This window comes from Vibrio penaeicida, from assembly GCF_002933855.1.
GTDB classification, from domain to species: Bacteria; Pseudomonadota; Gammaproteobacteria; order Enterobacterales; family Vibrionaceae; genus Vibrio; species Vibrio penaeicida_A.
The window spans coordinates 57,672-102,762 of sequence record NZ_BFAQ01000019.1 but is presented as its reverse complement, the minus strand read 5'-3'; the positions used below and the strand labels follow the sequence as shown (position 1 = coordinate 102,762).

General features: G+C 44.8%; 41 protein-coding genes and 6 tRNA genes (1 of these 47 running past the window's edge). 24 read left to right on the top strand and 23 right to left on the bottom strand.

Annotated features, from left to right (window positions below; translation table 11 throughout):
• The 4 genes from miaA to tsaE all read right to left on the bottom strand — a co-directional run.
• Positions 1-560 (bottom strand): tRNA (adenosine(37)-N6)-dimethylallyltransferase MiaA (gene miaA, locus VPNCDNU1_RS29085; RefSeq protein WP_237324118.1); only part of this gene is annotated, 560 nt, incomplete at its 3' end.
• Positions 560-2,575: a DNA mismatch repair endonuclease MutL gene (gene mutL / locus VPNCDNU1_RS10935; RefSeq protein ID WP_104400358.1), complete on the bottom strand. Its 2,016-nt coding sequence runs from the start codon at positions 2,573-2,575 to the stop codon at positions 560-562. The genes miaA and mutL, both read right to left, overlap by 1 nt.
• Positions 2,575-4,287, bottom strand: a complete 1,713-nt coding sequence (locus tag VPNCDNU1_RS10930; protein WP_104400357.1) for an N-acetylmuramoyl-L-alanine amidase — start codon at positions 4,285-4,287, stop codon at positions 2,575-2,577. Before VPNCDNU1_RS10930 ends, mutL begins: the two co-directional genes overlap by 1 nt.
• Complete coding sequence (tsaE, locus tag VPNCDNU1_RS10925; protein WP_104400390.1) at positions 4,281-4,745, bottom strand: tRNA (adenosine(37)-N6)-threonylcarbamoyltransferase complex ATPase subunit type 1 TsaE; 465 nt, start codon at positions 4,743-4,745, stop codon at positions 4,281-4,283. Before tsaE ends, VPNCDNU1_RS10930 begins: the two co-directional genes overlap by 7 nt.
• 236 nt (positions 4,746-4,981) lie before the next feature.
• Here tsaE and queG point away from each other — a divergent pair, with 236 nt between their 5' ends.
• Positions 4,982-6,094 (top strand): tRNA epoxyqueuosine(34) reductase QueG, encoded by a 1,113-nt coding sequence (gene queG / locus VPNCDNU1_RS10920; RefSeq protein ID WP_104400356.1) that lies wholly within the window; start codon positions 4,982-4,984, stop codon positions 6,092-6,094.
• Positions 6,095-6,882: 788 nt separating this feature from the next.
• Here the strand turns inward: queG and VPNCDNU1_RS10915 are convergent.
• From VPNCDNU1_RS10915 to orn, 7 genes are all read right to left on the bottom strand, one after another.
• Positions 6,883-6,958 (bottom strand) — tRNA-Gly (locus VPNCDNU1_RS10915).
• Between the two features lie 32 nt (positions 6,959-6,990).
• Positions 6,991-7,067, bottom strand: a tRNA-Met gene (locus VPNCDNU1_RS10910).
• 63 nt (positions 7,068-7,130) lie between these two features.
• A tRNA-Gly gene (locus tag VPNCDNU1_RS10905) sits at positions 7,131-7,206 on the bottom strand.
• A 49-nt stretch (positions 7,207-7,255) separates the two neighbouring features.
• Positions 7,256-7,331 (bottom strand) — tRNA-Gly (locus VPNCDNU1_RS10900).
• Between the two features lie 32 nt (positions 7,332-7,363).
• Positions 7,364-7,440: transfer RNA gene (locus VPNCDNU1_RS10895), tRNA-Met, on the bottom strand.
• Between the two features lie 63 nt (positions 7,441-7,503).
• A tRNA-Gly gene (locus tag VPNCDNU1_RS10890) sits at positions 7,504-7,579 on the bottom strand.
• A 242-nt stretch (positions 7,580-7,821) separates the two neighbouring features.
• On the bottom strand, positions 7,822-8,367 hold the full coding sequence (orn, locus tag VPNCDNU1_RS10885; protein ID WP_104400355.1) for an oligoribonuclease: 546 nt from the start codon (positions 8,365-8,367) through the stop codon (positions 7,822-7,824).
• An 80-nt stretch (positions 8,368-8,447) separates the two neighbouring features.
• Between orn and rsgA the strand changes: the two genes are divergently transcribed.
• The 5 genes from rsgA (at position 8,448) to VPNCDNU1_RS10860 (ending at position 13,785) form a co-directional block, all read left to right on the top strand.
• A complete protein-coding gene (gene rsgA / locus VPNCDNU1_RS10880; protein WP_104400354.1) occupies positions 8,448-9,503 on the top strand; it encodes a small ribosomal subunit biogenesis GTPase RsgA in 1,056 nt (351 codons plus the stop codon).
• Between the two features lie 133 nt (positions 9,504-9,636).
• Complete coding sequence (gene asd, locus VPNCDNU1_RS10875; RefSeq protein WP_104400353.1) at positions 9,637-10,503, top strand: archaetidylserine decarboxylase; 867 nt, start codon at positions 9,637-9,639, stop codon at positions 10,501-10,503.
• 182 nt (positions 10,504-10,685) lie between these two features.
• Positions 10,686-12,101: an SLC13 family permease gene (locus tag VPNCDNU1_RS10870; protein WP_104400352.1), complete on the top strand. Its 1,416-nt coding sequence runs from the start codon at positions 10,686-10,688 to the stop codon at positions 12,099-12,101.
• Positions 12,102-12,118: 17 nt separating this feature from the next.
• Positions 12,119-12,832 carry a glycerophosphodiester phosphodiesterase gene (locus VPNCDNU1_RS10865; RefSeq protein WP_104400351.1) on the top strand — a complete coding sequence of 238 codons (714 nt, stop codon included), beginning with the start codon at positions 12,119-12,121 and terminating at the stop codon, positions 12,830-12,832.
• A gap of 65 nt (positions 12,833-12,897) precedes the next feature.
• Complete coding sequence (locus VPNCDNU1_RS10860) at positions 12,898-13,785, top strand: DMT family transporter (protein WP_104400350.1); 888 nt, start codon at positions 12,898-12,900, stop codon at positions 13,783-13,785.
• Positions 13,786-14,120: 335 nt separating this feature from the next.
• Here the strand turns inward: VPNCDNU1_RS10860 and epmA are convergent, their stop codons facing one another.
• Positions 14,121-15,095, bottom strand: coding sequence for an elongation factor P--(R)-beta-lysine ligase (epmA, locus tag VPNCDNU1_RS10855; protein WP_104400349.1), 975 nt, complete (start codon positions 15,093-15,095; stop codon positions 14,121-14,123).
• A 319-nt stretch (positions 15,096-15,414) separates the two neighbouring features.
• On the opposite strand from epmA, the gene frdA reads away from it, so the two are divergent.
• The 5 genes from frdA to VPNCDNU1_RS10830 all read left to right on the top strand — a co-directional run bounded on the left by frdA (position 15,415) and on the right by VPNCDNU1_RS10830 (position 20,089).
• Positions 15,415-17,220, top strand: coding sequence for a fumarate reductase (quinol) flavoprotein subunit (frdA, locus tag VPNCDNU1_RS10850; RefSeq protein ID WP_104400348.1), 1,806 nt, complete (start codon positions 15,415-15,417; stop codon positions 17,218-17,220).
• Entirely contained in the window at positions 17,220-17,978 is a 759-nt protein-coding gene (locus VPNCDNU1_RS10845) for a succinate dehydrogenase/fumarate reductase iron-sulfur subunit (RefSeq protein WP_104400389.1), read from the top strand. Before frdA ends, VPNCDNU1_RS10845 begins: the two co-directional genes overlap by 1 nt.
• A gap of 2 nt (positions 17,979-17,980) precedes the next feature.
• A complete protein-coding gene (frdC, locus tag VPNCDNU1_RS10840; protein ID WP_104400347.1) occupies positions 17,981-18,364 on the top strand; it encodes a fumarate reductase subunit FrdC in 384 nt (127 codons plus the stop codon).
• Positions 18,365-18,374: 10 nt separating this feature from the next.
• Entirely contained in the window at positions 18,375-18,752 is a 378-nt protein-coding gene (gene frdD / locus VPNCDNU1_RS10835; protein WP_104400346.1) for a fumarate reductase subunit FrdD, read from the top strand.
• Positions 18,753-19,108: 356 nt separating this feature from the next.
• Positions 19,109-20,089 carry a histidine ammonia-lyase gene (locus VPNCDNU1_RS10830; protein ID WP_104400345.1) on the top strand — a complete coding sequence of 327 codons (981 nt, stop codon included), beginning with the start codon at positions 19,109-19,111 and terminating at the stop codon, positions 20,087-20,089.
• Between the two features lie 33 nt (positions 20,090-20,122).
• Here the strand turns inward: VPNCDNU1_RS10830 and VPNCDNU1_RS10825 are convergent, their stop codons facing one another.
• The 3 genes from VPNCDNU1_RS10825 to efp form a co-directional block, all read right to left on the bottom strand.
• Complete coding sequence (locus VPNCDNU1_RS10825) at positions 20,123-20,803, bottom strand: nitroreductase family protein (RefSeq protein ID WP_104400344.1); 681 nt, start codon at positions 20,801-20,803, stop codon at positions 20,123-20,125.
• Between the two features lie 198 nt (positions 20,804-21,001).
• Positions 21,002-21,583, bottom strand: a complete 582-nt coding sequence (locus VPNCDNU1_RS10820) for a carbohydrate-binding protein (RefSeq protein ID WP_104400343.1) — start codon at positions 21,581-21,583, stop codon at positions 21,002-21,004.
• Positions 21,584-21,752: 169 nt separating this feature from the next.
• Complete coding sequence (gene efp, locus VPNCDNU1_RS10815) at positions 21,753-22,319, bottom strand: elongation factor P (protein WP_101111240.1); 567 nt, start codon at positions 22,317-22,319, stop codon at positions 21,753-21,755.
• A 32-nt stretch (positions 22,320-22,351) separates the two neighbouring features.
• Here efp and epmB point away from each other — a divergent pair, with 32 nt between their 5' ends.
• Positions 22,352-23,374, top strand: a complete 1,023-nt coding sequence (gene epmB, locus VPNCDNU1_RS10810; protein ID WP_104400342.1) for an EF-P beta-lysylation protein EpmB — start codon at positions 22,352-22,354, stop codon at positions 23,372-23,374.
• A 37-nt stretch (positions 23,375-23,411) separates the two neighbouring features.
• Here the strand turns inward: epmB and VPNCDNU1_RS10805 are convergent, their stop codons facing one another.
• A complete protein-coding gene (locus tag VPNCDNU1_RS10805) occupies positions 23,412-23,975 on the bottom strand; it encodes a VC2662 family protein (RefSeq protein ID WP_104400341.1) in 564 nt (187 codons plus the stop codon).
• Between the two features lie 217 nt (positions 23,976-24,192).
• Here VPNCDNU1_RS10805 and VPNCDNU1_RS10800 point away from each other — a divergent pair, with 217 nt between their 5' ends.
• Entirely contained in the window at positions 24,193-24,672 is a 480-nt protein-coding gene (locus tag VPNCDNU1_RS10800; RefSeq protein ID WP_104400340.1) for an MgtC/SapB family protein, read from the top strand.
• A 28-nt stretch (positions 24,673-24,700) separates the two neighbouring features.
• Here the strand turns inward: VPNCDNU1_RS10800 and VPNCDNU1_RS10795 are convergent, their stop codons facing one another.
• The 3 genes from VPNCDNU1_RS10795 to VPNCDNU1_RS10785 all read right to left on the bottom strand — a co-directional run bounded on the left by VPNCDNU1_RS10795 (position 24,701) and on the right by VPNCDNU1_RS10785 (position 28,379).
• Positions 24,701-26,158: a PDC sensor domain-containing protein gene (locus VPNCDNU1_RS10795; RefSeq protein ID WP_104400339.1), complete on the bottom strand. Its 1,458-nt coding sequence runs from the start codon at positions 26,156-26,158 to the stop codon at positions 24,701-24,703.
• 206 nt (positions 26,159-26,364) lie between these two features.
• Positions 26,365-28,011, bottom strand: coding sequence for a chaperonin GroEL (gene groL / locus VPNCDNU1_RS10790; protein WP_104400338.1), 1,647 nt, complete (start codon positions 28,009-28,011; stop codon positions 26,365-26,367).
• A gap of 77 nt (positions 28,012-28,088) precedes the next feature.
• Positions 28,089-28,379, bottom strand: coding sequence for a co-chaperone GroES (locus VPNCDNU1_RS10785; RefSeq protein WP_005417156.1), 291 nt, complete (start codon positions 28,377-28,379; stop codon positions 28,089-28,091).
• A 295-nt stretch (positions 28,380-28,674) separates the two neighbouring features.
• Here VPNCDNU1_RS10785 and VPNCDNU1_RS10780 point away from each other — a divergent pair, with 295 nt between their 5' ends.
• Positions 28,675-30,033 carry an MATE family efflux transporter gene (locus tag VPNCDNU1_RS10780; protein WP_104400337.1) on the top strand — a complete coding sequence of 453 codons (1,359 nt, stop codon included), beginning with the start codon at positions 28,675-28,677 and terminating at the stop codon, positions 30,031-30,033.
• 140 nt (positions 30,034-30,173) lie between these two features.
• Here the strand turns inward: VPNCDNU1_RS10780 and pfkA are convergent, their stop codons facing one another.
• Together pfkA and fieF are read right to left on the bottom strand one after the other, a co-directional pair.
• On the bottom strand, positions 30,174-31,136 hold the full coding sequence (pfkA, locus tag VPNCDNU1_RS10775) for a 6-phosphofructokinase (RefSeq protein ID WP_101111247.1): 963 nt from the start codon (positions 31,134-31,136) through the stop codon (positions 30,174-30,176).
• Between the two features lie 313 nt (positions 31,137-31,449).
• Positions 31,450-32,358, bottom strand: coding sequence for a CDF family cation-efflux transporter FieF (gene fieF, locus VPNCDNU1_RS10770; RefSeq protein WP_104400336.1), 909 nt, complete (start codon positions 32,356-32,358; stop codon positions 31,450-31,452).
• A gap of 287 nt (positions 32,359-32,645) precedes the next feature.
• Between fieF and VPNCDNU1_RS10765 the strand changes: the two genes are divergently transcribed.
• Positions 32,646-33,005 carry a hypothetical protein gene (locus tag VPNCDNU1_RS10765; RefSeq protein WP_104400335.1) on the top strand — a complete coding sequence of 120 codons (360 nt, stop codon included), beginning with the start codon at positions 32,646-32,648 and terminating at the stop codon, positions 33,003-33,005.
• A 319-nt stretch (positions 33,006-33,324) separates the two neighbouring features.
• On the opposite strand, the gene VPNCDNU1_RS10760 is transcribed toward VPNCDNU1_RS10765, so the two are convergent.
• Complete coding sequence (locus VPNCDNU1_RS10760; RefSeq protein WP_104400388.1) at positions 33,325-33,825, bottom strand: CpxP family protein; 501 nt, start codon at positions 33,823-33,825, stop codon at positions 33,325-33,327.
• Positions 33,826-34,007: 182 nt separating this feature from the next.
• On the opposite strand from VPNCDNU1_RS10760, the gene VPNCDNU1_RS10755 reads away from it, so the two are divergent.
• From VPNCDNU1_RS10755 to VPNCDNU1_RS10740, 4 genes are all read left to right on the top strand, one after another.
• Positions 34,008-34,700, top strand: coding sequence for a response regulator (locus VPNCDNU1_RS10755; protein WP_104400334.1), 693 nt, complete (start codon positions 34,008-34,010; stop codon positions 34,698-34,700).
• Positions 34,700-36,112 carry an envelope stress sensor histidine kinase CpxA gene (gene cpxA / locus VPNCDNU1_RS10750; RefSeq protein ID WP_104400333.1) on the top strand — a complete coding sequence of 471 codons (1,413 nt, stop codon included), beginning with the start codon at positions 34,700-34,702 and terminating at the stop codon, positions 36,110-36,112. The genes VPNCDNU1_RS10755 and cpxA overlap by 1 nt, the downstream gene beginning before the upstream one ends.
• Positions 36,113-36,223: 111 nt before the next feature.
• Positions 36,224-36,835, top strand: a complete 612-nt coding sequence (locus tag VPNCDNU1_RS10745) for a superoxide dismutase (protein ID WP_101111252.1) — start codon at positions 36,224-36,226, stop codon at positions 36,833-36,835.
• A 111-nt stretch (positions 36,836-36,946) separates the two neighbouring features.
• Positions 36,947-37,423 carry a tRNA (cytidine(34)-2'-O)-methyltransferase gene (locus VPNCDNU1_RS10740; RefSeq protein WP_104400332.1) on the top strand — a complete coding sequence of 159 codons (477 nt, stop codon included), beginning with the start codon at positions 36,947-36,949 and terminating at the stop codon, positions 37,421-37,423.
• 128 nt (positions 37,424-37,551) lie between these two features.
• Here VPNCDNU1_RS10740 and VPNCDNU1_RS10735 read toward each other — a convergent pair whose 3' ends face one another.
• Positions 37,552-38,070, bottom strand: a complete 519-nt coding sequence (locus VPNCDNU1_RS10735) for an FxsA family protein (protein ID WP_104400331.1) — start codon at positions 38,068-38,070, stop codon at positions 37,552-37,554.
• 281 nt (positions 38,071-38,351) lie between these two features.
• On the opposite strand from VPNCDNU1_RS10735, the gene aspA reads away from it, so the two are divergent.
• The 5 genes from aspA to VPNCDNU1_RS10705 form a co-directional block, all read left to right on the top strand.
• A complete protein-coding gene (aspA, locus tag VPNCDNU1_RS10730) occupies positions 38,352-39,806 on the top strand; it encodes an aspartate ammonia-lyase (protein WP_104400330.1) in 1,455 nt (484 codons plus the stop codon).
• Positions 39,807-40,041: 235 nt separating this feature from the next.
• A complete protein-coding gene (locus tag VPNCDNU1_RS10725; protein ID WP_104400329.1) occupies positions 40,042-41,343 on the top strand; it encodes an anaerobic C4-dicarboxylate transporter in 1,302 nt (433 codons plus the stop codon).
• A gap of 392 nt (positions 41,344-41,735) precedes the next feature.
• Positions 41,736-43,568: a protein-disulfide reductase DsbD gene (locus VPNCDNU1_RS10715; protein WP_371410788.1), complete on the top strand. Its 1,833-nt coding sequence runs from the start codon at positions 41,736-41,738 to the stop codon at positions 43,566-43,568.
• A gap of 128 nt (positions 43,569-43,696) precedes the next feature.
• Positions 43,697-44,929, top strand: a complete 1,233-nt coding sequence (locus VPNCDNU1_RS10710; protein ID WP_104400327.1) for an ABC transporter substrate-binding protein — start codon at positions 43,697-43,699, stop codon at positions 44,927-44,929.
• On the top strand, positions 44,926-45,091 hold the 5' end (the start) of the coding sequence (locus tag VPNCDNU1_RS10705) for an ATP-binding protein (protein ID WP_104400326.1). The gene runs 1,835 nt beyond the window's last position; the window shows 166 of its 2,001 coding nt (coding positions 1-166); its start codon is at positions 44,926-44,928; its stop codon lies beyond the right edge, outside the window. The genes VPNCDNU1_RS10710 and VPNCDNU1_RS10705 overlap by 4 nt, the downstream gene beginning before the upstream one ends.

Sequence of the window (45,091 nt, the reverse complement as noted above, 5' to 3'; positions counted from 1 at the left end):
TTACCTTGCTTTTTGGTCAGTTCAGTAAGAGTTTTACCTGAAATTTTGTAAACTTCCAATGCCCGTGACAATCTTTGTGGATCATTCGGGTGAATTCTCTTCGCTGATACAGGATCAATTTCTTTCAGTTTATCGTGCAACGCTGACCAACCTAAAGTCAACGCATCTTGCTCTATTTCTTGACGAATTGCAGGATCTGCCGCAGGCAAAGGCGACAGTCCTTCTAATAGAGCCTTGTAATACAGCATAGTTCCGCCAACCAGAAGCGGAATTTTCCCTTTCGAAGCGATATCATGCATTTGTTCGAGTGCGTCTCGACGAAAATCCGCTGCGGAATACGATTCGCTTGGATCGAGAATATCGATCAGGCGGTGCGGTGCAAGTTCTTGCTCTCGCTCATCGGGTTTTGCCGTACCAATATCCATGTCTTTGTAGATCAAAGCGGAATCAACGCTAATGATCTCAACAGGGTATTTTTGTCTTAATCGTATTGCTACTTCGGTTTTACCCGACGCTGTTGGTCCCATTAAAAATAGGGCCAATGGAAGTTTATCTGTCATCACGAATTCAATGCTGCAATGGTTGATGCGAAGTCAATCGGCTGACAAAACACTGGGTCATCGACAGGCAATCGCCCCTCACTCAGGTTTTCAATATCCGAAATTAACTGTATGGCTTCTGATGTTGAGTAGGTTGCTTTAACCTGAGTTACTTCAGTCGCCAGCCAATTAGAAACTTGGTTCACTTCAATATCTTGGGTTTGGTTCTGCAGATACGATAACAGATCTGGTATCAAGAGTTGTAAGTTTTGCTGCCTGATAGGCTGTGGCACTGCCATCACCATGATACTGCGTGCATTTTTTTCACGCAGCTGAATTCCAAGCCGTTGAAGCAAAGTATCAAATAGTGAAACCTGCTCAACCAAGTTCTTATCCAGTTTGATAGAAAGTGGCACAAGAAGAGGCTGAGCTTTTAAAGGAGCTTCACTCGCCGACAATTGGCATTGAGTTCGGTGCCACTCTGCTCTCGGTAAATTCACCAGAACACATTCTGGCTTCGCTTCCATCAACAAGTATTGATCACTAACAACCGTAAACGCTTTACCCAATACAAAGTGATCTCGTTTTGTTTCTAGAGCATCTTGAACCTCTGATGTATTTGCCCTTATGCGCTCAATGGGCTTTGTATCTTCAGGGGTGTTAAGCAGTTCTTTGTATGCTTGAACTTCCTGCCAACTTGGTGCTTCTTCTTTAAACTGCGGTTTGCTTTTACTGCCGCCAGAGCCAGAACTATTTGGCGTTTTTGTTTGCTGCCATTCATTGTTTGTGGCTGATGAGCGGTTTGTAGATGATGAGAAACTTGTTGATGGTGAGAAGTCTTTTTGATGATGCTCGGTAATATCACTTGGTACAGCATCGTTAATCCACTGAGTGGAAAGTACTTCGTTGTAGGAAGCTGGCTCAGCTTTTCTTGGATACGCTGGCGAACTCGCAATAGCTTCCATTACACGGTGTTGTTCTTCGTTAGTCGCTGGTTGATGATACGCCGAGGCACGTGTTTCTACAGGAGTAATGACTTCACTTTGCGACAATGCATCACTCAGTGCTTGGTAAATAAAGTCATGTACCAACCTCGCTTGATGGAAACGCACTTCGTGTTTCGCAGGATGCACATTTACGTCCACTTGGTGTGGGTCAAGTTCAATGAACAAAACATAAGTAGCATACTGATCAGGGCTTAAGCTGTTTTCATAGCTCTGGCGAATGGCATGATTGATCAGTTTATCTCTCATCATTCGACCATTCACATAACAATATTGTAAGTCGCTTTGCTGACGAGCCCCTTCTGGAGTGGTGATCCAGCCATGCAATTTCAGCCCTTGGTGTTCTAACTCAATCTTCAACATGTGCCTGACAAATGCACCACCACAAACCGCTGCAATACGGGCTTCTTCCTGACGTTCGGTTTTTGCTGCTCGATACTGTCGAATCATTTTTCCGTTGTGACGCAAATTGATGGTCACATCAAATCGGCTTAAGGCAATGCGCTTTAGCAATTCATCAATATGGGAGAACTCAGTTTTCTCAGTACGTAAGAATTTTCGGCGAGCAGGCGTGTTAAAAAACAAATCCAACACTTCGACAGAGGTCCCAATCGGGTGCGCGGTCGGCTGGAGTTTTACTTCCATATCTCGACCTTCACTGTATGCAGACCATGCTTGATCTTGAGTTGCAGGTCGTGATGTCATCGTCAATCGAGAAACTGAGCTGATACTGGCTAGCGCTTCACCTCGAAACCCTAGACTCATAATGGCTTCGAGGTCATCCAGCGTATGGATCTTCGATGTAGCATGGCGACTCAGTGCCAGTCCAAGCTCTTCTTTAATGATGCCTTTGCCGTTATCGCGAACACGAATTAGCTTAGCACCACCTTTATCAATATCGATATCTATGCGAGTCGCGCCTGAATCTAAACTGTTTTCAACCAGCTCTTTTACAACAGACGCGGGTCTTTCGACCACTTCACCTGCGGCAATTTGGTTCGCTAATCGTGCAGGCAGTATCTTTATCGTCATTATTTGCTCGGGATGATCAGAATCTGCCCTACCGATAAGGTGTCAGATTTTAAGTTGTTCACTTTTTTGATTGCAGAAGTCGACACGCCATATTGAGATGCAATTTTGCCAAGGTATTCACCTTTTCTCACTTTGTGTTTCACTACCGGCTTATCTTTCAATTTGACTTGAATTTTTAACTTCTGCCCAACCTTTAGCGTATTCGATTTCAACTTATTTTGCTGTTTAATACTCGCAACAGACACCTTATATTTGCTCGCAATCTTACCTAGATACTCACCTGGTTTCACCACATGTGTAATGACTTGTGTTTTCACAGATGGCGCAGTTGGGGCGTCTCCAGAGATAAGCAGTACTTGCCCAATAGAAATATTGGTGCTTTTTAGTTTATTCGCCGCAACAATGGCTTTTGTTGTCGTTCCGTATTTTTGTGCAATTCGCGACAGCGACTCTCCGCGCACCACTTTGTGTTTAATGGTCGCCCCTTTGTTCGCTAACCAAGTGCCTTCAGGTGGATTTGCCTCGAAATAGTCGACAATGGCTTTCGATAGCGCTTTTGCCAGTTTGTTTTGATGCGCACGTTGGAATAACAATTTTTCTTCTACCGGGTTAGACATAAAACCCGTTTCAACCAATACCGATGGGATATCGGGAGACTTTAAGACCGCTAGGCTGGCATGAACAGGCTCTTTCTTATGAAGGCGAGTTACTTTGCCCATTTCTTTCAGAATTTTGGTGGCGACCTTATACCCTTCTTTCTGTGAATGACTGAATTTGAGATCCAATAAGGTCTGGCTGACGTTTCTGTCGTTATTAACCTTAGACAATACTTCACCCGCACCACCTAAAAGTTCTGACTGTTCCTCGTGTTTTTCTACCCAACGAGCAATTTCGCTATTGGCACGACGAACATTGAGAACAAAAACAGAACCCCCACGTGGTTGTGGTGAACGGAAACTGTCGGCATGCACTGACACAAGAAGATGTGCTTTATTCTTACGAGCGATCGAAGAGCGCTTGTTCAGATTAACAAAGTAATCACCAGTTCGAGTAAGAACGGCGCGTACCCCGCGGACTTGGTTTAGTTCGCTGGCTAATTTTTTTGAAATGATGAGCGTGGCGTGCTTTTCATATTTTTTTGTGGGACCAATGGATCCGGGATCTTCACCACCATGTCCTGGATCGATGGCAATAATGACGTCAGCATTACCTAAAAATTGGGAAGCATCCTTACTCGGTGAAGGTTTAGAAGGAACAATGGGATTTGATGGCTGAGCTTTGGCTGGTTTGCTGACTTTACCGTGAGGCAAATCAATCACGAGACGATGACCATACTGCCCACCAGGTGTTGGGCTTAGCTTGAATAAGTTTGGTGTAGCCTTCTTTTTCAGTTCGAAGACTAAGCGATAAGTACCTTTGGTTGGCGGTGTACTTTTCCGAATTTTCTTCAATACGGCTGAATCTTTAACATTGATGGGAAGTTTAGCCTTCACATTCGTTTGTTTAAGATCGACAACCAATCGCACTGGATTCGTTAGTGTAAAGTAGCTGTAATTGGCTTCACTGCTCAAATCAATGACGATACGAGTTTCTTCTGGTGAGGGCCAAACCCTCACTCCCTCAAGCGTATTCGCCGATACATTGGCAGCAACCCCGAACAGAAAAAAGAAAGCAAACAGTAAAAACGCTCGAAATTGCTTATAAATCAACACGACTCCAAGTTCTTAAGCAAAGCATGACCATAATCCGTATTCGCTGTGACCGTAGCAATACGCTGGGTTTGGTCATATTTCAATTCAATATCCAAGTCAGGAGAAGGCAGAAGCCCTTCACCTTTTTCAGGCCACTCGACAAGGCAGATCGCATCAGGAGTAAAGTAATCACGAATACCCATAAATTCCAATTCTTCTGGGTCTGCCAGTCGATACAAGTCAAAATGATAAACTTGCCAATCTTTTAACTGGTAAGGCTCCACCAATGTATAGGTTGGGCTTTTTACATTACCAACATGCCCTAGAAACCGTATAAAGCCGCGGCTGAACGTAGTCTTGCCTGCACCTAGATCACCATGTAAGTAAATGGTCGTTTGCTGGGTACATGCCTTCGCTACTCGCTGTCCAAACTCGACTGTCGCGTTTTCATCAATGAGGGAATATTGTTTCATGTTCATTTGTTGCATGTTCCAGTGCCGATCAACGACTATATAAAATTCAAAAGAAACGGAATAGTAAACCGTGTTGGTTTTGAGAGACAAGATCTTATCTGTTAAGAAACGATAAAAAATGTTCCATATGACCCCTCCTATTCTAAACTAGCCTTGTTTATCTATGCTCAGTTCTGGAAAGGTGTTCTTTTTACTTATAGGATCAGTTAGAATCGTCGCCCATTTTTCACGCTATTAGCATCATGGATTACTCCGAACTCGCCGTCAAAATTAAACAGTGGGCTATAGAACTTGGCTTCCAGAAAGTTGGCATTTGCGATGTCGACTTAAAAGAGCACGAGAAACCCCTGCAAGATTGGCTGGATGCAGGATACCACGGAGAAATGGACTGGATGGCTCGACACGGAATGATGCGAGCTAGGCCCAATGAGTTATTGCCTGGAACCGTTCGGGTGATCAGCGCTCGCATGAACTATCTCCCTCCTGATGCTCAATTTGCAAGTAACCTTGATGACACCACCCAAGGCTACGTAAGCCGATACGCCCTTGGACGGGATTATCACAAATTGGTACGCAATCAGCTTAAAAAGCTTGGGCAACGGATTGAGCAAGAGGCAGGAAAGTTTGGTTACCGTCCGTTTGTTGATTCGGCACCTATCTTGGAACGCCCTTTAGCTCAAAAGGCTGGATTAGGCTGGACAGGAAAACACTCACTTATATTAGATGAAGGCGCTGGTTCTTGGTTCTTCCTAGGTGAACTGTTGATTGATCTGCCTTTACCTATTGATGAACCCTCTACCGATCAATGCGGAAGCTGCAAAGCGTGCATAACCTCCTGCCCAACGGGTGCCATTATAAGTGAAGGCGTTATCGACTCTCGCCTTTGCATTTCGTATTTAACGATCGAGTTAAGTGGAAAAATCCCAGTAGAGCTTCGCTCCAAAATGGGAAACAGAATATACGGTTGTGACGATTGCCAACTCGTGTGCCCATGGAATCGCGAAGCAGACATCACAGATCAAACAGATTTTCATCGACGCGATGCATTTGGGTCTTCCGATCTGATTACTTTAATATCTTGGTCTGAACAGGAATTTCTAAAAAAGATGGAAGGCTCTGCGATTCGGCGTATTGGTCATATTCAATGGATGAGAAATATTGCTGTAGCAATGGGCAATGCTCCCTTTTCTCAAGATATCGTCTATGCTCTTCGAGAGCGAATTGGAATGGATGATAATTTGGATGAGCATATCCAATGGGCAATAGACAGCCAAATAGCAAAAACACCAATCAAAGACAGGAAAAAAGAGCGTCTAATCAGGATAATCCAAAAGGGTCTACCTAGAGATGCATAGTCGCCTATGTAACTGACCACTTATAAAACACCGCAAAATATATTTCCTGTAATTAAAAGTTCAAAATCTGAGACGGTATTTGTACCTATAATTTGATGTGATTCTCAAAAAGTGCTCTATGTGGAAAAAAGCGAATTTGGTAGCACAGATAGCTGGATAACGAAAAGTTAAACACAGACACAATAAATGACGAGGATCAAAAAAATACGAGTTAGTGATCTTAACTCTTACATTAGCTAAAAAGTAAAAATACCCCTCATCGCTTGTTATACAAAGGCTTACATGATTTTCATCTTTAAGCGTGACGCCGAAAACAAAAGAAAGATCCTTGCAAATCCTTTCAAAACTTCTTAATAAAACAATTTATCAACCAAGTTATCCACAGAAGTTGATTTGTGGATAAGTCTGTTAACTAAATTGTAAACATGCGGCAGGCTCCCCTATATACTTATTAAAAGCAGTGGAAAACTGAGCACCGTTTATGGCGTTGGCTAGCTGTAAATTGAAAACGAAAAAAAACACCCGACTGGGTGATTGTTTTGTTTCTTTCTGGGGTAATGCTTCACAGCATTGATAAAGAGCGGTTGATGCGTCTTCACATCATTCCCTTTCGGGAGAATCGTCACTAACAATTCTAGTGAGAATTTTTACTTTCTAAGCGCTTTTTAGTTTCTAAACGAGTTAGCTTATAAGCGAAGAAATTTAGAGCGACACACGAGATTCCTGATCTTCAAGGAACTAGGTGTGACCTCAACCTTAGTAAGGTTGAATTTTTCTTTGAAAAAATTTGGAGCGACACACGAGGTTCGAACTCGTGACCTCAACCTTGGCAAGGTTGCGCTCTACCAGCTGAGCTAGTGTCGCATGATTCATCGCAGTAGCAATCAATCTGAATGTGGTTGCGGGGGCCGGATTTGAACCGACGACCTTCGGGTTATGAGCCCGACGAGCTACCAAGCTGCTCCACCCCGCGTCCGTATTGTAATCATCATTCAAAGCATGATGAGCGCTTATATTTCCCTTAAGGGAAAGAATCTGGAGCGACACACGAGGTTCGAACTCGTGACCTCAACCTTGGCAAGGTTGCGCTCTACCAGCTGAGCTAGTGTCGCAGATCATCGTTAAGCACGATAAAAGCTTTTGTACTTTCTTGCTAGAAAGTGGAGCGACACACGAGGTTCGAACTCGTGACCTCAACCTTGGCAAGGTTGCGCTCTACCAGCTGAGCTAGTGTCGCATGATTCATCGCAGTAGCAATCAATCTAAATGTGGTTGCGGGGGCCGGATTTGAACCGACGACCTTCGGGTTATGAGCCCGACGAGCTACCAAGCTGCTCCACCCCGCGTCCGTATTGTAGTCACCATTTAAAGCATGATGAAAGCTTATTATTTCCAAACTAAGTGGAAATTGGAGCGACACACGAGGTTCGAACTCGTGACCTCAACCTTGGCAAGGTTGCGCTCTACCAGCTGAGCTAGTGTCGCATTCACAACGTTTCCGTCGTTTAGGGCTGCGAATTATAAGAGCATTTTCTTTTGATGCAAGCCCTTCATTCAAAAAAATCAAAAAAATTGTTAGTTTGATGGAAAAAGAAACAAAAGCCACCATATTCGTTCATCCCTTAATCAATTCAATCATTAAGGTTGATTCTAAAAGACTCGAAATTCATAGATACCCGTGTTCTCAAATACCTCGGAAAGGCAACACGGGAAGAATTAGGAAGGATTTAGATGCTAAATACTTTCTTGCGGTAAAACTGAAGTTCAGCAATAGACTCACGAATATCGTCCAAAGCAAGGTGACTACCTGTTTTTGAAAACTGTGTTAGCACTTCTGGCTGCCAACGACGTGTCAGCTCTTTAATGGTACTGACATCGATATAGCGGTAGTGGAAGTACGCTTCAAGCTCCGGCATAAATTCATATAGAAAACGGCGATCCTGACCAACACTGTTACCGCAAATTGGTGATTTACCAGCAGGTACCCATTGTTTTAAGAATTCTATGGTTTGATCGATGGCTTGCTGCTCTGTCACGGTGCTCTGTTTAACCCGAGCCACTAAACCACTGCCTGTATGCGTGGTTGTGCACCATTCATCCATTTTCGCTAGCTCTTCTTCAGGCTGATGAATAGCGAGAACGGGTCCTTCAGCGAGAATATTGAGCTCACTATCGGTAACAATGGTAGCGATTTCAATGATCTTATGGGTTTCAGGGTCTAACCCTGTCATCTCTAGATCGATCCAAATTAAGTTTTGATCGCTGAACGACATAGATGAATTGCCTATTTTGTTGATAAAAGAGGTATCATACCCACCTATTTTGGAATTCCAACCAAAGAAGTTGATAATCCGTGGCAAAAAAGAAAAAGCTCACAAAAGGTCAAGTACGACGCGTTCGTCATAACCAAAAAAAGCGATTGACCCAAGAAGAAACCATCCAATGGGAAGAGTCTATGTTGGGATCAGCCAAATCAGGGCTGGTCATCACTCGTTTTGGTCAACACGCCGACATTGAAGACAGTGAATCTGGAAACGTTCATCGCTGCAATCTCAGACGTGGTATTGAAAGTTTAGTCTCTGGAGACAAAGTTATCTGGCGATCTGGTCATGAATCTATGGCAGGTATAGCGGGTGTGGTTGAAGCCGTCGAGCCGAGAACCTCTATCTTGACCCGTCCAGACTACTACGACGGTTTAAAACCTGTCGCAGCGAACATTGACCAAATGGTGATCGTTTCTTCTGTATTACCTGAACTTTCTCTCAACATTATTGACCGCTACCTTGTCGCTTCCGAGACATTGAATATTGAACCTTTGATCGTCTTGAATAAAATCGACTTGCTAGACAGTACGCAACGCGAAACCTATCGCGAATGGTTAACGGCGTATGAGAAAATTGGCTATAAAGTTCTGTTGGTCAGTAAGGAGTCCGGAGAAGGGATCGAAGAACTGCAAATCGAACTTAAAGATAGAATTAACATCTTTGTGGGACAATCTGGCGTCGGAAAATCCAGCTTAGTCAACGCATTAATGCCAGAAGTCGATGCTGAAGAAGGTGCCGTATCAGAAAACTCCGGATTGGGGCAACACACAACGACCACAGCGAGACTGTATCACTTCCCTAAAGGGGGCGACCTTATCGACTCCCCTGGAGTCCGTGAATTCGGCCTCTGGCACTTAGAAGCGGAAGAGGTTACGGAAGCTTTTGTAGAATTTCGACCGTTCTTAGGCGGCTGTAAGTTTCGCGATTGTAAACACAATGACGACCCAGGCTGTATTATTCGAGAAGCGGTCGAACGCGGAGAGATCAGCAGTGTTCGATTTGAAAACTACCACCGCATTATTGAGAGCATGGGTGAGAACAAAGCCAACAGGCAGTACTCACGCAATAAAAAAGCCGACTTGTAACCATAAGCCCCTACTTGGCGATATTTGCCACAAATTTGTGGCAAATCGTAAACCCATATTGTAAAGAAGCTGACAACAGAAGTGAGATTCAGTAACATCTCGCGCCGACTTGTAGAACAAATTGGAATCAATTGTGTTAGATAAAATTAAAGTGAGTCTCCAGTACTGGATTCCTCAACATGGATTAACGCGCCTTGTCGGTAAACTGGCGAGCGCAAAAGCAGGCAGCCTAACCACAGCCGTAATTCGTTGGTTTATCAAGCAATACAACGTCAATATGGACGAAGCTTTGCATTCGGATCCTGCTTACTTCAAAACTTTCAATGAGTTTTTCGTACGTGAGCTAAAAGACGGGGCTCGTCCTCTTGCGGAAGGTGATTCCGTCATATCGCACCCTGCCGATGCCTGTGTGAGCCAATTCGGTCCAATTGAAGATGGTCAGCTCATTCAAGCAAAAGGTCACAACTACTCAGCGCAAGAGTTGCTAGGTGGCAGTGAAACCTTAGCTGAAGAGTTTGTTGATGGCGAATTTGCAACGCTTTATCTATCACCGCGTGACTACCACAGGGTACATATGCCTTGTGACGGAACACTGCGTAAAATGATTTATGTGCCAGGCGATTTGTTTTCCGTAAACCCATTAACAGCGGAAAACGTGCCTAACTTATTCGCTCGCAACGAACGTGTTGTTTGTATCTTCGATACTGAATTTGGTCCAATGGCACAAGTACTGGTTGGTGCAACCATTGTTGGCAGCATCGAGCTAATATGGGCAGGCACTGTCACTCCACCTCGTGGTAACACTGTTTACACTTGGGATTATCCAGCAGAAGGCAACAAATCTGTTGTACTAAAAAAGGGTGAGGAAATGGGTCGCTTTAAGCTTGGCTCAACCGTTATCAACCTATTTGCGAAAGACAGTATTAAGTTCGATGAAAGTATGCAGCTAAACGCACCGACGATTATGGGTACACCTTACGCGCATCAATCGAAAGACTAACTGCACAGTATACTCAAATAAAGATATCCCGATAAAGGCAGGTTAAAACCTGCCTTTTTTGATAAAAAACAAACTTCTATTCAATAGCCACGCGCACCTTTCTAAATTACCGACACGATCTAAGTACACCACCGAATCTTAATTTATTCTGCCTCTAGGTTAAGGCTTCAACGAGATAGATTATGGTAAAGAGCAACTCTGCGATCTGGTTTAAACTCGTCTTCAGTTTCGCTATTCCCATTATTGTTCTTCTCATTCCTACCGATTCCATTCCTATCGATAACCTGACGTTGGTCCAACATCGGTTACTCACGATATTCTTGCTTGCCGCATTGCTTTGGGTTTTGGAGCCTGTCCCTGTTTTCGCAACATCAATCCTCATCATTGCACTTCAGCTAGTGATGATTTCGGATAAAGGGTTACATCCATTTCGAATCGCACCCGACAACCATGAACTGGGAGAACTTCTCACATATACCGATATTTTTAGTGCGTTCTCTTCACCCATTATCATTTTGTTTATGGGTGGATTTGCTCTCGCGATTGCCGCCGCAAAATACGATCTAGACAATAATTTAGCCCGAGTCCTCCTGAAACCCTTTGGCCACCAGCCTAGATTCATTATGTTAGGCCTGATGCTGATAACCGCCGTGTTTTCCATGTTTATGTCAAACACCGCGACGACAGTAATGATGCTTGCCCTACTTGGTCCTATTGTGGCTTCAGCGCCAAAAGGAGACACAGGCATCAAAGCCTTGGTGCTTTGCATTCCTATTGCCGCAAATACGGGAGGAATTGCCACGCCGATAGGTACACCACCTAACGCTATCGCTTTACAGTATCTAACTGGTGAGCACAGTATTGATTTTCTATCTTGGATGATGATGGGGCTGCCTTTTGTCTTTATTCAACTGACCATCGCTTGGCTGCTTCTGCAAAAGCTTTTTCCTGCCTCGCAAAAAAGCATGACACTCAAACTCAGCGGCACTTTTAAGCGAGGTTGGCGAGCCATTACGGTTTACATCACCTTTGCACTCACCATTATGTTGTGGATGACGACGAAATTTCATGGCATGAATACGTATGTGGTTTCCATCATTCCTTTAACAGTGTTCACCCTCACAGGAATAATGGGAAAAGCAGAGCTCAAGCAAATCAATTGGGATGTGTTATGGCTGGTTGCAGGTGGCATAGCGATTGGTATCGGCTTGGATAACACGGGGTTAGCCAGCGCTCTGGCTCATGCTATCGATTATGAATCGTTATCGCCAATTGCCGTCGTACTCACATTGTCTGTTGTGTGCTGGCTGATGGCCAACTTTATGTCGAATACCGCGACCGCTAACCTTTTGATGCCCATTGCTGCTGCGATTGGGGCATCGATGCCCTCACTCGCAAGCATCGGTGGTTTGCAGTCACTGCTCGTCGTTGTGGCTTTTTCGGCATCCTTAGGCATGATTCTACCGGTTTCCACACCACCGAATTCTCTTGCGTACTCCACAGGGCTAATAGACAGCAAAGATATGGCAAAAACTGGCGTTATCATGGGCATAATTGGGCTTGGAATCGTATACTCTGCGATGTGGATATTTTACTGATCTGACGGAGCCCAAACATGATCATCATTGCCCATCGTGGTGCACGAGCAACCCATCCTGAAAACACTTTGTCTGCTTTTCAAGCGGCCCTTGATAGTGGTGCACCTGCGATAGAACTGGATATCCACGAACACGATGGTGAACTTTGGGTCATCCACGACAAATGGCTCAATCGAACCACAAATGGCATAGGATTACTTAAGTGGTTTGACCGTGATTCATTAAGCAAACTTGATGCGGGCAATGGCGAAGTGATTCCAACATTAAATCAGGTTCTCGCTCTCGTAAAAGGTCAATGTGCTTTGAATATTGAGTTAAAAGGCATCTCGGATCTCTCGTTACTCTATCGTCATCTCGATCTCGCAACGGAGCAGTTCAAGTTCTCGAACCGACAGTTGATAGTTTCTTCTTTTAACCATGATTGGCTCGCTGAGATACAACGAACTAAGCCTAGTGTGCTCATTGGTGCTTTAACCAGCTCAAAAGGCCTCGATAAAGCTGAATTTGCTGAAAACCTAAACGCAGCGTCCATAAACATCAGCCTTGACGTGATGGATGAAGACTACGTCAAAGACGCCAAAAAACGTGGTCTTGCTGTTTATGTTTACACCGTTAACCAACTTGAAGATTGGCAGTGGTTGAATGAAATCGGTGTAGATGGCGTATTCTGTGATTGCCCAAGTAATGCGATAGAACACTTCCCACAACCCCAAAAATTTCACTGGAAATAATGCTAGTTGTTGCCCAGTAATTAAGGCATAGTGAGTTTTTTATAACCACCTGATCTTTAAACGCGATGTCATACGAATGGCTTGCTTTAGCAGCCGCTTTTCTCTGGGCAATTTCCAGCATTATCTCTGTTACACCCGCGAGACATTTAGGTTCCTTTTCCTACAGTCGGTGGCGGATGGGCTGCACTTCAATCATCCTCATTATTATGGCGCTATTTACCGGTGGTTGGGCAACCATCACCAGTGAACACATCTTACCTATGGCGTTGTCTGGGTTAGTGGGAATCTTCATTGGGGATACCGCTCTGTTCGCGTGTATGAACCGTATGGGACCAAGACAAGCAGGCTTGCTTTTTTCTTGCCATGCCGTGTTTTCAGCCATTCTGGGGTACTGGATATTCAGCGAAACATTAAGTGGAACGGAACTATTCGGATCGGTACTGGTTTTTTCAGGTGTAATGGCCGCCATTTTCTTTGGAAAGAAAAAACAAGGTCAACACGAGTGGGAAGTGATACAAGGCAGCGTCGCCATTGGGCTCGCGTTAGGTTTGCTCGCGGCGATTTGTCAGGCTTTAGGTGGGGTCATTGCAAAACCCGTCATGCAGGGCAACATTGACCCCGTTGCTGCGTCAGCGATTCGAATGATTACCGCATTTCTTGCGCACTGTGCATTTAGAATGACCGGAGCCAAACTGTCTCGCCCGATTAAACCCATCAACTTACGTATCCTTTGGATATGCGCCATTAATGGATTTTTGGCAATGGCGGTTGGCATGACACTGATTCTTTATGCCCTGCGAGACGGCAATGTCGGCATGGTCGCATTACTCTCTTCAACCACACCCATCATGGTATTGCCTTTACTGTGGGTTTACACGCGACAACGCCCAAACCCCTATGCTTGGATAGGCGCAATCTTAGCCGTAATAGGGACGGGGATTCTTGTTACTTAGCGGTTCCTCTAGCCAAAAAATAAAACAAAAAATCAAACGCTATTGAGAACCATTTGCATTAAAAATATTTTAGAGATATATTGGCAAAGTCTGTGGAACGAGAGTACGACTCAATCCCGACCTTGAATCCTAAATACCTTTGGTGATGAGGTATCGAAGCTTCCTACTTCGAGAAACATTACTGCATCAACAAGTTAAGATACTTGTTTCAACGTAAGTGCTGCTTATCGAATTGTTGATGCCAAATACATTGTGATAAACAAAAACCACCGCTTAGGTGGTTTTTGTTTATTTGCACTCGCCCAGCCGCAATTATTGTTTTCTCTAGCCTGTACTCAAGCTCTTGGAAACGAGAAGGCAGTGACGCGATCAATGTGCTCTTCGCCCAACGCCAACATAACCAAACGATCGATCCCCAGCGCAATACCAGCACACTGCGGTAACCCTGCTTTTAAAGCATCTATTAGATGATAATCAATGGGCTGCTCACTCAAACCCATAGCGATTCGCTGTTTATTGTCTTGTTCAAATCGCGATAGCTGCTCGGAAGGGTTATCCAGTTCATGGAACCCATTCGCGAGTTCAATCCCCTTGAAATAGACTTCAAATCGATCCGCTACTCTCGAATCTTGTTGATTGATTTTTGCTAGTGCTGCTTGGGAGGCAGGAAAATCATACACAAACACTGGGGCATCCTGCCCTATCTTATTTTCGACGCCGACACTAAACAGAAGCTGTAATAACGTGTCTCTGTCTTCTTCTGATTGCGCAATATCGTTTAAGCCCAATTCACCTGCTGCTCGCTTTAAGGTGTCCATGGAATCTTCCAGTGGGCACACCCCTAACACCGACAAAAAAGCATTTTGATAGGTCATGCGATCTGCTTTCTCGCAAGTAAGGGTAAGTTGAAGTAGCTCATCCATTTCATCCATCAAATCATGATGATTAAATCCAATTCGATACCACTCCAACATAGTGAATTCAGGATTGTGAAATCGCCCGTTTTCTTCATTTCGAAACGACTTACAAATCTGATAGATCGAGCCACTGCCAGCGGCAAGCAGACGTTTCATGTGAAACTCAGGGCTGGTCATTAAATAGAGAGAACGCCCATTAGCATAGTCTGGCCCTACAAACTGAGTTTGAAAGGTATGCAAGTGAATATCCGTTACCGTAGCGTGGCTCATCGCGGGCGTGTCGACTTCCAATACATCCCTGCGTTGAAAAAACGCACGTATCTTTCCAATCAATTCTGCGCGTTGCTTCAACTGCGTAATATCCGCGGTCGGTTGCCAATTAATTATGGGCATACAAGTTCTCTTTGGGTATTCAAGTGCACTATTTTAGCCCTACCCCCCTTTATCTTCCAGCGTCGATTCTTCTTCTCCCATCACTAAGGCAGATTGCACATCAGTGATTAAAATCACACATTCTAGAAATTTTATACTCTTACTTGCATTACCGAAGCAAAAACCCAATTGAATCAATTTTTCGGTATAGGAGCTCTTTTAATATACCTACAGGAATCAAGGTTTTTTAGGATTAATGGATTCAACCGAATCCAGCAGGGACGGCTCGCTACACGTGCGCTGTCGTTTTTGCATTTGTCGTTACTAACCGGAGGTAACTGTGCAGACTATAACCACAGATATCGCAGTCATCGGCGCTGGCGGCGCTGGTCTCCGCACTGCAATCGCTGCTGCTGAATCAAACCCAGAATTAGACATCGCTCTTATTTCTAAAGTCTATCCCATGCGATCTCATACCGTTGCTGCCGAAGGGGGATCCGCAGCTGTTATCAAAGACGAGGACAGCCTCGACAACCACTTCAACGATACCGTTGGCGGTGGAGACTGGTTGTGTGAACAAGATGTAGTGGAATACTTCGTAGAAAACGCCACTCGTGAAATGATTCAAATGGAGCAATGGGGCTGCCCATGGAGCCGTAAAGAAAACGGTGAAGTGAATGTACGCCGATTTGGCGGCATGAAAGTGGAGCGAACCTGGTTTGCGGCAGATAAAACGGGCTTTCACATGCTTCACACCCTGTTCCAAACCTCGATGAAGTACTCCAACATTCATCGGTTTGATGAGTACTTTGTGGTCGACTTATTGGTCAACGACGGCGAGATTCAAGGCCTGATAGCCATTCACATGTCTGAAGGTGAACTGGTTGTAATTAAAGCCAAATCCGTTGTTTTGGCAACCGGAGGGGCGGGACGCGTTTATCACTGCAACACCAATGGCGGCATTGTGACTGGTGATGGAATGGCGATGGCATACCGCCACGGTGTACCACTCCGTGATATGGAATTTGTGCAATACCATCCAACTGGGTTGCCGGGAACCGGTATTTTAATGACCGAAGGTTGCCGTGGCGAAGGCGGTATTATCGTCAATAAAAACGGCTACCGATATTTGCAAGATTACGGCATGGGACCGGAAACGCCGGTTGGTCAGCCCAAAAACAAATACATGGAGCTTGGTCCGAGAGATAAAGTCTCCCAAGCTTTCTGGCACGAGCAACAAAAAGGAAACACCATTAAACATCCTTTGGGCGATGTGGTTCACCTCGATCTTCGCCACCTCGGAGAAGCCTACCTACAAGAGCGCTTGCCTTTCATTTGCGAACTGGCTAAAGCGTACGTGAATGTCGATCCAGCCAAAGAACCCATTCCAATAAGACCCACAGTGCATTACACCATGGGTGGTATAGAAACAGATAAAGGCTGTGAAACTCGCATTAAAGGTTTGTTTGCGGTCGGTGAATGCGCATCGGTTGGGTTGCACGGCGCGAACAGGCTGGGTTCCAACTCTCTGGCTGAATTTGTGGTCTTCGGGCGAGTCGCCGGTGAAAACGCAGTGAAGCATATCGAAGAATTCGCTGGATGGAACGACGACGCTATCGCTTCTCAAATCCAGGATGTAGAAGCTCGAATTCAAGCATTGATGAATCAGGAAGGGGATGAAAACTGGGCAGATATTCGCACAGAAATGGGTCATACCATGGAAGCGGGCTGCGGTATTTATCGTCAAGAAGATCTGATGCAAGCCACCATTGAAAAAATCACCGAGCTCAAAGCGCGATATAAGCGCATCAGCATTAAAGACAAAGGAAAGGTATTCAATACGGATTTGTTGTATGCCATTGAAGTCGGCTATGGGTTAGAAGTTGCGGAGGCTATGGTGCATTCTGCCATATTGCGCAAAGAATCCCGTGGAGCTCATCAACGTTTAGATGATGGTTATACCGATAGAGATGACAAGCAGTTCTTGAAGCATTCACTTGCTTTTTATCAACCTGATGCTGCGCCCACCATCGATTACAGCGAAGTAAAAATCACCAAATCACAGCCTAAGGCACGTTTATACGGAGAAGCCGCAGAAAAAGCTGCTGCCGCTGAAGCCGCCAAATCCGCAGAGGAGAAAGCATGATGTCAGCCACTCGCATTCAAAAAGTCGACATTCTGCGTTATGACCCTGAAAAAGATGCAGAGCCTCACTTCCAGACATTTGACGTCCCATTCGATGAAACCATGTCGGTACTCGATGCTTTAGGCTACGTGAAAGATCATTTGGACAAAGAGTTGTCTTACCGTTGGTCGTGTCGAATGGCGATTTGTGGTTCATGTGGGATCATGGTCAATGGGGTGCCCAAACTGGCTTGTAAAAGCTTCCTACGAGATTACCCCGATGGTGTGAAAATCGAGCCTTTGGCGAATTTCCCTATCGAAAAAGATCTAATCGTGGATATGACCCCATTCATCGAGCGTCTCGAAGCCATCAAACCCTACATTATCGGTAACGACCGTAAGCCTGAAGACGGAACAAACATCCAAACCCCAGAGCAAATGGCGAAGTATAAGCAGTTTGCTGGCTGCATCAATTGCGGGCTCTGCTACGCGGCCTGCCCTCAATTTGGTCTTAACCCGGAATTCATGGGCCCCGCTGCATTAACACTGGCGCATCGCTACAACCTCGACAGCCGTGATCACGGTAAAGCAGAGCGTATGGGCTTGATAAACGGTCAGAATGGCGCTTGGGGCTGTACCTTTGTGGGCTACTGTTCTGATGTTTGCCCCAAAAATGTCGACCCTGCAGCAGCGGTAAACCAAGGCAAAATAGCATCGTCTATGGACTTTGTTATCGCTATGCTGAAGCCACAAGATGAACAAGTACAAGAGGAGGCGTAACCATGAGCAACCGCAAACCTTATGTTCGTGAAATCAAGCGTACGTGGTGGAAAGATCACCCCTTCTACCGATTCTATATGCTTCGTGAAGCAACTGTACTTCCGTTGGTGCTTTTTACTGTATTCCTCACTTTTGGTTTGGGTGCCTTAGTAAAAGGACCAGAAGCTTGGCAAAGCTGGCTAGCCTTCATGGCAAACCCGATGGTGGTTGCCATCAACGTCGTTGCGCTGGCGGGTAGCCTGCTCCACGCTCAGACGTTTTTCAGCATGATGCCACAAGTGATGCCTATTCGTTTGAAAGGAAGACTCATCGAGAAGAAACTCATTGTAATCAGCCAATGGGCGGCAGTGGCGGTGATTTCTCTGGTTGTACTCATCGTGGTGTAAGGAGCATAAAATGAAACCCAATTATTCGATAAATAAAGCGCCTCAACGCTCCGACGAACCGATTTGGTGGGGGCTATTTGGTGCTGGGGGAACATGGTTTGCCATGATTACCCCAATAACTATCTTAATCCTAGGCGTGTTGGTTCCACTCGGGATAATTGATGTGCAAGCTCTCAGTTACGAGCGTGTTTCTGAGTTTGCGACCTCCCTCATTGGTGCCCTATTCATCATTGGTACGCTTTCATTACCTATGTGGCATGCGATGCATCGAATTCACCACGGTATGCACGATTTAAAGTTCCATACTGGTGTTGTTGGAAAAATTGCCTGTTATGCATTTTCTGGTCTTATAACGGCAATTTCTATTGTGTTCGTCTTCATGGTTTAAGCTGAAAAAGAAAGGGAGATTCACTCCCTTTCACCTCTTCTATTAGAGTAGCTCTATAAGCTTCCTTACAAATATGTACAATTTTCACCCTATAAATCTGTTCGCTTACTCACTATAATCCCGCCGCTTATCGCTTAAAGCCATCTACCGCTTATTGTTAGACATGGAGACATCCAGTTTTCACCGCTAGCAATTTGAGCCAAATAAGAAATCACGGAAGAACATAAATAAAGACTGGTTATTACCAGAGCTTTGACACATTAGCCACAACCTAAGACACCTGAACTCAGGATAAATAGGTTCTGGTTCTCATTGGAACCGAAGCACAACTCGCTTCATTTTAAATAGTAAGTGTAATGTTCAAACCATCTGCTTTTATGACTGTAATATGCTCTTGGATGCTCTATGGCTGCCAAATTGATCCTAATACCGTTAATCATGAATTGGGTCAGCCAGCGCTCACCAAAACTACCGTTCATGTTTACTCTGAGATTGATCACTGCCAAACGGTCGCTGATATCCCTAACTGCGATTTTAAGAAGGGTATTTATGTATTAGCCATCGACCCGACGGTCACGAAAGAACAACATCAACGAGTCGTTGATCAAGCTGAAAATTTTGTCCATTGGGCGAACCAAGACGTTCGTAACCAATTCAATAATAAAACGATTGTGATTGGCATTTTGGCAAGCAATCCAACGAGCGCATCCAATCAAAATCCGTTTGCATTGGCTTTAGCTTCCGCTACCCAGCAAGTACAAGCGATAGAGTGGATTTATACCCAGAATGGCCAAGACGAAACGATGCGGCTTACGGCTTATCAAAAGCTCATGCAGACGTTTGATTATTATGTGGATGGGAATAACCATACTTTGGTGGGCAGTGACCTCAACGATGCCTACCAAGATTTTAAAAACAAGTTGAACATCTACAAACAAACAGCAAAACAACAAAGCTTCGAGGCACTCCACCTCAATGAATGCCAGCATGGGAATGGACAACTCAACGCTGATCGTGCTCTTGGTACTCCAACGCCTTGCAGGAAAGACGGAACCATCCACTCTGGAGGCATCGTCAATCCATTGCATGAGAAAACACACAGCAACTTAAATGCCGGTGTTTTACTCGGGCTATTGTACGAATACAAAGTAGACTCAACTCGAAATGCAGGCGGTGGTGAGCTTATTGGCAGCCAAGGCTCCCCTTTTATCAATAAAGGCGACATCGCATCTGGGCTCTATTCGCCAGATGGCCCGAAGATGTACTTAACATGGGCGAACCCAGCGTTTAAGCCATTGAATGATTACTTAAATACGTACTTCTTCGCGAACAAGTAATCCAATGACGCTCTAGATTAACAAGGGCGTCTCTTATTCCATGAATGTCGCTATTTCATCGAGTGGTTTTTTGTAGGTGGCGTGTTGAGGAATAGTAGCGCCTTCCTCAGGATAGCCTGTTACGATCAGCATGTAAGGGCGGTCGTTGCTATTATCTCGTCCGCATATTTTACTCAAGAAACTCATGGGTTTGGGTGTGTGAGTAAGCGTCCCCAACCCTGCGTTGTGCAAGGCTTGTAGTAAAAACCCTGTCGCAATACCAACCGACTCATGCACATAGTAGTTGGTTTGGTTTTCGTCGTTCTCCATCCCTCCTCGCTTTTGAGAAAATACAGCAATTAGCCACGGTGCTTTTTCTAAGTAAGGCTTACTGGCGTTTGTACCTAATGGCTTAAGCGCATCAAGCCATTCTTGCCCCGCTATACCTTGATAAAAAGATTGTTCTAGCTCTTCTGCCGCTTGACGAATTTGAGCTTTCACGTCTGCGCTATTGATCGCCACAAAGTGCCAAGGTTGATGATTCGCTCCACTTGGCGCTGTTCCCGCCGCTTTAATGCAGCTTTCAATAATGGACTTGGGGACTGAACGATCAGAGAACTGACGAATAGAGTGGCGTCGCTTGATGAGATCGTAGTTTTGATTGGCTCGTTTCGACATTTCTTCCACTGGGTATTCGATAAAATCATCCAATGGCAATTGAGATTCTTCAGACATACGGCTTCCTTGCTTTTTTATTTATCGGGTTACTATAGCGACAAATAAAAGGCAGGAGCGTGGTTTGTATTTATGAGGGTGCGAGACTGAGAGCGTTATTCAATTTTTGCCACAATGAAACAAGAACAGCTCCTAGAAGTTGAGACAAAAAATGCGCCACTAAGGCGCATTTTTAGGATGTGGATTCAAACACTCTCTTTAGCTATTTGGGCATTCAAATGGACCCACATAACGCCACTCTTTGCTTCGGTTATGCTGAGAAACATTTGCAGGTGGTAATTTGCCTTTGCTCCAATGGTTCGCTTCGTATACATGCCCCATGAACACGACATTCTCACCACTGTTGTAGTGATGGTTTTGGTTCCAAGTCTTGGCTAAGGTTTTCTTCACATCCAGTGTCCACGCACTTGAGTTGCTTGGTGTGCCTGAATTTGTCCACCATTTTGCGCGGTATACTTTGTTGTTGAACAGTACTTTATTACCGCCAACGTAAGTACGCCCTTTCTTCCACGCAGGGTATTTCGCTTGTTCTGCTTTTGAGGCGTTCAAACATTTATGAGCACTTTGAGATTCGAAAAATACCCAGCCCTGAGTACTGCAAGCCCAAAGCTTTCCAGTGTTAGCATCAAATGCATTCTTTCCTGCATCAGATAAGTAGCGACATTCTTGAGCGTCAGGTTGACCTGCGGTGCTATCAAATGTCTGAAAAGCACTAGCTTGGCTAGAGAAGCCAAAAGTAAGCGTAAATAGAGTTGCGAGTGCCTTGGTAGGTAAGTTCATCAGAGAGCTCCTTTAAATGTGACCTTAGTTCCAACTAAACGCCGGGAATCATAAAGGATGATGATACTAGTTCATATAAACTTAAGTTTATTTAATAAATTAATAACTTAAATTATAAAAAAGCCGCTCACATAGGAGCGGCTTCGTAACAGTTTGTATCAGGTTATGATTATTTTACACGACCAACGTACTCGCCGTTACGTGTATCAACCTTAATAACTTCGCCGATAGCGATGAACAGAGGTACACGAACAACTGCACCTGTTACCAGAGTTGCTGGCTTGCCACCTGTACCTTGGGTATCACCTTTCAGACCTGGATCTGTTTCAGTGACTTCAAGCTCTACAAAGTTTGGTGGTGTTACTGCAATTGGGTTACCGTTCCAAAGCGTAATCATACAAGTGTCGTTTTCTACCAACCACTTAGCGTTGTCACCCACCGCTTTAAGATCCGCTGCGATTTGCTCAAATGACTCGCTGTTCATGAAGTGGTAAAACTCACCGTCGTTGTATAGGTAGTCCAGATCGATGTCCATTACGTCTGCAACTTCAACTGTGTCGCCAGACTTGAACGTCTTTTCTAAAACTTTACCGGAAAGCAGCTTACGGATTTTTACGCGATTGAATGCTTGACCTTTACCCGGCTTAACATACTCGTTTTCGAGAATGACACACGGCTCATTATCAAGCATAATTTTAAGACCGCCTTTAAATTCATTCGTGCTAACAGTAGCCATTTTTTCCTCTTACCATCTTCGAGTTCAATTTAATGCCGCACATCATAACCCGAAAAGCTGTTTCTGTTGAGCAAAACTGGCTCAAACAATTAGCGAATGCGATCTCCGATCCTTACAAGTTGTTGCAAGCGGTTGAAATAGACCCTACCCCTTGGCAAAAAGGGTTAGCCGCACGCGAACTGTTTGCGATGCGCGTGCCACAAAGCTTTGTCAATCGAATGGAAAAGGGCAACCCTAACGATCCTTTACTCAAGCAAGTTCTGCCCTTAATGGAAGAATTTGACGTTCATAAAGGCTATTCGGCCGACCCTCTGGAAGAGCAAGATAACGACCAGCCGGGGTTGCTGCATAAATACAAATCTCGCATATTGATGATCGTTAAGGGTGGCTGCGCCATCAACTGCCGTTACTGCTTTCGCCGTCACTTTCCTTATCAAGACAACAAAGGCTCTAAGTCGGTTTGGGAGCAGAATTTGGCGTACATTGCCGAACGCCCAGAGATCAATGAAGTCATTCTTTCTGGTGGCGATCCTCTTATGGCGAAGGACAGCGAGTTGGAATGGCTGGTCTCACGTATCGAAGCAATAGAGCACGTGAGAACGCTAAGAATTCACTCTCGGCTCCCTGTCGTCATTCCTTCTCGTATTACCGATGAGCTGTGTTACTTACTTAGGGGAAGTCGTTTGAATGTCGTGATGGTGACACACATTAATCACGCCAATGAGATCGATGGTGAGCTTTCAGCTTACCTTGCCAAGCTCAAACAAGCTGGAGTGACGTTATTGAACCAGAGTGTGTTGCTACGTGGGGTTAACGATTCTTCAGAGGCATTGATAAAGCTCAGTGAAGCTCTGTTTGCATCTGGTGTCTTGCCTTACTACATCCATGTTCTGGATAAAGTTCAGGGCGCGGCGCACTTCTATGTTTCGGATAAACAAGCAAAAGCATTAATGGCCGAAGTCATTGAAGAAGTATCAGGGTATTTAGTACCCAAGTTAGCGCGAGAGATCGGCGGAAGAAAAAGCAAAACGCCACTGGATTTACATTTGGAATAAAGCTCCTGACCAAGTAGGAGCTTCAAAGCGACGAACTTTATATCGCAAAGTTCACAAACGGGAAGCAAGGCAAAAATCCATTGTCAGCGCAGTTTAGCAAGCCAATCTGTACTCCTTCAATTTGCTTGGTTTTGTTGAACACGCCAAGCTGGACGTTCGACTTCTCAGACAAACTAACCAAGCCAACATCAGCCATGGTAAATCCTTCTGAATAGTTAACAGCACTGAAGTTGACGCCTTTTACATCGTGAGTCACATTCACTACGCCTAAGTTGGCGCCTTTCGTCGTGCCCATATTCCAGTTAAACATCCCAAGAGACACCCCTTTCATCTCTTGGTTTACTTTTGATGCTCCAAAGAACATGCCTAAGTTTAAACCTGTCATCGTATCGGTCTCAGACATGCCTAACACTGACACATCGACACCTTTAACAGCACTCACTTTTCCGTGTAAAACAGACAAACGAACACCACCAACCGCATCACTAGCTGGTGCATTAAAGCCATCCAGCGTAGAGAACATAGCGGCCGAATCTTGCGCCAATGCATAAGGGGATGCCATTACCATCGATAGAGCAATTACTGACATTTGTTTTTTCATTGATCAAGTCTCCAAAGACTCAAAGGAACAGGAGCGCGAAATATAAGCGACTTATGCCTACCTTGCAATCTATTGATTGCGACCTATTTAAACGTCAAATATAGCCATTTTCACGATCAATATTTGTTGTTATTTCCATAAAAATAATTCATTAAAAAGCCTAGTGAAATAAAGAAATTTTAACCCCATATTTGCACTTTATTCTGGAGTGTATTACATGACTGAAGTTTCAAATTGGTTAGACTTAGGACCATTTTCTTGGTGGGAGCTTCTTTGCTGCACCATATGTGGCTCCCTTATTGGAATTGAACGCCAAACACGTGGAAAGCCCGTTGGAATACGCACATCTATTCTGATCATTTCTGGAACCTATTTTTTCATGTCGCTGGCGGTACACCTTTCTCCCAACAGTTTGGATCAAGCACGTGTGCTTGGGCAGATCATTACTGGAGTGGGCTTTTTAGGAGCAGGAGTTATGATGACACTGGATGGTAAGATCCACGGTGTAACCTCCGCGGCTATTATATGGGTGCTGGCCGCGCTCGGACTGATGACAGGGTTAGGGTTTGGTCAGCAAGCAATATTGGTCACAACCCTAATGCTCTCCATTTTGCTCGGGGTCGACAAGCTGGAAAGCAGTTTTAGGATCTTACGCAGAGGCGTCCACCAGACAATAGGGAGACGGGGTAAGAAATAAAGCAGCCAATTCATACATCACAGATGATCTAATGGCTGACAGGTTGAATGATCTCTTTAGGCTCAGCGTCTTGAGCGATAAACCGATCTCTTACACTGCGCCAAAGGTGAAGGTACCCATCATATTTGTGAACAGGTATTAATTCAAAATGCCCTTCGAGCAAACAGTCTTGGGTTACACCTTCAAGCAGTCGATAAGGTGTTAAACGCACTTCTGTTTCTAATTGATTGATAAGCTGTGAACCTAATTCTATGGATTCACAAGGCAAAATCAGAATCCAATCCCCGTCACCAGATGAAGCGAAAATATCGAACGAACGAAGCCTCTCCTTAAGAATGACTTGTACATGCGATTTAACTTGTTCTTTTGCTAATTCAGACAGGCATTCTGTATCTTTTACAGAGTACGCCGCAATGCAAAGAAAAGGACGCTCTTTAAGCGCAGAAAGTTTTGCCTCTAACCCTTTGAGATTTAATAACCCAGTTTCATCATCGAGGTGCATCAGTTTATCTTCATAAGATTGAATCAAAGACCAATTCTTATTAATCAATAACGTAACGACAAACAGATAAGAAACAAACCATGTTACCAACCAATAATGTTTGTACTTCCACAACTGATACAAATGCTGTTGCCAATGTTGGTCGATACTCAAATGCAAACGCGTGTTTTGAGAAGCATCACTGATCTCACCGGATTTTTTGTAAGTAAGAAGACCCGTTTGGTTGTCGCCTGGATAGGGAAGAATAAGGTACTCTTTCCCCAAATTTCGCTTAATCTGGCTCGCTAGAACATCCATTGCCAACACGCCCGCCAGCTCTCCATTTCGATACACCGCTGCACTTAAAGTGACGACCGACTTTCCAGTAAAGAGGTCGCGGTATTCTCCTGTAAAAGTGATATCACGACGGTTATTGGCAAGCCCATATTGCAAAGTATTTCGCCAAAAAGGCCGGTGTTTGAGTACATCATCAAAAGTACTGCTCGTGATGTTTCGAGCGAGCTTAGAAGGCGACGAAATGATGTATTTATCTTTAGATATAAAGTAGATGGAAGAGATTGCTTCGCGTGAATTCACCAAATAAGACATGACGTGAGCACTCGGCACCCAAAAATGTGCATCTTGGTATAGTGAGGTGCGCGCATCACACATGTCGGTAACACCGATAATGATAAAATCCGAATGTATAGTAGAGCGCCCCTCACCTAGACCTTCGAAAGAACACGTTTTGTCTTCTACAGCGGTATGCAAATGAGGGGAAGAATCTGAAACATTAAACTGCGATAACACCGTCATCTCATGCTCCACCGCTCTTAGCGTGTTCGACATGCCTTTTAACGCTGCAGCCACATGTTTTTTTTCTGCTGTAAATTCTTCCGATGCTTCATTGAGTGCATCTACAACAAGAAGAAGCAGAAACAGACCGTACAAAGCCGTTACGCCCAGCAAAGAACGTTTAATTGGAAAGTTGTGATTATGGCTCACAGGATTAACCTAGCTATTTATTTTTATGCTTCTAACATACCAGAACAATATGCGACATAAAGTGAATTTTCAGCTTAGATTAGCGAAAGGCAATCCATTAATAGAGTGTTTATCTGAATTATATAAAATTGATAAAATAATTGAATGCTTAAGGCATAAAAAAGCCCCGCACAATGCGAGGCTCTTATCATCCGAGAGGAGAAGGCTTACATCATACCGCCCATGCCGCCCATTCCACCCATGCCGCCCATATCAGGCATAGCTGGTGCATCTTTCTGAGGTAAGTCAGTCACCATCGCTTCTGTAGTGATCATAAGACCTGCTACCGACGCTGCAAATTGTAGAGCAGAACGCGTTACTTTCGTTGGGTCAAGAATACCCATTGCGATCATGTCGCCGTATTCACCCGTTGCTGCGTTGTAACCGTAGTTATCTTCACCACCACGTACATTGTTTGCGACTACAGACTCTTCATCACCTGCGTTGCTTGTGATTTGGCGAATTGGCGCTTCCATTGCACGTAGTGCAACGCGGATACCTACATTTTGCTCTTCGTTGTCGCCTTCAAGCGCAGTCAACTTAGAAGCTGCACGGATTAGTGCTACACCACCGCCCGCTACTACGCCTTCTTCAACCGCTGCGCGAGTTGCGTGCAGTGCATCTTCAACGCGATCTTTCTTCTCTTTCATTTCAACTTCAGTCGCTGCGCCGACTTTGATTACTGCAACACCGCCTGCTAGCTTAGCAACGCGCTCTTGTAGTTTCTCTTTGTCGTAGTCTGAAGTCGCTTCTTCGATTTGCTGACGGATTTGAGCAACACGACCTTGGATCGCAGCTTCTTCACCTGCACCATCGATGATGGTTGAGTTTTCTTTAGTGATGGTTACACGCTTCGCTTGACCTAGGTCTTCTAGCGTTACTTTTTCAAGTTCTAGACCAATCTCTTCAGAAATCACAGTACCGCCAGTTAGGATAGCGATATCTTGTAGCATTGCTTTACGACGATCACCAAAACCAGGCGCTTTAACCGCTGCCACTTTCACAATGCCACGCATGTTGTTCACAACAAGTGTTGCTAACGCTTCGCCTTCCACATCTTCAGCGATGATAAGAAGAGGACGAGACGCTTTTGCTACTGCTTCTAGAGTAGGAAGCAATTCGCGGATATTAGATACTTTCTTGTCAACAAGTAGGATGAATGGGTTTTCTAGGTCAACCGCACCTGCTTCTTGGTTGTTGATGAAGTAAGGAGAAAGGTAACCACGGTCAAACTGCATACCTTCAACGACGTCTAGCTCGTCTTGTAGTGCCTGACCTTCTTCAACAGTGATAACACCGTCAAGACCAACACGCTCCATTGCTTCAGCAATGATTTCGCCTACGCTCTTGTCTGAGTTAGCCGAGATAGTACCAACTTGCTCGATCTCTTTCTTGCCTTTACATTCAACCGAAATGTTACCCAGTTCAATAACAGCAGCCGCGACTGCTTTATCGATACCACGCTTAAGATCCATTGGGTTCATGCCAGCTGCAACGGCTTTCAAACCTTCGTTAACGATAGATTGAGCCAATACAGTTGCAGTCGTTGTTCCGTCACCTGCCGCGTCATTTGCTTGAGAGGCCACTTCTTTAACCATTTGTGCGCCCATGTTCTGGAATTTGTCTTCCAGTTCAATTTCGCGCGCAACAGAAACACCATCTTTAGTAATGGTTGGAGCACCGAACGATTTGTCCAGTACCACGTTACGACCTTTAGGACCTAATGTTACTTTTACAGCGTCAGCCAGAACGTTAACACCTTCTAGCATTTTGATTCGTGCGTCGTTACCAAATTTAACGTCTTTAGCAGCCATCTTTAATTTCCCTTTCTTAATTCGTTTTTAATCTGTCGTTTTCTGAATCAGAGTAAAAATTACTCAACGATTGCTTTTTACTCAACGATTGCCATGATGTCATTTTCAGACATGATCAGAACTTCTTTACCATCAATCTTTTCAGATTTAGTGCCGTAGCCTTCAGCAAAAATAACACTATCACCAACTTTCACGTCCAGCGGTTGTACAGTACCGTTTTCTAGGATGCGGCCCTTGCCTACAGCCAAAACCGTACCACGTGTCGATTTTTCCGCAGCAGAACCAGTTAGAACGATGCCGCCGGCAGATTTGGATTCAACTTCTTGGCGTTCAACGATAACTCGGTCGTGTAAAGGACGGATATTCATCGGTCGTCTCTCCTGATTAGATGATTCTATTTGATGTAAGAAATGCCGTTAAAACGGCTTGTGGATCATATATAGGGCGTACATAGAGATAACCCAAGGGGGGCAATGCGTTTTTTTGTGACGAGTGTTGAAAAATCAAACAGCTTTTCGCGAAATTTCACGTTTTTGCTCGAAGTCTTTATTTCTAACTCAACTTTTTCTACCTCAACTTTCGTTGCTAAGTCGTATTGTGGCTCCAATTTGTATTCTTCTGTATCCTACGCGTTCTTCAAGATAAATTGAGTTGTAACTATCAATGCAAGATAAACATGGATTACTCACTGCACCGATACCCGCAGTGCTCAGAAACATGACCCTGCCGATGATTGTAGGTCTGATTTCGATCCTGATGTTTAATCTTGTGGACACTTTTTTTATTTCTTTGCTCGGAACTCAAGCTCTGGCTGCGATCAGCTTTACTTTTCCCGTCACCTTTGCCGTCAACTGCATCACGATGGGCATAGGTATGGGGTTATCGACCAACATCGGTCGGCTACTTGGGCAGGGCAACAATCAAGATGCGGCCAGGTTTTCTTCCCACGGCCTAATCCTAGCCGTCATTCTCGTCAGTGTCGCATCGACTATAGGCTTACTGACCATCACCCCATTATTTTCGCTTCTCGGAGCAACTCCAGATCTGATTCCACTGATCAAAGAGTACATGGTGGTCTGGTATCTAACGATCCCAATGTTAGTCATTCCCATGGCAGGAAACAGCGCAATTCGTGCAACTGGCGATACCAAAACCCCAGCAAAAATCATGATGCTGGCTGGTATCATTAACGGCGTACTCGACCCACTGCTTATTTTTGGTTACGGTCCGTTTCCTGAATTGGGAATAAAAGGTGCTGCCATAGCCAGTGCATTTAGCTACATGGGCGCTTTGTGCGGCTCCTTGTATGTACTGATAAAAAGAGAAAAGCTACTCGCACTTCCGTACTTTCCGTCACTCATGCAAGATTGGCGTGCGATCTTAAAAATTGGCACACCAGCCGCCTTGTCTAATGCGATGTCACCTATCTCTGGTGCAGTATTGATGATGATACTGGCAAGCCACGGTACTGAAGCCGTTGCGGCTTTTGGTGCAGCGCAACGTGTCGAATCTATTTTGATTTTGGTATTGATGGCACTGACTTCCGCTTTAACACCCTTTATGGCACAAAACTTAGGCGCAAATAATCCCACGCGCAGCTTTAACGCCTTGTTTGTATGCATGCGATTTTCGATTCTTTTTCAGCTTCTCATCTTTATTATGATGGTCCCATTGAGCATGCCTATTGCTTCACTTTTCTCACAAGAACAAAGTGTTAGAGATCTGTTATGGCACTACTTGCTAGTGGTGCCGTTTAGCTATGGGTTTCAAGGCATATTAATGGTACTGGTCAGTGGGCTTAATGCACTGCATAAGCCCATGCACGCTTTTAGTTGGAGTGCGATGCGTTTGTTTATATTCACATTGCCTTTTGCTTACGTTGGCAGTGAGTGGTATCAAGTTGAGGGGCTTTTTATCGGTATTGCAGCAGGCAATATTGTTGGTGGAATACTTGGATACTTATACGCAGTTAAAATGCGTAATGAAATGGTTGAAGTTCACGAGCCGGAGCCAAGTCGATAGTTCACTGAAAGACATCGATAACCCAAATAACTCATACCAAAAACAACCGTTAGCCAAAGACAGAGAAAGCGTCTCCCAAACAAAAAAACCGCTGAGAAGTCAGCGGTTTTATTAAGCAAGCTAACCTTGGTTATTCAGTATTAGAACAACTCTTTCGCAACTTTGAACAAGTCATCGCGTACTGGACGCTTCATGTTCTCTATGCAGTCAATAATGTCGTGGTGAACAAGCTGTTCTTTCTGAATACCCACACAACGACCGCCATGACCTTCTTGTAGAAGGTGAACAGCGTAGTTACCCATGCGAGATGCAAGAACACGGTCAAATGCTGTTGGACGACCGCCACGTTGGATGTGCCCCAATACTGTCGCACGAGTTTCGCGTCCAGTGGCAGATTCAATCTCTTTAGCAAGCTCGTTAGCATCCATCATCAGCTCAGTTAAAGCGATGATTGCGTGCTTCTTACCTTTCTTGATGCCGTCTTGAATATTGGCAATCAACTCATCATTACTCAAGCCTGTTTCTGGCGTGATGATGTATTCACAACCACCAGCAATCGCAGACATTAACGTCAAATCACCACAGTGGCGACCCATGATTTCTACAATCGAAATACGCTGGTGAGAAGATGATGTATCACGTAGACGGTCAATCGCGTCGATAACTGTGTTTAATGCCGTTAAGTAACCGATAGTGTAATCAGTACCTGCGATATCGTTATCAATCGTGCCAGGTAAACCAATACATGGGTAACCCATTTCAGTCAGCTTTTTCGCGCCCATGTAAGAGCCATCGCCACCAACAACAACCAATGCTTCAATGCCATGCTCTTTCAGGTTTTCGATCGCCTTCTCGCGAACTTCTACTTCTTTAAATTCTGGGAAACGAGCTGAACCAAGGAAGGTACCGCCTTTATTGATCACATCAGAAACACTGCAGCGATCTAATTTCTCGATACGGTTTTCGTATAGACCTAAGTAACCGTCATAAATACCGTACACTTCTAGCCCTTCTGAAAGTGCCGTACGAACAACACCACGAACTGCTGCATTCATGCCTGGTGCGTCACCGCCACTTGTCAAAACACCGATCTTCTTAATCATGCTCACCCTCTGATATCTGGGAATCTAATCTCTAATTCTAAATGCCATTCTCGGCGAAATCTTATCTTATTCACGTTATGTTACATTTCCGCTCCACACGGCGCACATAACGGATTATTGAAACTTTTCTACTTATGAAAGAGTATTACAATTATGCTATTAAACTTTGTTGATTCACATCACGTTCAATAGTGGTTTGTGTGGTTTGCACAAAAGATAGCTAATTATCTTCCATTTGTCTTCTTTCTTTCACGGTTCGTAATAATTAACTTAACAGCGTCCAATCCCCAGTGATTTAAACCTAAGAATCTCCTTACTCATGCTCGATTTCTTTATTTTTCGCCCATGGCACAACAGAAATTGGATCTTGGTGGATCAGAATGTCACCTTCTGGGAATCTTTCGAGCAGTTTTTGTTCAACTTCATCAGAAATGCGATGCGCTTCAATCAGCGGCATGTGATCATCCAACTCTAAATGAAGCTGGATAAAACGGACGGGACCAGACATTCGGGTCCGGATTTGATGGGCACCCAACACCCCTTTGACAGAGCATGTGATTGAATGAATGTCTTCAATTTCCTCATCTGGAAGCTGCCTGTCTAGCAGAGATTGTACTGCGGTATAAACCATGCGAATGGCGCTTGAAAGAATGAAAATACCTATCCCAATCGCAAATACAGCATCGGCTTGCCCTATTCCATACCAGCTTAACCCAAGCGCCACGATAATAGCGGCGTTCATGTAAAGGTCGGATTGATAGTGAAGAGAATCAGCGGCAATAGCTTGGCTACCCGTCCTTTTGACTACATGCTTTTGAAATGCCACTAACCCGCCAGTAACCAGTATGGCGAACATACTGACATACACGCCTAGTTCAGGAGAATGCAGTTCATGAGGTCGGAAGAACCTATCCACGCCATTCAAAATAAGAAAACAAGCAGAGCCTGAAATAAACATAGCCTGTGCCAATGCGGCGAGTGATTCAGCCTTTCCATGACCAAACGAGTGTTCTTTATCTGCAGGTTGGAGAGAGTAACGCACCACGATGAGGTTCACGACAGAAGCTGCTATATCCAATAATGAGTCGATCAATGAAGCCAGCAAACTAACGGAGCCTGTTACCCACCAAGCCGCGATTTTAACGATCAGTAGTATGGTCGCAACCCCTGCTGCTAACCAAGCCGCAGTAGTAACAAGTTTGGAATAATCAGATTTTTGCATTGGAGAATGGGTCAGGATTAATCGTTCAATCTAGTCACGTTACTTTAATTTCTGTCTTGTATAAAATAGTTAATGCCTACTTGTAGCGAATTTCTGAATCAAACCTCAAATCTCTCCTACAATGTCCTATTAACGAATGAGTCACGGTAAAAACCAATAAATATCATTGTTTTATATGTATTTCCTATTTAAGTCACAAAACGACAAACAGAATTGAAAATTGAATTGATATTCATCTACTGAAATATAAACCTCTCTCGAAATTCACAATGGATATATAAAATAAAATGCTTAGCAAGAAAATCATCACTCTTATTGGCTTTTCAGCTGTATTGACTGGCTGTGCAACAATTCAAGGTAATGTAACTGAGAATCAAGATGGTACATTTAACTCGTACTTCTCTGATCAAGACAAAACCAATGCATTAAGAGTTTCTAACAGCGACGCTCATACCACGTGCGAAAAACGCTATGGTGAGAACTCACACCCACTCGTGATCAATCAAGATGTTAAAACGATTTTGCCTGAAGAAATAAAAACAGGTAGCCAAATTGTCGATTCTCTTGTGAAAATTGGGCAAACACTAGAAGATCCAAACTACAAAACAACATACGATGTAACGACACATTTTGAGTGTTCAGCATAATTAACCGGCGCTCAATATCTAACTGACAAGTAACCAAACAACGAGCTCAGCAGGCAGCTTTCTTCACCTAAAACAGGCTTTATTGGTAACGCCGAGCGCCTGCTCTATCCATTTAAGAGGCAGCTCTTTTTGAATCAATGCTAGAGATTCTGAAGCTGCATAATCAATGAGCCAGTGCGCCAACATAAAAAATACCCTCAGCCCGTAGAGTTCTGAGGGTATTGTTAACCATCTGTAGGATCGTTCAACTGATCAAACACTTAACTGCTCGGTGTTAACCATGAAAGCTGCTCTCAACATACACGTAAGTATAGTTTGCCTAGTCGTCTTGGTGACGTTCTGCAAATTTTTCAGCACACTTAGCGGCTTTTTCTTGTTGTAACTCTTGAAGTTTCACCTTCTGTTCTGCCGTTAAGATACTCATGGCTTTATGCTGTTGCTCCAACATTTTTACACGCTTTTCAGTCTGAGCTTCTACCATCTGTGTTGCCAATTCTTGCGCGGCATTTTCATCGAACGTATCAGCTAATACTAATTGTTGGAGGTTTTGCTGGTGCGATTGCATCTTGGCGAACATTTCTTCTGATTTGCCTTTTCGATTGTTTCTAGCATCTTCGCGCAATTGCTTGAGCTGCGATTTCTGATCATCGGTTAAATCAAGTTGGCGAAGTACACGTTTGTCCATGCCCATACCACACTTTCCGCCGAAATCGTGACCACCTTTATGATGCCCTTTACCACCAAAAGCCCATGCACTTGCGCTGCCTAAAACTAAAGGAAGTGCCGCTGCCATTAGAACCATTTTTTTCGCTAGTTTCATAATTGTATCCTCGATCGTCATTGGAATTCGTTTGTGTGTTGTGCTGCATTTGCAGCGCTTGAGGATAGAATACGAACTGGGTTGTAAAGCAACGTGAAGAAAGCGTAAATCAACGTAAAGAGTTCTGGTTACACAGTAAATATGAGTATCATGAAGATAGAAAAACCGTAAATGAGGCGACAATGGCACATATACTATTAGTGGATGACGATACAGAATTGACCAGCCTACTCAGTGATATTCTGACCTTTGAAGGCTTTCAAATAAGCCAAGCCTGCGATGGTTTAGTCGGGCTTGAATTAGTGGATGAAAGTGTCGATTTAATTCTTCTGGATATCATGATGCCTAGGCTCAATGGCATGGAAATGCTTAAGAAATTGCGTGAAAACTGGCAAACTCCAGTACTGATGCTCACAGCCAAAGGTGAAGAAATAGACAGGGTCATTGGGCTTGAATTGGGAGCCGACGACTACCTGCCTAAGCCATTCTCAGATCGTGAATTGATGGCTCGTATTCGTGCTATATTACGGCGCACTCAAACATCAGATACTAATACCGGCAAAGACCCGGAGTGTATTGCTTATCAAGATCTGAAAGTCTTCCCTGGTAAGCAAGAAGCTTATTGTGGAGATGCTTTGCTCGATCTCACCACCACTGAGTTTGCCTTGCTCAGCCACTTTATTGCACACCCAGGAGAAACACTCACCAAAGAGATGCTCAGTTTAGATGTACTGGGTAAGCGACTGGCACCCTTCGACCGCGCCATTGATATGCACGTATCAAACCTTCGTAAAAAAATCCCTTTACTTAGCAACGATAAGCCTCGCATAAAAACTTTACGTGGTCGCGGGTATATGTTGGTGGAGGCAGGGTAATGCGAATCCCTCTTTTCTCTAGCTTATACGGGCGAATTTTTGCCATTTTCTGGCTTACAATGCTGTTGGTTTTGATCGCGGTTTTAATCTTACCCTTTCTGGACCCGCGCCAACCTCATGACATCCCTAAAGATCATTTTGATCGTGTTAAACAATCGATCAGCAAACTAGAAGAAAAATACGCTGATCACCCAAACATTTATGCTGTCGCAAGAAAACTAGCCGATAGAGGGGCAAAACATCATGGAAAGCGCCCTTTGATTTACCTGACCGATTTGGAGGGGAATTTGATCACCCGAGAACGCGGTCCGATTCGCAAAGCAATGCAAAACTACATCACTGAACTGGATTTAACCCAAATTCAGCCCCAGCAAAAATTGTATGGTCGAATGATGGTAGCGGGTCCATTCCCAGCAAAAATAGCAAATCAAGATGTCTTGTTATTCAATGCTATGAAATGGAATCAAACACCGCCTTTTTTACTTCAACTGTTCGACAAACCCTTTCAGCTGCTTTTTGCTGTCATGGTCGCTAGCACCCCTCTTTTGCTTTGGCTTGCATGGGCACTTAGTCAACCAGCTCGTCGTTTGGAAAAAGCCGCTAAGCGAGTCGCTAAAGGAGAATTTGTCGCCGATCCTGACTTGGAAAAAGGCACCCGAGAGTTTCAACAAGCGGGAACCAGTTTTAACCAAATGGTTTTGGCTGTTGATCAAATGATCACTGGTCAACAAAGGTTGTTATCTGACATTTCTCACGAGCTTCGGTCTCCCCTTACTCGCCTGAGAATGGCCAATGCGCTTGCTACCAGAAAACAAGGAGCGAGTGACGAACTTAAGCGTATTGATACCGAAGCCGAACGATTAGAGCAGATGATCAGTGAACTATTGGAACTGTCACGTATGCAGGTGCGCAGCCATGAAAACCGTGAGCGCCTCTCTGTTGTTGATCTGTGGGAAGAAATCTTAAAAGATGCACAATTCGAAGCCGAACAAAACGACAAAATACTGCGTTATGGTTCTTTCCATGATGGATCCGAGCGCGATAGCCCCTTACCTAACACCTACATATTCGGTAATCCAAACTTGTTAATGAGTGCGGTGGAAAACATCGTTCGAAACGCCATTCATTATGGTAACCAGAATATCCAAGTATCGATTGTACTTAATGGCAGTGAACTACAGATTGACGTCGATGATGATGGTAACGGTGTGCCAAAAGAAGAACTGGAAGACATTTTCCGACCTTTCTACCGAGTATCGACAGCAAGAGACAGACATTCTGGTGGTGCGGGCTTGGGCTTAGCGATCACAGAAAGCGCGATTCGGCAGCATAATGGGACCATAAAAGCACAGTCCAGCCCGCTTGGGGGGCTTAAAATGTGTATTAGATTACCCATTACTGAAGCAATATAACGTCGTAAAACGAGAACTTATATGCCTTTTCGGTATATATCCCTACTATTCACAAGTTGATAACGATAACAATTATCATTACATTATTACGTAACAATAAGGAGAGTAATAATGTCACACACATTCCCAGAACTACCGTACGCATACGACGCACTGGAACCGTACATCGATGCAAAAACAATGGAAGTACACTACAGCAAGCACCACCGTACGTACTTTGACAAATTCACAGCGGCAATCAAAGGCTCAGATCTAGAGAACCAATCTCTAGAAACGATTTTTGATTCTATCTCTAGCCAAGCACCAGCCGTTCGCAACAACGGTGGCGGTTTCTACAACCACGTTGTGTACTGGAACTGCATGGCACCTAACGCTGGTGGTGAACCACAAGGCGATCTAGGCAAAGCGATCACAGAAACATTCGGCAGCTTTGATGCGTTCAAAGAGCAATTTGCTCAAGCTGCAATCAACACATTTGGTTCTGGCTTTGCTTGGTTGATCGTAAAAGATGGCAAATTGGTTATTACTTCAACCAGCAATCAAGACAACCCTCTAATGGACGTAGCGGCTGATCGCGGTGAACCTGTTCTAGCACTAGATGTATGGGAACACGCTTACTACATCAGCTACCAAAACCGTCGCCCTGAGTATATTGATGCTTGGTGGAATGTTGTGAGCTGGGATGCCGTTGCACAAAACTACGCAGCAGCACTAGCTAAGTAATATTGAACGTCAGGCGACATAACGCCTTACGGTATGAAAGAGTAAGCGCCTTGCTTGCTCTTTTTTCTTCCTCCATAATGCCCTTCACTTAATTCATTCATAAGATTTATCATGCTGGATATCGTTTTATTTGAGCCTGAAATTGCCCCTAATACAGGCAACATCATTCGCTTGTCCGCCAACTGTGGTTCAAACCTCCATTTGATCGAACCATTAGGTTTTGATTTTGAAGAGAAGAAAGTAAGACGTGCTGGTTTGGATTACCACGATCTTGCCCGTGTAAAGCGCCATGAAAACATGGAAGCATTCATCGAATACATGGAAGAGCGCGGTGAAGATTACCGCTTGTTTGCGTGTACCACAAAAACCACAGGGCACCACGTAGACGCGAAATTCAAAGATGGCGATGTACTGATTTTTGGCCCCGAGTCACGTGGGCTCCCAGCAGACTTCATTGATAGCCTTCCAATGGAACAACGCATCCGAATTCCTATGATGCCAGACAGTCGCAGTTTAAACTTGTCTAACGCCGTCGCCATCATTGCATTTGAAGCGTGGCGACAGCTTGGATTTGAAGGCGCATTGTAGCCAGTACGAGCTTTGGCAACTGACATAAAAAAGATGAAGGCAATCAGCTACCTTCATCTTTCTTGTTTGAATATCTAGATGTTCAATCGATCATTGTAGACCGACAACACTAAACTCAATATGCGGCTTTAATTTAAGCGATTTCGATCGTCGTCTTCCTTGTTCTTGTATTCCCCTTCAAAGGTATTTCCTTTAGAAGAGTCATCTCGTTGGAATGGATCTTGTTCAAATGGGTTTTGATGATGGAAGCCTCCTTGAGCATGGAAACCACCGCCACCGTTTCCGAAGTTCTGAACCTTTACTTTGCTCATCAACTGTTTGGCAATGATTGCTCGCGGTGCTGGCAACAACACAAGCATGCCTAGCGCATCCGTCATAAACCCTGGAGTAAGAAGAAGCACACCTGCCACAGCGAGCATGACACCTTCAACAATCTGCTGAGCAGGTAATTCACCTTGCTGAAGGCGATTTTGAACAGACATCAGTGTTTGAAGCCCTTGGCTACGAACCAATGTCGCGCCGACAAACGCCGTCAGCAAAACTAAGCCGATGGTCGTCCATAAACCTAAAAAGCCTCCCACTTGAATAAACAAGGCAATCTCTATGATTGGGACGGCAATAAAAAGCAGTAAAAGTATCGGAAACACAAGTCCTCCTGTTGCAATTACAGCCAGTGTATTGCTTTGCCAATCAAACAACAATTGTCTACATCAAACTTATGTTGTGATCCCCGTTAACTTCTGTAAGAAATGTTGACAACTCAATGACTCAAAAGGTGATCCGGCTACTATTTTTATGCCACCAATTCGATAATATAGTCGCTACATCAGGACCGATTAACAGCCGTTTACTCTGATGAATGGATTCTTAAAAACAGATGTGGCTAATTCAAGAACAATACTTACAATAAAAGCCTAAGGATCCTGTTATGACTAAGACGTTAGATCTTAATCACACCCCATCGTACACTGCAACTCGCATCGAAGAAGATCTCCTCGGTCAACGTCACGTTCCCGCCGATGCTTACTATGGTATTCACACGTTAAGAGCCATCGAGAACTTTAATATTTCCAATGCCACCATCTCTGATGTACCTGAATTTGTGCGCGGTATGGTGATGACCAAAAAAGCCGCCGCATTGGCAAACAAAGAGCTCGGTGTCATTCCGTCTGAAGTCGCCAACCCTATTATTCAAGCCTGTGATGCCATACTAGAAACGGGCAAGTGCATGGATCAATTTCCATCAGACGTCTTTCAAGGCGGTGCTGGCACCTCCGTTAACATGAACACCAACGAGGTGATAGCTAACCTCGCGCTGGAACTGATGGGCAAAGAAAAAGGGCAATACGAATTCATTAACCCGAACGATCATGTCAATAAAAGCCAGTCGACCAACTGCGCGTACCCAACGGGCTTTCGTATCGCCGTATACAACAGTGTCAGCAAACTAGTGGACGCCATTGAATACCTCAAAGGGGCGTTTGAACTGAAAAGCCAAGAGTTCAATGATGTCCTTAAAATGGGTCGAACTCAGCTGCAAGATGCGGTGCCAATGACGGTTGGACAAGAATTCCACGCTTGGGCTGTGACCTTAAATGAGGAAATTCGCAACCTTCAGTACACCTCTAAGTTGCTATTAGAAGTCAACATTGGCGCAACGGCAATTGGTACAGGGTTAAACGCTGCCGAAGGTTATCAAGCGTCTGCGATCAAACATTTGGCACAAGTAACGGGGTTAGACTGTGTTCCAGCGGAAGATCTAATTGAAGCCACCTCAGATTGTGGTGCGTATGTGATGATACACGGTGCGTTGAAACGCCTCGCCGTGAAGCTATCTAAGATCTGTAATGACTTACGCCTGTTGTCTTCAGGACCTCGTGCTGGTCTCAACGAGCTCAATCTGCCTGAACTGCAAGCGGGCTCATCCATTATGCCTGCCAAGGTGAACCCAGTTGTACCTGAAGTGGTTAACCAAGTTTGCTTCAAAGTGCTCGGTAACGACAACACCGTCTCTTTTGCCGCAGAGGGTGGCCAGCTTCAGCTCAACGTGATGGAGCCTGTTATCGCCCAAAGTATGTTTGAATCTTTGGAAATCCTAACCAACGCGTGCGTTAACCTGCGCGATAAGTGCATCGATGGCATTACTGTTAATAAAGAAGTCTGCGAAAGCCATGTGTACAACTCGATAGGCATTGTCACCTACCTCAACCCATATATTGGTCACCATGAAGGCGATATCGTAGGGAAAATCTGTGCTGAAACAGGTAAAAGCGTAAGAGATGTGGTGCTAGAAAGGGGCTTACTTACAGAAGAAGAATTAGACGATATCTTCTCGGTGGAGAACCTTATGCACCCTAAGTACAAAGCCAAACGATTTAACTAAATGAATGGGACCAAAGGTCCCATTTTGTTTTCTGCCTAATGAGTTTTGCTGACAATGTTTGCTGACAATAGCGCCAATTAGCACAAGTTTGTTTTATATCAGTCCTATTATACCTAGCCATCTGCTATAGTCTGCGCCGTTTTCAGCACTCTATAAATTTTTATGCTGATTTTTATCCTTCTTTTTCTAACAAAAGAGGGATTTTCCACTTGGAATTTAAGATAAGGTACGACGTATGATTATGGTCGAGTTGTTAGTAGTCCTGCTCTTTATTTATTTAGGAGCAAGAATCGGAGGTATCGGCATTGGCTTCGCTGGTGGTGCAGGTGTCGTTGCGTTAACCATGGTGCTGGGTGTCCCAGCTGGCAATATTCCTGTCGATGTCATTTTGATCATTGCATCGGTAATTACTGCGATTGCCGCCATGCAAGTGGCAGGTGGTATGGACTGGTTGGTCGATCTGGCTGAACAGTTTCTTCGAAAGAACCCGAAACACATTACATTTTATGCCCCGGTTGTTACCTACCTAATGACACTGTTAGCTGGAACTGGGCACACTGCATTTTCCACATTACCTGTGATCGCTGAGGTAGCAAAAGAACAAGGCGTTCGTCCATCACGCCCACTTTCCATCGCCGTTGTAGCTTCTCAAATCGCCATTACCGCTTCGCCTATTTCAGCGGCAGTGGTGTTTTTCTCTGGTATTCTGGAACCACTCGGAGTGGGTTACCTAACGTTACTGGCGGTGTGTATTCCAACTACGTTCGTAGCGTGCATGGTTGGCGCATTTGTATCTAACTTCCTAGGCAGCGAGCTAAAAGATGATCCTATTTATCAGGATCGTTTGGCGAAAGGGCTGATCAAAATGAAAGGCACGCAAAAGCGTGAAATCTTGCCAACAGCAAAAACCTCCGTCTATATATTCTTTGCAGCCATTGTTGCGGTTGTCGCGTACGCTACTATGATTTCAAACGCTGTCGGTTTAATTGAAAACCCAGCAATTGGTCGAAACCAAGCCATTATGGCATTAATGCTGACCGCTGCCACAGCGATTGTGATGATCACTAAAATCGATGCTTCGAACATTGCCAACGCCGCAACGTTCAAATCCGGCATGAGCGCATGTGTGTGTGTACTTGGTGTTGCTTGGCTTGGTGATACCTTCGTTTCAAGCCATATCGACCAAATCAAAGACCTGTCGGCACACATTCTTGAGCAATACCCATGGATGCTTGCCATTACCTTGTTCTTCGCATCAATGTTGCTTTATTCGCAAGGTGCGACCACCACAGCTTTGATGCCAGCGGCATTAGCAATAGGCGTTGCGCCATTAACCGCTGTGGCATCTTTTGCGGCAGTTAGTGCTTTGTTTGTTCTGCCAACTTACCCAACACTACTGGCCGCAGTTGAAATGGATGACACTGGCTCTACTCGAATTGGGCAGTGGGTATTCAATCACCCATTCTTCATCCCAGGGGTAGTCACCATTACAACCGCTGTTGCGTTAGGCTTTGCCTTTGGTGGCATGATGATTTAATCATCGCAAAAGTTTGGAAAGGAGCGCACTGCGCTCCTTTTTTTCTGCGGCTAAACGCAATGATACCCAAGTGACCTCAATATGCAGGATTCAGAGCTCTATCGTCAGCCTCAGTCCTAGCCTCTCTATTTAAACCCATCCTATCAAAGCTTTTTGACGATGAAAGTAGACAAAAGATAGGCTCCCAAGGGCGAGATTGCTTGGCTTTTATGCTGCGTTATCGATTTTTGATTTAGAACCACTAAATCGCCAAATCAATGCCTTGCCTAAAAACCAAGCAATACTCGCTGAACCTAGCATATTGAGGTTACTTGGGTATATGATGAAACTTATTGCGCCTCTATCAGGTCTGATAAGGTATTCATTTTTTGACAAGTAATGTAATGAAAATTCTGCGATCATTTTTATATTGGCTAGTATTGAGTGTGTGGCTTACTGCACCAGCATCTGCTGACTTGTTTTCGAACAATGCTCAAGGGTTCACGCCTAGCTTCGATACCTCACCGAACCAATTTGTCCCTGTAGACGAAGCCTTCCCGTTTAACTTTTTCCAAGACAATGATCGCATTCGCCTTGAATGGCAGGTCAAAGATGAATACTACCTTTATCAAGAACGTATTTCGGTCTCTGCAAATGGTGCCGAAATTGGTTCAATTGAAATGCGAGATGGTCAACCGTACAAAGACGAGTTTTTTGGCGATGTTCGAATCTATACTTCTCCGCTCACCGTTACCGTGCCGCTACTGTCAGCTACAAATAACGCAGAGCTGGAAGTCCGCTATCAAGGCTGTGCAAAAGCAGGATTTTGCTACCCGCCAGAAATTCGTACGGTACCGATTTCATCATTTACTTCCACAGGGGGGAATGACTCATCAAGTGCAGTGAATGCAACTCCTAGCAACTCAAAATCAAATAACTCGGAATCCAAAAGTTCGGAATCCAAAAGCTCGCCTGCTTCATCCACCATTTCACAATCACAAGAATCAGGGTTTGCGGACAAATTAGCTAACAGTTGGTGGACACCATTACTGTTTTTTGCCTTGGGTGTAGGCTTAGCTTTCACCCCTTGTGTTCTGCCGATGTACCCAATCCTTACCAGTATCGTATTGGGCGGTGGCCAAATCTCGCAGAAACGTGCGCTTGGCTTGTCGTTTGTGTACGTTCAAGGGATGGCGCTCACCTACACTATTCTTGGGCTAGTCGTTGCATCAGCTGGGCTTCAATTCCAAGCTGCCATGCAGCACCACTATGTGTTGATTGGCTTAAGTGTGCTGTTTATTGCCCTTTCCGCTTCCATGTTTGGGGCTTACACCCTTCAATTACCAAGCGGCGTTCAAACTTGGCTTAATAACCTTAGCAATAAACAACAAGGTGGCAGCAATGCTGGCGTGTTTGCTATGGGTGCGATTTCAGGTTTAGTGTGCTCACCTTGTACCACGGCTCCGCTGTCTGGCGCACTTTTGTATGTTGCTCAAAGCGGCGATATGCTCACGGGTGGCGTTGCATTGTATGCCCTAGCGCTCGGTATGGGCATTCCACTCATTGCGGTTGCCGTCTTTGGTAACAAGCTTCTGCCAAGAGCGGGAGGTTGGATGGATCGCGTGAAAGTGATGTTCGGATTCATTTTGCTTGCCGCACCCATTTTCCTACTTGAGCGAATTCTTCCAGAGCTCTGGATTCAAATTATGTGGTCGCTACTCGGGTTAGCCGCGTTTGGCTGGCTTTACCATGCGAAGAACAGTTTGCCCTTTGGTGGTTGGAAGCAAAGCTTAGTCGGCATTATTGCCATGCTCGGAATTGTCGCATCTGCACAGCCTATTCTCTCTCAGTGGTGGAGCCCATCTGCGGTTGCCCAAGCCGAGCCTACGGTGGCGTTCAAACGAGTCAAAAACCTTGCAGCGCTAGAAGCTGAACTGGAAGCCGCCAAGCAGGCAGGGAAACCCGTCATGCTCGATTTCTACGCCGATTGGTGCGTCGCGTGTAAAGAATTTGAAAAATACACCTTCCACGCCCCTGAAGTGGAAGCAAAACTGCAGGGCTATGTATTGCTTCAAGCCGATGTCACGAGAAGCATGCCAGAAGACATTGAATTGCTGCAGAAACTCGAAGTATTGGGCTTGCCCACCATTGAGTTTTGGGACGCAAATGGGGAATATTTGCCGAATGCGCGCCTCACTGGCTTTATGCCAGCCGAACCATTTCTTGCACACTTAAACGTACTGTAACCGCTCCAGCAAAGCAAACATCTCAATGTGAGCCCGATTTTTCGGGCTCACATTTTTTTGTTTCATTTCTGTTAAAAGCTCAAATTTTCAACATAATAATCTCAGTGACGTAACTGAGTTTTTTTATCATGAAACGGATTATCTACACATTGTGTGTAAGTTTGGGGTGGGTATTTTCCACACTGGTAACGCCCCAGAATATGGCCGTTGCCAGTAATATCCAATCAAACGACATTGTAGTGCTCACTTCATTTCCAGAAAGCTTTTACTCTCCTATTCGAGAGGCGTTTCAGGATAAATACCCCAATACTCACCTTCGCTTCATCAATAAAAAAACACCCGCTTTAATGGCGCACTTAGAACAGCGCCGAAACCCAAATGCCGACCTCATTTGGCTCAGCTCATCCGATGCCATGGCTCAGCTTGCCATTGCAGGCTTCATCCAGCAGAGTCATACCTTTGCATGGTCGCAGTTTGGTTTCTTTTGGAATACCGAGAGACTTGAACAGATCAATCTACCCACACCCACCAGCTGGGAAGTGATCACCTCTGAAAGTTTTCAAAATCAAATAGCCATGAGTGCGCCTTCTCGCTCCGGCACCAACCATCTGGTTATCGAGCTCGTATTACAGCAATACGGCTGGGAAGAAGGCTGGAAACTATTGTTAAAACTCGGAGGAAACCTAAGCACCATTACCGCGCGCAGTTTTGGCGTACGAGAAGGAATTTTAAGGCAGCGCTTTACCGTTGCCCCTGTGGTCGACTTTTTCTACCGCAGCGCATTAGCCAATCAAGCTCCGGTTGGGTTTCATCCGTTCCCCAATTCGCCACTTATTCCGGCACAAATCGGCATCACCAAGCAGTCTCCTTCGAATGCTATTCGCCATACCTTTGTTGATTTCATATTGTCTGATGAGGGGCAGGCTTTGCTCAACCAACCCAACATCAATCGAATTCCTTTTAAAGTGGGCGTTGAGATGGCAGAAAAAAGTGGTACGTCAGATTTCAATAGCGAGCTTTCCGCCAGCCGATATCACACCGTCAACGCTTTGTTCGACCAATGGATCACGAACCGGCTAGATGCTTTACATCGGTTTTGGGTCGCATGGCATCACATCCACCAGCACCCCCTCTCATCGCCCCAAAAACAAAAATTAGACGACATATGGGCGTCAATTAGCCAAATTCCTGTCGAAGAAGGCGTTGCTTCCGACCCTACTCTCAACCAAAAACTCAGTAGCGTGCACCGCTATGAAGATTTTTATCAGCGAATAACGGGGCTATGGCAATCGCAAATGAATACTGATCTAGAGTCCGCCATATCCGAGCTAGAGCAGCTTTCTCGTGAGGTTTCCCCATGAAAAAACGCCACAGTATCGCGCTTAGAATCTTTGCACTTTTTATGGCGCTAGGCTGTCTTGCCATCGGCATGGTGGTATCTAACGTCGTCACACTCCAACACCTCGCCTCCTCTTCAGAAACTTGGGGGCAAAAACAGCTTCCGGTTATGGTCGCCGCTGCCA

Excerpts from the sequence above, each read along its gene's own strand:
- mutL (WP_104400358.1), bottom strand. The coding sequence starts at position 2,575 with ATGACGATAAAGATACTGCCTGCACGATTAGCGAACCAAATTGCCGCA.
- tsaE (WP_104400390.1), bottom strand. The coding sequence starts at position 4,745 with ATGAACATGAAACAATATTCCCTCATTGATGAAAACGCGACAGTCGAG.
- queG (WP_104400356.1), top strand. The coding sequence starts at position 4,982 with ATGGATTACTCCGAACTCGCCGTCAAAATTAAACAGTGGGCTATAGAA.
- orn (WP_104400355.1), bottom strand. The coding sequence starts at position 8,367 with ATGTCGTTCAGCGATCAAAACTTAATTTGGATCGATCTAGAGATGACA.
- VPNCDNU1_RS10870 (WP_104400352.1), top strand. The coding sequence starts at position 10,686 with ATGGTAAAGAGCAACTCTGCGATCTGGTTTAAACTCGTCTTCAGTTTC.
- VPNCDNU1_RS10865 (WP_104400351.1), top strand. The coding sequence starts at position 12,119 with ATGATCATCATTGCCCATCGTGGTGCACGAGCAACCCATCCTGAAAAC.
- VPNCDNU1_RS10860 (WP_104400350.1), top strand. The coding sequence starts at position 12,898 with ATGTCATACGAATGGCTTGCTTTAGCAGCCGCTTTTCTCTGGGCAATT.
- epmA (WP_104400349.1), bottom strand. The coding sequence starts at position 15,095 with ATGCCCATAATTAATTGGCAACCGACCGCGGATATTACGCAGTTGAAG.
- VPNCDNU1_RS10845 (WP_104400389.1), top strand. The coding sequence starts at position 17,220 with ATGTCAGCCACTCGCATTCAAAAAGTCGACATTCTGCGTTATGACCCT.
- frdC (WP_104400347.1), top strand. The coding sequence starts at position 17,981 with ATGAGCAACCGCAAACCTTATGTTCGTGAAATCAAGCGTACGTGGTGG.
- frdD (WP_104400346.1), top strand. The coding sequence starts at position 18,375 with ATGAAACCCAATTATTCGATAAATAAAGCGCCTCAACGCTCCGACGAA.
- VPNCDNU1_RS10830 (WP_104400345.1), top strand. The coding sequence starts at position 19,109 with ATGTTCAAACCATCTGCTTTTATGACTGTAATATGCTCTTGGATGCTC.
- VPNCDNU1_RS10825 (WP_104400344.1), bottom strand. The coding sequence starts at position 20,803 with ATGTCTGAAGAATCTCAATTGCCATTGGATGATTTTATCGAATACCCA.
- VPNCDNU1_RS10820 (WP_104400343.1), bottom strand. The coding sequence starts at position 21,583 with ATGAACTTACCTACCAAGGCACTCGCAACTCTATTTACGCTTACTTTT.
- efp (WP_101111240.1), bottom strand. The coding sequence starts at position 22,319 with ATGGCTACTGTTAGCACGAATGAATTTAAAGGCGGTCTTAAAATTATG.
- epmB (WP_104400342.1), top strand. The coding sequence starts at position 22,352 with ATGCCGCACATCATAACCCGAAAAGCTGTTTCTGTTGAGCAAAACTGG.
- VPNCDNU1_RS10805 (WP_104400341.1), bottom strand. The coding sequence starts at position 23,975 with ATGAAAAAACAAATGTCAGTAATTGCTCTATCGATGGTAATGGCATCC.
- VPNCDNU1_RS10800 (WP_104400340.1), top strand. The coding sequence starts at position 24,193 with ATGACTGAAGTTTCAAATTGGTTAGACTTAGGACCATTTTCTTGGTGG.
- groL (WP_104400338.1), bottom strand. The coding sequence starts at position 28,011 with ATGGCTGCTAAAGACGTTAAATTTGGTAACGACGCACGAATCAAAATG.
- VPNCDNU1_RS10785 (WP_005417156.1), bottom strand. The coding sequence starts at position 28,379 with ATGAATATCCGTCCTTTACACGACCGAGTTATCGTTGAACGCCAAGAA.
- VPNCDNU1_RS10780 (WP_104400337.1), top strand. The coding sequence starts at position 28,675 with ATGCAAGATAAACATGGATTACTCACTGCACCGATACCCGCAGTGCTC.
- pfkA (WP_101111247.1), bottom strand. The coding sequence starts at position 31,136 with ATGATTAAGAAGATCGGTGTTTTGACAAGTGGCGGTGACGCACCAGGC.
- fieF (WP_104400336.1), bottom strand. The coding sequence starts at position 32,358 with ATGCAAAAATCTGATTATTCCAAACTTGTTACTACTGCGGCTTGGTTA.
- VPNCDNU1_RS10765 (WP_104400335.1), top strand. The coding sequence starts at position 32,646 with ATGCTTAGCAAGAAAATCATCACTCTTATTGGCTTTTCAGCTGTATTG.
- VPNCDNU1_RS10760 (WP_104400388.1), bottom strand. The coding sequence starts at position 33,825 with ATGAAACTAGCGAAAAAAATGGTTCTAATGGCAGCGGCACTTCCTTTA.
- VPNCDNU1_RS10755 (WP_104400334.1), top strand. The coding sequence starts at position 34,008 with ATGGCACATATACTATTAGTGGATGACGATACAGAATTGACCAGCCTA.
- cpxA (WP_104400333.1), top strand. The coding sequence starts at position 34,700 with ATGCGAATCCCTCTTTTCTCTAGCTTATACGGGCGAATTTTTGCCATT.
- VPNCDNU1_RS10745 (WP_101111252.1), top strand. The coding sequence starts at position 36,224 with ATGTCACACACATTCCCAGAACTACCGTACGCATACGACGCACTGGAA.
- VPNCDNU1_RS10740 (WP_104400332.1), top strand. The coding sequence starts at position 36,947 with ATGCTGGATATCGTTTTATTTGAGCCTGAAATTGCCCCTAATACAGGC.
- aspA (WP_104400330.1), top strand. The coding sequence starts at position 38,352 with ATGACTAAGACGTTAGATCTTAATCACACCCCATCGTACACTGCAACT.
- VPNCDNU1_RS10725 (WP_104400329.1), top strand. The coding sequence starts at position 40,042 with ATGATTATGGTCGAGTTGTTAGTAGTCCTGCTCTTTATTTATTTAGGA.
- VPNCDNU1_RS10710 (WP_104400327.1), top strand. The coding sequence starts at position 43,697 with ATGAAACGGATTATCTACACATTGTGTGTAAGTTTGGGGTGGGTATTT.